Here is a 55,477-nt window from a genome sequence, read left to right on the forward strand (position 1 = left end):
AAGGCCCAGCACGACCTGTTGATGGCCAACTTCTTCGCCCAGACCCAGGCGCTGGCCTTCGGCAAGAGTGCCGAGGAGGTCCGCGCGGAGGGCGTCCCGGAGGAGCAGGTCACCCACCGCACCTTCCGCGGCGACCACCCCACCACCACGATCCTCGCAGGCTCGCTGACCCCGTCGGTGCTAGGCCAGCTGATCGCCCTCTACGAGCACAAGGTGTTCGTGCAGGGCGCGGTGTGGAACATCGACTCCTTCGACCAGTGGGGCGTGGAACTCGGCAAGGTCCTCGCCAAGCGCGTCGAGCCCGCCCTGACCGAGGGCGCTCAGGTCCCCGGTCTCGACCCGTCCACCACGGCCCTCGTCGCCGCCTACCGCACCCTCAAGAACGCTCAGGAAGTGAACTGATCATGCAGCTCGGTCTCATCGGTCTCGGCAAGATGGGCGGCAACATGCGCGAGCGGATCCGCCGCGCCGGCCACACCGTCATCGGCTACGACCGCAACCCCGAGGTCTCCGACGTCAAGTCCCTCGCCGAACTGGTCGAGAAGCTGGACGCGCCCCGCCATGTGTGGGTGATGGTCCCGGCCGGCACCGCCACGCAGACCGTCGTCGACGAGCTCGGCGACCTGCTCGAACCCGGCGACACCGTGATCGACGGCGGCAACTCCCGCTGGACGGACGACGAGAAGCACGCCGCCGCGCTCGGCATCAAGGGCATCGGCTTCGTCGACGCCGGCGTCTCCGGCGGTGTGTGGGGTCTGCAGAACGGCTACGCGCTCATGGTCGGCGGCGACAAGGAGCACGTGGAGCCGCTGCGGCCGATCTTCGACGCGCTCAAGCCGGAGGGCCCGTACGGCTACGTCCACGCGGGCCGGGTCGGCGCCGGGCACTTCTCCAAGATGGTCCACAACGGCATCGAGTACGCGATGATGCAGGCCTACGCCGAGGGCTGGGAGCTGCTGGAGAAGGTGCACTCGGTGGAGAACGTCCGCGAGGTGTTCCGCTCCTGGCAGGAAGGGACGGTCATCCGTTCCTGGCTCCTTGACCTCGCGGTCAACGCCCTGGACGAGGACGAGCACCTTCAGAAGCTGCGCGGCTACGCGGAGGACTCCGGCGAGGGCCGCTGGACGGTCGAGGCGGCGATCGACAACGCCGTACCGCTGCCCGCGATCACCGCCTCCCTGTTCGCCCGGTTCGCCTCGCGCCAGGACGACTCCCCGCAGATGAAGATGATCGCCGCGCTGCGCAACCAGTTCGGCGGCCACGCGGTCGAGAAGAAGGACTGACCCGCCGTGGGGGACCTCCTGCTGGTCCGCCACGGTGAGACGGAGTGGAGCCGGTCGGGACAGCACACCAGCTGGACCGACCTGCCCCTGACCGAGGGCGGCGAGGAACAGGCCAAGTCCCTCGCCCCGCTCCTCACCGGCCGGACCCACGCCCTCGCGCTGGCCAGCCCGCTGGGCCGCGCGCTGCGCACCGCCGAACTGGCGGGCCTCGTCGGGGTCGTACCCGACCCCGACCTGCACGAGTGGGACTATGGCGGCTACGAGGGCGTCACCACCGTCGACATCCACCGCGCCCGCCCCGACTGGGACCTGTGGACCGACGGCGTGCCGCCCGGCCCCGAGGGGCATCCCGGCGAGTCACCCGAGGAGGTCGGAGCCCGCGCCGACCGGGTGCTGGCCCGGGTCGAGACGGCTCTGTCCGACGGGGACGTGATCCTCGTCGCCCACGCCCACTTCTTGCGCGTGCTCACCGCCCGCCGGCTGGGCCTGCCGCCCGCCGAGGGCCGGCTGTTCCAGCTGGCCACGGGCACGCTCAGCCGACTGTCCACCGAACACGGACGGCCCGTGATCGCCGAGTGGAACAGACGGCCGTAACGGCCCTTCCGCCGCGGCCCGGTTCACCCCTGGTGAGCCGGGCCGCAGTCATCCAGCAGCCGGCATCACAGGCGACCGGCGGAACCAGCACACAATGGACCGCGCTCCAGCGCAGCAGCCGGGCACGCGGCCGCCACCGCACACACGGAACGCACAGCCATGACCGCCCCACTCCCGCAACCCCGACTCACCCCCGATGAGCCTGGCCGCAGTCGTACAGCCGGTGGGACCGGTCGCGGGAGTGGTACGCGGTCGGTGGGACGAGCGCGCAGTGGGTGGCCGTCCAGCGCACCAGCCCACCGACGAGCGTGCTGCCCCGATGCCCGGCCAGGACGTCGCCTCGGGACAGGACGACGTAGCGCAGCCGGCCGGAGTCGATCAGCCGGTGGAAGCGTGCGGACGAGGGGTACGGGACCCGTCCGGTGAAGCCGCCCATGGGCATGACGTGTGCGTTCGCCGAGATGACGTAGGGCGCGGCGGACCACCAACCGGGGATCGCGGCCACATACTCGGCGCTGCCGCGGTGGGCGGTGAGGTAGGCGAGCAAGTGCCGCTGGGCGGTGTCCAGTCGGGCGAGCGGGTTGCCCGAGCGGTGGCTGCTGGGGCCGACACGGCCCAGCGAGCCGGGCTGGTTGTAGCGCGGTGACAGCGCCGACGCCGACCACGCGGCGGGCACCAGCAGGACCGCGGCCAGTCCCACGGCCAGACCCGCGGTGACCCTGCGCGGGCGGCGCCGGATCGCGGTCAGGGCCAGGCCGGCCACCGCGAGGGCGGCGGCGGCCGGGCCCGACCAGGGCAGGAAACGCGGGTACCACAGGGTCAGCGTCACGCACCAGGCAACGTTCCCGGCGAGCGCCACCGGCAGCACCCAGGCCCGCCGGCCGCCCTTCAGGGCCGCCCGCCAGGCCTGTACGACACCGGCGGCGGCGAGCGCGGCGAGCGCCACCGCGACCACGCCCATGTAGTAGGTGTGCCCGGTCACGCTGCCGAAGCTGAAGACGAGGAAGAACGTGGCCAGCCACACACCCCACAGCACCTGGCCCGCGAGCACCCGGTCCGTACGGGCGGCGCGCCGCCGCCACAGGGCCACCGCGCCGCCCGCCAGGCCGAGCGCGGCGAGCGGGTAGAGCCACCCGGTCTGCGTGGCGAGCCCCGGGCTGAACATCTTCCACACGCTGTCGCCCATGCCGGGGCCCGAACCGGCCACCCGCAGGATCTCGTTGGGTGCGACGCTGCCGGTGCCGGCCGCGTCGATACCGACCCCGTGGAAGCGGGTGAGGAAGTTGTAGCCGACGACCAGGCCGAACGCCGAGTTGTCCGTGGTGCCGTCGAGATACGGCCGAGCGGAGCCCGGGGTGAGCGTGGCCACCACCATCCACGACACCGACACCGCGAAGGTCACCGCGGCGGCGAGCGCGAGATCGCGCAGCCGGCGGCCGCGGCTCCGGGGAGCGGCGACCAGATAGGTGGCGGCCAGCGCGGGCAGCACCGCCCAGGCCTCCAGCATCTTGCACTGGAAGGCCACGCCCACCCAGAACCCGGCGAGCAGCAGCGGACCCGTCCGGCCCCGCTCGGTCGCCCGCCAGGTGGCCTCGGCGGCCAGGAGCAGCAGCAGGACGAACGGCGCGTCCTCGGTGACGGACCGTCCGAGGCCCACGGTCACCGGGGTGAGGGCCAGGAAGGCGGCCGCCAGCAGCCCGGCGGGCACGCCCGCCCACCGGCGCACCAGCACATGGAGCATGACCACCGAGGCCACGATCTCGACCGCCTGCGGCAGCACCAGCGCCCACGGGTGGAACCCGAAGACCAGGGCCGACAGGGCCTGCGGCCACAGGAAGCCGGGCAGCTTGTCGATGGTGAGGGTGTTGCCCGGGTCGAAGGAGCCGTAGAAGAACGCCACCGGGTTGTCCGTCATGCTGCGCACCGCGGCGGCGTAGAACCCGTGGTACGAGCTGTGGCCGAGGCCCCACAGGGTCAGCAGCGCGGCGAGCGCGGCTATGGCCGCCAGCACCGGACGCTCGTACCGGCTGGTGCGCGGGCGGGACGAGGCGACGCCTGGCGGCGCGCCGTCCCGGACGACCGACTGGGTGGGGGTGGTCAGCATGAACGGCCTTTCGGACTCCCGGAAACCGAGTGATCCGGGCGCAGCGCGCATACCGGATCTCGCGGGAGTATCTGCCGCCCGAGATGTACGGAGCCTGAACCGGAGCTGAACCCGGCAGAGGTCTCACCGGCCTCTCACTCCTGCGGCAAATCCGGTAAGAAGCGGGTCGGTTCAGCGCAAGGGCCGTCCCGTGTGCTGGGCCGCGAGGCGGACCGGGGCGTTCGCGGCGCCGTAGCCCTGGTAGCCGGGGTCGCGCTGGACGAGTTCGAAGAAGACCCGGCCGACGGTCTCGGTGTAGCAGTGCCGGAAGGCGCCGCCCGCGTCCCGGTCGTAGAGGATGCCGAGCTCCCGGTAGGTCTCCAGCTCGTCGTCGGTGAGGTCGTACCGGGCGGCGAGGTCGTCGTGGTAGTTGGCCGGCACCGGCAGCAGCCGGCCACCCGCGGCGCGGAAGGCGCGGGCCGCGGCGACCACGTCCTGCGTGGTCAGCGCGATGTGCGCCGCGTGCACGGTGTCGTCGGTGGGTGCCGCGCCGACGCCGAGGGCGATACGGACGCTGCCGTCGGCGTTGGTGACGGCGCGGCTGCGCATCAGGCCGTAGGGGTCGGCGAGGTCGACGCTCTCCTGGGCGGTGAGGCCGAGGACGCTGCGGTGGAAGAGCGTGGCCTCGTCGAAGTGGTGCCAGGGCTGGGTGAGGGCCAGGTGGTCGATGCGGGTGGTGCAGGGCGCCGGGGTGTCCGGCAGGTCGGCGAAGTCGGTCCGCCAGTCGGGGAGTTCACGGTCGCCGGTGGCGCAGAGGAACAGTTCGGTGCCGTCGGGGGCCGCGACGGCGTCGAGCGGGGCGTCTCCGGGGGCGCGGTGACGGGGCAGGACGGGGGCGAGCAGGGCTTCGGCGCGGCGGGCGGCAGCGGCGGGGTCCGGGGACTCCAGGCCGATCGCGGCGAGCCGGGTGCCGTCGCGGCGGGCGGTGGCGGCGGTGTTGACCAGCACGCGGGCCTCACCGCGCTGCCACAGGTCGACGGGCTTGCCGCGGTGCCGGGCGGCGCGGGTGAAGCCGAGCGCGGCGAGCAGCGCGGTGACGGGTTCGGCGTCCGGGGTGAGGAGTTCGGCGAAGGCCACCCCGGTGGGCACGACGGGCGGCGGCAGCTCGGCGGCGCCGACGGCCTCCTTCAGGAGCAGCAGGGAGCGGTGGGCGTCGACGGCGGTGGGGCCGGCGTCGGCCTGCCGGAAGACGTCGTTGAAGACCTCCAGGGACAGCGGGCCGCGGTATCCGGCGGCGAGGACGTGCCGCACCAGCCCGGCGACGTCGAAGCCGCCCTGTCCGGGGAAGCAGCGGTAGTGGCGGCTCCACTGCAGGACGTCCATCGCGAGCAGCGGGGCGTCGGCGAGCTGCAGGAAGAAGATCTTCTCGCCGGGGATGTCCGCGATGTTCTCGAGGTCCTTCGGTTCGCAGCCGCGGGAGAGGATGTGGAAGCTGTCCAGACAGACGCCGAGCGCCGGGTGGTCGGCGGCCTCGACGATCCGCCACGCATGGTCGTAGGTGTTGACATGCCGCCCCCAGGCCAGCGCCTCGTACGCCACCCGGATCCCGGACTCCTCGGCCAGCTCGGCAAGCCGGGCGAGGTGACCGGCCGCCCGCGCGTCGTCGTCCACGGCGTCCGGCGACACGCTGGAGCAGACCAGGAGGGTGTCGGCGCCGAGCCGGTTCATCAGCTCGAACTTGTGCCGGGCGCGCCGCAGATTGCGCACGAAGACCTCGTCGGGGACGCCCTCGACGTCCCGCATCGGCTGGTACAGATCGATGCTCAGCCCGAGGTCGGCGCAGCGCGCACGGATCTCCTCGGGAGCGAGCGGGCAGGCGAGGAGGTCGTTTTCGAAGATCTCCACTCCGCCGAACCCGGCCCGCGCGGCGGCGGCGAGCTTCTCGGTGAGGGTGCCGCTGAGGGAGACGGTGGCGATGGAGGTGTGCAGGCCTGTGTCGCTCGTCATCGCGCAGCACTCCCCGAGCGCTCGACGCCCGCCAGCTCCTCGAAGTCGACCAGCATCCGCTCGCTGTCCGGCTCCCGCCCCGTGAACAACCGAAACGCGTCGGCAGCCTGGAACACGGCCATCCCGCCCCCGGCCAGGACGGCGCAGCCCCGCTCCTCGGCGACCCGCAGCAGCTGTGTCCGCAGCGGCCGGTACACCACCTCCGCGACCCACAGCCCGGGATGCAGCAGCTCGGCGGGCAGCGGCAGCCCGGGATGGGCGGCCATGCCGGTGGGCGTGGCGTGGAGGAGCCCGCCGCTTCCGTCGGCCTCGCCGAGCAGCGCGGGCAACCGGTCGACTGCGGACGCCCCCGCCCGCCCGGGCCCGAAATGCCGTACCAGCGAGTCGGCCAGCGCGGCGGCCCGCTCGGGCAGCGCGTCGACGACGGTGACCCGTCCGGCGCCCAGGGTGAGCACGGCGTGGGCGACGGCCGCGCCCGCGCCGCCCGCGCCGAGCTGGACGACCCGCTCCAGCGGGGCGTCCGGCAGGCCGCGCGCGAAGGAGGCGGCGAAACCGGTCACGTCGGTGTTGTGGCCGACGGCTCGGCCGTCGTCGAAGACCACGGTGTTGACCGCGCCGAGCGCCTCGGCCCGCGGGTCGAGCGCGTCGAGGTGGTCGATGACCAGTTGCTTGCAGGGGTGGGTGATGTTCAGCCCGTCGTAGCCGAGGTCGCGGGCGGCGCGGACCAGGTCGCCGACGGCCTCCGGCACCCGCCCGAGGACGTCGAGGTCGAGGAGCCGGTAGAGGTAGCGCAGGCCCTGCCGGTCCGCCTCCCGCTGGTGCAGGGCGGGGCTGAGCGAGGAGCCGATGCCGGCCCCGATCAGCCCGACGAGATACGCGTCCTTGGCCATGTGGCCCTCCCGAGGCGGAGCTAATGTACGAACCAGTACGTTAGCTATATCAGCCGGGGCAGCCGCGCGGAAGACCCGGGCGGTCACCGGGGTCCTGCTTCTACAATCACCGGCACGCACCCAGCGAGCGCGCCGCCCAGGCGTCCACCGGCCCGAAGGACAGCGATGACCAGCGTCGAAGAACCCGTACGACCCGGGGGACGGGTGCGCGACGCGGCCCGCACCCGGGCCGAGATCCTCGACGTGGCCACCCAGGAGTTCGCGCGGGCCGGCTACGACGGGGCCCGGGTCGACGAGATAGCGGCCCGCACCCGCACCACCAAGCGGATGATCTACTACTACTTCGGCGGCAAGGAACAGCTGTTCACGGCCGTGCTGGAGCGGGCGTACGGGGTGATCCGCGAGGCCGAGCAGCAGCTGGACGTCGAACACCTGGACCCGGTCGCCGCGATCCGCCGCCTGGCCGAGCTGACCTTCGACCACCACGAGCGGCACCCGGACTTCATCCGCCTGGTCAGCATCGAGAACATCCACGGCGCCGAGCACATCGCGGCCTCCGAGAAGCTGGGGAAGATCGGTTCCCCGGCCCTGGAGGTGATCCGCCGGATCCTCACCGCGGGACAGGAGTCGGGGCTGTTCACCGCAGACGTGGACGCGGTCGACCTGCACGCGATGATCAGCTCCTTCTGCTTCTTCCGGGTCGCCAACCGGCACACCTTCGGCGCCCTGTTCGGCCGGGACCTGGTGGACCCGGGCCGGCGGGAGCACTACCGGACCATGCTCGGCGACATGGTGATCGCCTACCTGACGGCGGAGCGGGCGGTCGGCTGACGCCTGCGGGCCCGCGTTCCCGTACAGCCCCGTACGGACCTTCGCGCGGGCTCTTGACACCGGGGAAACACGAGCGCAACATCCCACCCACCACGACTAACTATCCAGTGGGTTAATTAGCAGCCGAGATCCGGCCCTCGCCCGCTCCCTCCCCTGTCGCTCACCCCGCCCTTCCGTAGGGTGGAGTCCCCCCGAAGGAGCACCGCCGTGTCCGTCCCCACCCCCGCGCCCGCCGCCGAGGCCCCGCCCGGCCAGCCCTGGAAGGCGGCGGCGGCCGCCTGGATCGGCAGCGCCCTGGAGTACTACGACTTCTTCGTCTACGGCAGCGCCGCCGCGCTGATCTTCCCGAAGGTCTTCTTCGACTCCTCCGACCCGGCGACCGCGACCCTGCTGTCGCTCGCCACCTTCGGCGTCGCCTACGCCGCCCGCCCGCTCGGCGCGCTGGTCCTCGGACACGTCGGCGACCGGCTCGGCCGCAAGAAGATCATGGTGTTCACGCTGATCCTGATGGGCCTGTCGACCTTCCTGATCGGCTGTCTGCCCACCCGTGCCCAGGCCGGCTCGCTCGCCCCGGTGCTGCTCGTGCTCTGCCGCGTGCTGCAGGGCATATCGGCGGCCGGCGAGCAGGCGAGCGCGAGTTCCATGAGCCTGGAGCACGCGCCGCCGGGCCGGCGCGGGTTCTTCACCAGCTTCACGCTCAGCGGCACCCAGGGCGGCCAGCTCATCGCCACCCTCGTCTTCATCCCCGTCTCCAGGCTCCCCGAGGACCAACTGCTGTCGTGGGGCTGGCGGGTGCCGTTCTGGCTGAGCGTCGCGGTCGCCGTCGCCGGGTACGTCATCCGGCGCCGGCTGCGCGAGACCCCGGCCTTCGCCCAGCAGGCGGCGACCGGGGGCGTGGTCCGGCTGCCGCTCGTGGTGCTGCTGCGCGAGCACTGGGCAGACGTGCTCCGGGTGATCGCGGGCGCGCTCATCGCCTCGGTCAGCACGATCTTCACGGTGTGGGCGCTGGCGTACGCCACCAGCGACGCGGTCGGCATGTCCCGTACGTTCATGCTGTGGGTGGGCGCCCTGGCCAACCTCACCGCGCTGGCCGCGATCCCGCTGTGGGCCACGCTCTCGGACCGGATCGGGCGCCGGCCGGTGTTCCTGGTCGGCGCGGTGGGCAGCGCGGCCGCGATGGCCGGCTGTCTGTGGGCGATCTCCACGGGCTCCCGCCCGCTGACCCTGGTCCTCGGGATCATCGCCTTCGGTCTCGTCTACAGCGCCGCGAACGGTGTGTGGCCGGCCTTCTACGGCGAGATGTTCGCGACCCGGGTGCGGCTGTCCGGCGTGGCCATCGGCACGCAGATCGGCTTCGCGGTGGCCGGGTTCGCGGTCACCTTCGCCGCCGAGATCGCGGGTCCGGGCGGCGACGACTGGTCGGCGGTGGCCCTGTTCACGGCCGCGCTGTGTCTCCCGCCGGCCCTGGCCGCACTCACCGCCCGCGAGACGCACAGGGTTCCGACCGAACTGCTCGGCGAGCGGGCGGGGCGGCAGGTGGAGCGGGCGGAACGGGTGACGGCCTGAGACCGGCCCGGTCCGAGGGGCGCCCGGTAGGTCCCCGGCCAGGGGGCCTGCCTGCTCAGGGTGTCGGGTGCCGCGGCTCGTACAGGGCGAGCTCGCCGCCGCCCGGCAACCGGAGCGCGGTCACCCGGCCCCAGCGGGCCTCCTCCACCGGCCGGGTGAACTCCACTCCCCGTTCGGCGAGTTCACGCTGCGTCGCGTCGAGGTCCTCGCACATCAGCATCAGCTCGTGCGCGGATTCGCCGTCGGTGGGGTGACAGGCCACCTCGGTGGGCGGCGCCCGGAAGATCAGCCATCCGTGGCCCGCGTCGACGTGCGGCCATCCGAGGGTGTCCCGCAGAAAGGCCCGATCGGCCTCCGCGTCCTGGCTGTAGAGCACCACGTGTGCACCGTTGATCACGGGCGGAGGGTAAAGCGCCGGGCGGGGCCGGACAAGCACCGACCACCCGCGAGCCGCTGCGCCGAGCGGACGCGGCGGGCACGGACCGCCCTCGGTACTCACCCACCCGGGGCCACCGCCGAGTCGAGCAGCGGCCCCAGTTCCCGTACGGCCGTGGTCAAGGGGCCGGTGTTCTGTGCGGCGCGAGCCAGCAGGATCGCGCCCTCCAGGGCGCTGATCATCAGGGTGGCCAGGGATTCGGCACGCGTGGCGGGGACGCCCATGCCGGTCAGGGCCTCGGCGAGCGGGGTCCGCCAGGTCGTGAACGCGGCGGCCACGGCCTCGCGGGTCGAGCCGTCGGCCGAGGCGCAGTCGATGGTGGCGGCGGCGACCGGACAGCCCCCGACGAAGCCGCGCGCCGCGTACTCGTCGGTCCACTGCGCGACCATCGCCGCGAAGAGACCACTCGGTGTCGGCTCCTCGAGCCCCGCGAGAAAGCGTGCGATCCGCTTGCCGGCATAGCGTCCGGCCCAGCCGACCGCCTCGTTGACCAGCTGTTCCTTCCCACCCGGGAAGTAGTGCTGGAGCGAGCCGCGCGGTGCGCCCGCGTGCGCGGCGACCTCCCGCATGCCGGTCGCGGCGACCCCGTCGCGCCGGATCAGCTGAGCCGCGCTGAAGACCATCCGCTCGCGCGGGCTGTGTCCCGTCCCGCTCATCGCCGACCTCCCGATCCTCGCCGCCTCCACCCTATGACCGGCGTCATAACGCCCGCTACTATGACAGCGGTCATAGTCGGCTGCCGGAGCGAAGGGCGGTCCCCGTGAACGTCGGTTTCATCGGTCTCGGAGTGATGGGCCGGCCCATGGCCCAGCGCCTGGCGTCCGCCGGCACTCCCCTGGTGGTCTGGAACCGGACCGCGGAACGCACCGCACCCCTGCGCGCGGCCGGGGCCACGGTCGCGGCGGACGCCGCCGAGGTGTTCGCGCGGGCGGACGTGGTGCTGCTGATGCTCGCCGACGAGACCGCCGTAGACGCCGTCCTCGGCCGGGGCACACCCGCGCTGGCGGCACGGGTCGCCGGGCGCACCGTCGTCCACATGGGCACCACCTCGCCCGAGTACTCCCACGCCCTGGAGAGCGACGTCCACGCGGCCGGCGGCCGGTACGTCGAGGCACCCGTCTCCGGGTCACGGGTCCCGGCGGAGGAGGGCCGGCTGGTGGCGATGCTGGCCGGGGAGAAGGACGCCGTGGACGCCGTACGGCCGCTGCTCGCGCCGATGTGCCGGGAGACGTTCGTGTGCGGTCCGGCGCCCGGCGCGCTGCTGATGAAACTGTCCGTCAACCTCTTCCTGATCACCCAGGTGACCGGGCTGACCGAGGCGTTCCACTTCGCCGAGCGCCAGGGCCTGGACCGGCGGCTGTTCCTGGACGTCCTCGACGCGGGCCCCATGGCCAGCGCTGTCTCCCGGATGAAGGCGCCGAAGCTGTTCGACCGGGACTTCGCGGTGCAGGCGGCCGCGCTGGACGTCCTGAAGAACAACCGGCTCATCGCCGAGGCGGCCCGCAGGGCACACCTGGCCTCACCGCTCCTCGACGTGTGCCACGCCCTGTTCGAGGAGACGGTGGCCCAGGGGTACGGCGGCGAGGACATGGTCGCCGTACTGCGGGCGATCGAGACGCGGACCGACGGGGCGCCGTAGCCGGGGGCCGGGCGCCCTGGTCAGCGCTTCGGAATGCCGTACACCCGGTCGACGCGCAGCCGCACCACCAGGCGGCGGTCGCGGACCATCGCCGCCCGGTAGTCGTCCCAGTCCGGGTGTTCGCCCTGGACGTCGCGGTAGAGGCGGATCAGTTCCTCGACGGTGTCGTCGTGCGGGTCCTCGGCGACCGGGGAGAGTTCGGCCGTGCCCTCGGCGACGGTGAACGCCCAGCGGTCGGCGCTGGTGACGTGGTAGGAGGCGCGGGGGTCGCGGCGCAGGTTGCGGGTCTTGGCGCGGTCGTCGGTGACGGAGATCCGGATGACGCGTTCGTCGGGGTAGTAGGCGTGGTTGACGTTGGACAGCTGGGGACGGCCGTCGCGCTTGAGGGTGACCAGGACGCCGGCGTCGCCTTCGGCGAGCAGTTCCAGCAGCGCGTCCTGCGCGGGGGCCGAGGTGGGGTCTTCACTCATGACACGGTCAACTCACCGGGGCGGGGCCCGCATTCCCACCCCACCGGCAGCGAGTAGACAGTGTCTACGGGTGACTGGTAGACACTGTCTATGACTGAGTCCGACATGGGGTTGCGAGAGCGTCTGGTCGACGTCGGCGTGGAGCTGCTGGCCACCGACGGGCTGCCGGCGCTGACCCTGCGGGAGATCGCCCGGCGCGCCGGCGTGTCGCACGGGGCGCCGCGCCGCCACTTCCCCACCCACCTGGAACTGCTCTCGGCCATCGCGCGCCGGGGCTTCGCCGACCTGGCCGAGCGGGTGCGGGCGGCACTCGCACCCGGCACCGCCGACCCGCGCACGCAAGTGGCGGCGCTGGCGCGGACGTACCTGGAGTTCGCCCTCGACAACCCCGGCATGTACGAACTGATGTTCCGTCACGACCTGCTGGAGAGCGGGCACCTGGGGCTGCGGGAGACCAGCCTTCCCCTGTTCCGCGTGCTCGCCGAGCTGGTCGGCGAGGTCCGGCCCGGGGCCGACGCCCGGCGCGCCGCGGGCGCCCTGTGGGCCAATCTGCACGGGATGGCGCAGCTGTGGCGCTGGCGCAGTCTTCAACTTGCCGTGGGCGAGGACGACTTCGGGCCCCTGCTGGAGACGGTGCTGCTGGCTCACCTCGGCCCGGAGGGCGGGCGGTGAACCGGCGGTGGACGCTGGCGAGCAGTGTGGCGGGCGCGGTGGTCGTCGCGCTGGACGGTACGGTCCTCACGGTCGCACAGCCCCGTCTGCAAAGCGACTTGGGGGCGTCGTTCGCCGAGGTGCAGTGGACCAGCACCGCGTATCTCGTCGCCGTGGCCGGCCTGCTGGTGTTCGCGGGGCGGCTCGGTGACCGGTACGGGCAGCAGCGGGTGTTCGCGCTCGGCATGCTGGGGTTCGGGGCGGCGTCGGCGGGGATCGCCGGCGCGCCCGGCGTGCGGTGGGTGATCGCGCTGCGGGCGGTGCAGGGAGTGTTCGGGGCGCTGCTGCAGCCGGCCACGCTGGGCATGCTGCGGGCCGCGTACCCGCCGGACCGGCTCGCCAGGCCCCTCGCCGCGCGAACCGCCGCGATCGGCCTGGCGGCGGCAGCGGGTCCGCTGGTGGGCGGGGCGCTGGTGACCGGTCTGGGCTGGCGTGCGGTGTTCTTCGTCAATGTGCTGCCCGCGCTGGCCTTCGGCCTGCCGGCGCTGCTGCGGCCGCAGGGCCCCGCCGCGGGCTCGCGGACGCCCCTGGACGTGCCGGGTGCCGTACTGCTCGCGGTGACGCTCTCCTGTCTGGTGCACGCGCTGACCGCGCGGCCCGTCTCCGGGGCGGGACTCGCCGTCGCCTCGGTCACCGCCGCGGTCCTCGTGCGGCACGAGCGGCGTACGCCGAGCCCGCTGCTGCCGCCCGCGGTCATCGGCTCGCGGGCGGCCGGGGCGGCGCTCGGCGTGCTGGTGGTGGTGTCCGCGGCCTTGTCCGGCACCCTCTTCGTGGCCACCTACCTGCTGCAACGCCGCCTCGGTCTCGACCCGTTGGCCGGTTCGCTGCGCAGTCTGCCGCTGGCGGTGCTGATGGTGGCGTCCGCCGCGCTGTGCCCGGTGCTGCTGCGCCGCTTCGGGACCCGCGGTACGACGACGGCGGCGACGGCACTGCTGGCGCTCGGCGTCCTCGTGCTGTCCGGGGCCGGCTCCACGCCCGCGCTGGGCTGTGCGTTCGCCCTGCTGGGCGCGGGCTTCGGGACGGTGATGGTGGCGGCCACCCAGGTGGTCGTACGACGGGCGGAGGTGGCGGTGGCCGGAGTGGCGGGCGGGCTGCAGCAGACGGCGCTGAACGTCGGCCCGGCCCTGGGGGTGGCCACGGCGACCGCGCTCATCGGTGCCGGGACCACAACCGCCCTGCTCGCCCTGGCGGCCGTCGCGGCGCTCGGCGTGCCCCTCGCTCGCGCGCTGCCGGGGACGGACGGCGAGGAGGGGGCAGCCGGTACAGCTGACGGCCGTGCTCCGACCGGCACGAATGCCGGGCGCACGCCCGCCGGGGGCCGGCGAGGGCCGCACGCTACGGGCGCCGGTGAGGGCCGGGCTCGGTCGCGGCCCGGCACGCCGCACACGACCGAGGAACGGCAACGACCGCACACCGCCCGGAACTGGTGAATCCGTGGCCTGCCCGGAACCAGTGAATCCCTGGCCGGCCCAGAACCGGTGACGTCCGTGGCCGGCCCGCGATCGGCACGCCACACTCCACTCTGACCCCCAACGAACGACCGCACGCCACCACGACGGGCAGCGACCGGGCCTTCCCGACCGCGCCTTGCCGACCGTGCCCTGCCGCTGTGCCGGTGGCGTCGTGTCGATCACATGCACCGGCGATGAGCGGGTGCCGGGTGGCGTTCCTGGGGACGATGGACGGTGAGGGACGGGTGCGTCACGGCGGCAGCCGGGGGCATCGCGTTCGAGGCGACCGGAGGAGAGCAATGGCACGGCTGTGGCAGGAAGTCGACCCCGATGAGGCGGGGCTGGACGTCAAGGCACTGGACCGCCTGGACCGGCACCTCGCGGACCACGTCGACCAGGGGCGGCTGCCCGGCTTTCTCGTGGCCCTTGCGCGTGGTGGCCGGGTCGCCCACCTCACCACGTACGGCCGGCGCGATGTCGCGGCCGGGCTGCCGGTCGAGGCGGACTCCCTGTGGCGGATCTACTCCATGACCAAGCCGGTCACCGCGGTCGCGGTGCTGCTGCTGGTGGAGGAGGGCAGGCTGTCCCTGGACGACCCGCTCGAACGTCATCTGCCGGCGTTCGCCGACCCGCGTGTGTACGACGGCGGTTCGGGCGCGGACCTGCGCACCCGCCCGGCCGCCGGCCCGGTCCTGATCCGGCACCTGCTCACCCACACCGCGGGCCTGACCTTCGGTTTCTACCACCGGCACCCCGTCGACGCCCGGTACCGGGAGTCCGGCCTGGAGTACTCGGTGCCGCCGGGCAAGGACCTCACCGAGACCGTCGAGGTGTACGCACGGATGCCGTTGCAGTTCGACCCGGGCACGCAGTGGAACTACTCGGTGGCCTCGAACGTGCTGGGCCGGGTGATCGAGGTGGTGTCCGGGCAGCCGCTGGACGTGTTCTTCACCGAGCGGATCCTGCGTCCGCTCGGCATGACTGACACCGGCTTCCACATCCGGCCTGAACAGGCGGACAGGCTGGCCGAGTTGTACGGGGAGACGGACGAGGGCGGGATCGAGCCGGTGCCGGGGCTGCCGGTGCACGGCCGGCCGAGGTTCCTGTCCGGCAGCGGCGGCCTGGTCTCCTCGGCGTACGACTTCCACCGGTTCATGGAAATGCTGCGCCGGGGCGGCGAACTGGACGGCGTACGGCTGCTGTCCGCGGACGCGGTCGGCATGATGACCCGCAACCAGCTGCCCGGCGGCGCGATGCTGCGCTCCTTCGGCGCCCCCGTCCACCAGGAGCCCGGCAACGACGGGCTCGGCTTCGGCTTCAACGTGTCGGTGGTCACCGACCCGTCCCGCACCCTGGCCCCCGCCGGCCTCGGCACGTACGGCTGGACCGGCGCGGCCACGACCGCGTTCTGGGTCGATCCGGCCCGCGAGGTGACGGTCCAGTTCATGACGCAGGTACGGCCGAAGACGCTGAAGATCTTCCCCGAGCTGCGGCGGCTGGTGCACGAGGCGCTGGTGGACTGACCGGCGGGGCGCCCGCCGCCCGTGGGGGGAGGCGGCGGACGCCGGTACGGCCGGCTTCAGGAGCCGTGGGCGACGGCGTCCAGGTGGGGCAGGATGTGGTCCATCCGCTCCCGCTTGGTGCGCAGATAGGTGATGTTGCTCTCGCACGGCTCGATCAGCAGCGGCACCTGCTCGGCGACCTGGATGCCGTGCCGCACCAACGCCTCCCGCTTGCGCGGGTTGTTGGACATCAGGCGTACCGAGCGCACCCCGAGGTCGTGCAGGATCTGAGCCGCGACGCCGTAGTCGCGGGCGTCGACGGGCAGACCGAGCGCGAGGTTCGCCTCCACCGTGTCCAGGCCCTCCGCCTGCAGGGCCATCGCGCGCAACTTGGCGAGCAGTCCGATGCCGCGGCCCTCGTGGCCCCGCAAGTAGACGACGATCCCGCTGCCTTCGGCGACGACGGCGCGCAACGCGGACGCCAGCTGGTCGCCGCACTCGCAGTGCCGGGAGCCGAACGCGTCGCCGGTCAGGCATTCGGAGTGCAGCCGGGTCAGCACATTCTCGGTGCCGATCTCGCCGTACACCAGAGCCACTTGCTCGTCACCGCGGTCGTGGTCCAGGTAACCGATCGCCTGGAATTTCCCGTACACGGTGGGCAGCGGTGCATTCACGACGCGTTCCGCGCCCGAACGCCGCGGGGACTTCTTGACGAGTACGCCCATGTCGACGCCGGTGTTTTCTGTCATGATCTGATTCCTAAGCAGAGACGAAAGGCCGTGAAACGATGAGTGGTTCGGGCGCGCGTGCGGCGGCAGGCGGGGAGACGAACGGCGTGGCGTACGGCGTGCTGCCGACGGACACCACCGAAGCGGTACGGATGCGGAGGGCGGGCGTTTCAACACAGGTGGCCGTCCTTCCCGTCGGGAGTTTCGAACAGCACGGTCCGTTCCTTCCGCTGGCGACGGACACGCTCGTCGCCTCGGCCGTGGCGCGGGAGATCGCCGCCGCGTACCCGGTGCACCTCCTTCCTCCGGTGACGGTCTCCTGCTCGCACGAGCACGCGGACTGGCCGGGGACCGTCAGCATCTCCGCCGTGACCCTCCATGCAGTGGTCTCGGACATCGCGGCGTCGCTGCGCCGCTCGGGCGTGGACGCGCTCGTCGTGGTCAACGGACACGGCGGCAACTACGTTCTGGGCAACGTCGTCCAGGAGGCCTCCGCACGCGGTGAGCGGATGGCGTTGTTCCCGGCCGCCGAGGACTGGGAGACGGCCTGCGAGCGGGCGGGGGTGGCCACCTCGCTGCTGACCGACATGCATGCCGGGGAAATCGAGACCTCGATTCTGCTGCACGCTCATCCCGAATTCGTCCGCCCTGGTTACGAGTCCGCCGATTTCACCGCTGACGACCGTCGTCATCTGCTCACCGTGGGAATGTCCGCCTATACCGAATCGGGCGTCATCGGCCGTCCTTCCCTCGGGTCGACGCAAAAGGGGAAGGAACTCCTGGCAAGCCTGGCGGAATCCTTCGACCCGTATTTCGCGTTGCTCACGTCGGCGACGGGGCGGGGGTAGCCCACCGCGGACCCCGGACCGGGCGCGCCGTCTGGGACGGGGTCCGGGGCGGGCTCGCCGTTCTGCGCGGGCGGGGCGTCCGGGGAGGGATCCGGGGCCGGCTCGCCGTTCTGCGCGGGCGGGGCGTCCGGGGAGGGATCCGGGGCCGGCTCGCCGTTCTGCGCGGGCGAGGGGTCCGGGGCGGACGCGCGGTCCTGCGTAGGCGCGGAGTCCCCCAGGGGCGGGGTGCCCTGCGCGGACGCGGGGTTCTGCGGCGACGCGGGGTCCGGGGCCGACCGAGAACCGTCCGGCACGCACGCGGTGTCCTGCGCAGGTGTGGTGTCCTGCGGCGACGCGGTGTCCTGCGTGGCTGGGGTGCTCCCTCGCGCGGGCGCGGTGTCCCGGACGGGCGCCGTTGCCTGCGCGGGCGCCGGGGTCGGAGTCGGCCGGGGGTCGGTCGGCGCGGGGTCCGGGGTAGGGGTCGTCGGGGTACGGAGGCCGGTGTACCAACGCGCGGCGAGGACGGCGGCGCCGGGCAGGCTCGCCACGAAGCTCAGCACGCCGTACACGACGGCGACGGCGACCCCGGTGCTCGCGCCGAGTCCCGCGGCGCCGAACGCCCAGGCGGTGACGCCCTCGCGGGGTCCGAAGCCGCCGACGTTCAGCGGCAGCCCCATGGCGACCAGGGCTAGGACCGCGAGCGGGACCAGTTCCACGACGGAGGCGGCCGAGCCGGCGACCCGGGCCGCCACGACGAACATCGCCACGTGCCCGGCCAGGACGACGGCGGAGGACAGCGCGATGCCCGGCCCGCCCCGGCGGGAGAACAGGCCCTGGCGCGCCTCGCCAAGGGCGGTGCGCAGGCCCCCGGCACGGCGGGAGGGCGCGCGGTTCATGCGCACGGCGAGGCCGACGGCGAGCACCCCGACCGCCGCGAGGGCGACCAGTGGGGCGACATCGCGGGCCTCGGCGCGGACCGGGGACGGCAGCGTCGGCAGCACCGCCACGGCGAACACGGCCAGCGCGATCTGCCCCGCGACGCGTTCCAGTACGACGGCCTTCACCCCGCGCCGCATGTCACCGGCGCTCTGTCCGTGCCGGACCGCCCGGTGCACATCGCCCAGGATCCCCCCGGGCAGCGCCGCGTTCAGGAACAGCGCCCGGTAGTAGTCGGCGACGGCGGGGCCCAGCGGCAGCCGGATGCGCAGGCCTCGGGCCACCAACTGCCAGCGCCAGGCGCTGAGCACGGTGGTCACCACGCCGATACCGAGCGCCGCCAGCACCGTCGCGGCGTCGATCCGCCGCAGCCCGTCGACGAGCACGCCCGTGCCCAGCCGCCACAGCAGCGCCCCGAGGATGACCACGCCGGCGACGGTCCCGAAGTGCGTACGCAGCGCGCGGAAGCGGGAGGGCCCGGAGCCGGGGGGCTCCGGCGACTCCGGAGGCTGCAGGGCCTGCGCGTCCTGCGCGTCCTGCCGAGGCTCGCGCGCGGACTGCGAAGCCGGAGCTTGTGCGGCCGGGGCTTTTGCCGGTTCCGGGTGCGCGGACGGCCGTTGCGGAAGCCCGGTCTCGGTAACGCGGGCCACCAGCACCGTGCCGGCGCCGTACACGCACACATCGGCCGGGCCGGCGTCGCGCACGCGCGCGTGGGCGCCGTTTCCGGTGGCCCGGTGCCCGGACTCCGTCGCGGCGGAGCGCGAGCTCATGAGGCGCCGCCCGTCGGCCGGGGCAGGGCCAGCAGGTCGCTGTGGTGGACCACCACTCGCAGCTCACCGGCCGCGCAGGCGGCGAGCCGGTCCCGCAGATACCGTTCGGCGCGGTCGCGCAGGGCGGGCCGCTGTTCCACCGCCGCGCCCACCCAGCCACGCAGCCACTGCTCGATCAGCGCCGCCTCTTCGGGGCCGAGCCGCCACGGGCTCGGATGCACGCGTACGGCGGCCCCGCGCGCCGCGAACGCCTCGCAGGCCGCGGTGACCGCGTCCGGGCCGAGCAGCCCGGCGCGCCGCTGATGGGCGTTGAACGCCTCGGTGATCTCCGCGTCCAGCGGGTCGGGCGGGGTGAGTTCGACACGCCCGGCGACCGACAGGGTGAGCAGCGCGGGGCAGCCGGCGCCGGTGCAGGCGTCGACGAGGGTGACGACCTCCTCCCGGGTGAGCACGTCGAGCAGTGCGGAGGCGGTGACCAGCGAGGCCCCGGCCAGTGCGTCCGGTGTCAGCCGGGCGACGTCGCCGCGCCGGGTCTCGACGGTGACGCCGCTGCCGTCGGCGGCGGAGCGCGGGGAGCCCACGGCGGCGAAGTGCAGCAGATAGGGGTCGCGGTCGTGCAGGACCCAGTGCTGCGGGCCGTCCAGGCGGGGCGCGAGCCAGCGGCCCATCGAGCCGGTGCCGCAGCCCAGGTCGTGCACGGCGAGTGCGCCGGTGTGGCCCGGCAGGTTCGCCAGCCGGATCCGCAAGGGGTCCAGCAGGTCCTGCGCGCGGGCGGTCGCGTCGGCCGCTTCCCGCAGCCGCAGCCATTCGGGCGCGTACCGGGGCGGTTCCTCGGCCTCGTCGTGCCGCAGCCGCACGGTGGCCCGCTCACCGGGACGGCCGACGGGCCCGGCCCCGGCGACGACCGAGTCGCCCGCGCCGCGCTCCCCGTCACCCCCGGCACCACCGGAGTCCCCGGCACCGGACCCCCCACCGGCCCCCTGCGAACTCACCGCGCCACCCCGGACACCAGCCTCCTCACCAGCCGCCCCCGAAGTCACCGCGTCCACCCGGACACCAGCCCCCTCGCGACCGCTCTCACGGACGGACTCCCCCTCGCCTTCGGCGCTTCGCACCGGCTCCAGCTCCCTCGGTCCGGCCTGGGCCGGGATCGACGCCATGCCGTTCGTGGTCGTCTCCGGCGTGCTCATGCCGCCCTCCTCGGGGCTTCGGGGAGCCGGGCGAGGACTCCGGCCAGGCTGCGGGCGGTGGTGGCCCAGCCGTCGAGCGCGGCGCGACGGCCGCGGGCGGCGGACTTCAGCCGGCGGCGCACGTCGGGCTCGCCGAACCAGCCGCGCAGTTCGGCGGCGAGCGCGGCGGGGTCCTCCGGCGGGACGAGGATGCCGGGCACCCCGCCGTCGGGCGCGCGGCCGACCGCCTCCGGCAGTCCGCCCACGTCGGTGGCGAGGACCGGGATGCCGCGGGCCAGGGCCTCGGTGACCGCCATGCCGTAGGTCTCCGCGTAGGAGGTGAGGACCATCAGGTCGGCGGCGGCGTAGGTGGCGTCGAGGTCGGCTCCGGAGCGCGGGCCGGTCAGGTGCAGCCGGTCGGCGAGGCCGTACCGGGCGATCAGTTCCCGCAGGTGGGCCACGTACGCGGGGTCGTGGCCGAGTCCGCCGACCAGTTCGCAGGTCCACGGCAGGTCCCGTACCGTCGCGAGCGCCTCCACGAGCCGGTGCTGGCCCTTGCGCGGGGTGACGGCGGCCACGCACACGAGGTGGGAGACGCCGTCGGTGCCGGGCGCGAGCGGCGCGATGTCGGCGCCGGGCGCGGCGAGATGCACCCGTTCGGGGGCGAGGCCGTGGTGGGAGACCAGTCGGCGCACCGCCCAGTCGCTGGTGGCGACGACGGCGGGCGCGGCACGCAGCACGGCGCGTTCGCGGGCGTCGAGGTCGGCGGCGACGGCCGGGGCGAGGCCCGTCTCGTCGCCGAGCGGCAGATGGACGAGGACGGCCAGGCGCAGCCGGTCCGCGTGCGGGGTGACGACCTCCGGGACACCGCAGGCGACGATCCCGTCCAGCAGCGCCACCGCGTCGTCCGGCAGGTCACCCAGGGTGCGGGCGAGGTGGTCGCGGGCGGCCCGGTCGGGGCGCGGCCAAGTGCCGGGCGCGGCATGCCGGGTGACCTGCCAGCCGAAGCCGGGCAGGTCCAGGCAGACCCGGCGGTCGTAGGCGTTGCCGCCGCTGGGCGCGGCCGGGTCGTCGACGCCGCCCGGCAGGACGAAGTGCACGGTGCGCAGGGACATCGGGGTGATTCCGGCCTTCTCGACGGCGACGGCGACGGCAGTGGGCTGCGCCGGGACGTACGCCAGCCGTGCCCGTTCCGCGGGCTGTGTGGTCGTCCCGCTCACAGGCCACGCTCGTAACTCGCCCAGGCGATGTGCGACTCGTGCAGGGTGACGGCGATGCCCGCGAGGCCCTTGGCGCCCTCGCCGAGGGCGCCCTTGTGGATGCGTTCGGCGAGCCGGTCGGCGATGACCTTGGCGAGGAACTCGGTGGAGGTGTTGACGCCGGCGAACTCGGGTTCGTCGTCCAGGTTGCGGTAGTTGAGCTCGGCGGTGATGAGGCGCAGTTCCTGCGTGGCCAGGCCGATGTCGACCACGATGTTGTCCTCGTCCAGCTGCTCGCGGCGGAAGGTGGCGTCCACCAGGAACGTGGCGCCGTGCAGTCGCTGCGCGGGCCCGAACACCTCGCCGCGGAAGCTGTGGGCGATCATGATGTGATCGCGGACGGTGATGCTGAACAACGGACGACCCTCCAGGTACGACGCGTCTGGTCCCCCGTGTCCTTACCCGTCGGGGGATGCCGTGTAGTACGGCTCTTCGCTTCCCCGTGTTCAGCCCTCTCTCACTCTTTTCTCAGGTCAGGCCCGTCTCGGCGTACCGGATCCGGTGGCACAGGGCCGGGATCTCACCCGAGGCGAGCTTCGGCATGACGTCCGGGAGTTGTTCGAACGTGCTCTCCCCGGTGATGAGCGCGTCCAGGGCCGGGTCGGCGAGCAGGTCGAGGGCGAGCGCCATCCGGTCGGCGTAGTCCCGGCCCGGTCGGGCCGCCGGGGAGACGGTGCCGACCTGGCTGCTGCGCACGGTGAGCCGCCGGGAGTGGAAGGCCTCGCCGAGCGGCAGGGCGACGCGCCGGTCGCCGTACCAGCTCAGTTCCACCACCGTACCCTCTGGGGCGAGGAGTTGCAGGGCGCGGGTGAGGCCGGCCTCGGTGGCGCTGGCGTGCACGACGAGGTCGCAGTCGCCGAGGGCGCCGTCGGGCGTTGCGAAGTCCACGCCGAGCGCCTCGGCGGTGCCGGCGCGGGCCGGGTCGGCGTCGACGAGCTGCAGCCGGACGCCGGGGAAACGGGCCAGCAGGGCGGCCACCGAGCAGCCGACCATGCCGCCGCCGACCACCGCGATCCGGTCGCCGATCAGCGGCGCCGCGTCCCACAGGGCGTTCACGGCGGTCTCCACGGTCCCCGCGAGCACGGCCCGCGCGGCGGGCACCTTCTCCGGTACGACGGTCACGGCGTTCACCGGAACGGCGTAACGGGTCTGATGCGGGTACAGGCAGAAAACGGTGCGCCCGACGAGCTCGGCCGGGCCCTCCTCCACCTCACCGACGCTGAGGTAGCCGTACTTCACCGGACCCGGGAAGTCGCCCTCCTGGAACGGCGCCCGCATCACGGCGTGTTGGCTCTCGGGCACGCCGCCGCGGAACACGAGGGTCTCCGTGCCACGGCTCACCCCGGAGTACAGGGCGCGCACCACGACCTCGTCCTCGGCGGGCTCCGCGAGGGTGAGGTCGCGCAGCTCGCCGTGGCCCGGTGAGCGCAGCCAGAACGCGCGGGCCGAGCGGTTCATCGGCATCCTCCTGAACAGTAGGGAAGTTGTTCACGTACCGAGAAGTGCACAGGCCGCGCACAGTACGCGGCGTTGATCGACTCTGTCACTCGGCCGGAGGGTGTGCGGTGGCCCTGAACAACACGTATGACGCCAGGCCCCAGCAGGAGACGGCGGTGGGAGCGGGCATACAGCTCCTGCTGCTGGCCCTGCTCGGAACGGCGATAGGCATGGGGCCGGCCGGCTGGCTGACGGGCCTGGCGTTCGCGCTCGCCACCTGGGCGGTCCTGGCCCGGGCCCTGCACCGCTCCTGCCTGCGTTCCTTCGGCCCCGCCAACCGCGTCACGCTCGGCCGGGCGACCCTGGTGGGCGGGGTCACGGCGCTGGTCGCGGACTCCTTCGAGAGCGCGCCGCCGGTGACCCTGCTGGTCGGTCTGACGGCCGTCGCCCTGCTCCTGGACGGCGTCGACGGCAAGGTGGCCCGCCGCACCGGCACGTCGACCGCGCTCGGCGCGCGCTTCGACATGGAGGTCGACGCGTTCCTGATCCTGGTACTGAGCGTGTACGTGTCCACGCAGCTGGGCCCGTGGGTGCTCCTGATCGGCGGCATGCGCTACGCGTTCGTCGCCGCGGCCCGCGTGGCCCCCTGGCTGAACGCCCCGCTCCCGCCGTCCTTCGCCCGCAAGACCGTCGCCGCGATCCAGGGCATAGCCCTGCTCCTGGCCGGTGCCGAGCTCCTCCCCCACCTGGCGAACCTGGCGGTCGTACTCGTCGCCCTGGGTTCACTGCTGTGGTCCTTCGGCCGGGACGTGCGCTGGCTGTGGCGCACCTCCCGCATCTCGGTGGAGGCGGCGGCCGGGGGGAAGGTGCTGGAGCTGGCCACGCGTTGAGCGCATGCCGACGGCAGCGAAAAGGCCCGGACCGGGTTGCCGGTCCGAGCCTTCACCGTCTCGTGGGGGTTACGACCGTGCGCCCCGGCTCCGGACGATCGCGAACCCGGCGGCCGCGAGGCCGAGGACGCCGACGACCAGCCCGGCGATGCCGAGCCCGCGGGCGGTGGAGTCGCTCGCGTCGGCGGCCTTGGCGCTGGTGGCGGCGGTGGCGGTCTTGGCGGACGCAGGTGCGCCGCTCGCGTCACCGGCCGTCAGCTTCAGCACCGGGGCGGGGTTCTCGGGCTCGCCGCCGCCGGTTGGCTCCTCGATCCACCGCACGACCTTGCCGTCGGTGTAGGTCTGCAGGGTCTTGAACACCAACTGACCCGTGTCGTCGGGAAGCTGCCCGAAGGCGACGTTGAAGTCCTCGTACTGCCCGGCCCCGATCTTCCCACCAGTGAAGGTGATCTCGGAGGCGGCCTCGGTGATGGTGCCGTCGTCGGTCTTGACCGGTGTCCTGAGCTTGGTGGTGGTGACCTTGGCGGTCCAGCCGTCCTGCGGGTGGACGAGCACGCCGAGGACGGGGTGGTCGGTGGGCAGGAAGACCTGCACCTTGGTGGTGGAGGCGCTGTCCTCCTCGTTGGGGACGCGGAAGGTCAGCACCCCGTCGGTGGCTCCCTTGGCGTAGCTCTCGGGGTGGACGGTGACGTGCGCGGAGGCGGCACCGGCGGCGAGCAGGACCGTGGTGGCGGCGAGGGCGGTGACCGTGCCGGCGCGGCGCCGGGTGATGCGTGGCATAGACATGACTATTTCGATCTCCGTACGAGTGACGTGTGAGGGGTGTCAGAGCGAGTACGGGATCGGGGCCGGGGGTCCGCGTCTGCTGACCGCGTGCCTCAGCAGGGCCGGGCGGGGTGGTGCGAGGACGCCCGGGACGCGCGGGGCGCGACCGGCGGGCACGGGCAGCGCGGTGTCACGCCACCAGGCGACGAGGCGAGGGACGAGCGTGGCGGCCCGGCGCAGCAACGACCACAGCGCGGCCTCGCCCCGCCGCAGCCACCAGGAGGCGGCCAGCGCGGCGAGCAGGTGGGCGGCGGTGGCGTGCACGGTGAGGTGAGCATGGGTCCCGGCCAGGCGGTGCACATGCGCGTCCATGGAGGCCATGGTGTGGCCCGGCATGGCCGGCATGAGCGCGGCTGCGGACCCGGTACGTCCGGCGTGGGCGGCGTCGAAGCCCAGGTGGAGTACGGCCTGAGTGAGCAGCATGGCCGCGCCGATGCCGGGCAGCGAGCGTTCCCGGCCGCCGAGGACCCAGCCGAGCGCGAACACGCCGAGGAACCCGGCCGCGTCGGCCCACAGCGGCGGCATGTCACCCATGGCGAGCCCGTGCCCGGCGGCGGCGAGCAGCACGCACACCGCGGCGAACACCACGGCGCGCAGGCCTCTCACCGCCGGGGACGCACTCATGGTGAGGAATCCTCCCACGGCTGGGTGATACGTGGGCAGGCGGTGCCCGGTTCATTCACATCGCTCTGGGCGCGCGGCCGCGTATCGCACGAACCGCGCCCAGCCGTCCCGGCCGACGGCGAAGTCGGAGCGCGTGACGTCCTTGGAGTCGCGCACGTGCACGGCCTGCTCGGTGACGGCGACCTCGATGCAGCTGTCCCCCTGACTGCCGCTGTAGCTGGACTTGAACCAGGCGAGTTCCGTCGTGCTCATAGTTCTCCTCGGAGTCGCTCCAACAGACCCCGCGAGTCCTTGGTGTTCAGGGCCTGCGAGCGCAGTGTGTCATAGCGCTGTCGCAACAGGCTCACCTCTTTCGGGTCGGCGATCAGGCGGCCGTTCTGCTGCCCCTCGGAGTAGGCGAGTCGCTGACCTTTATGAGTCTCCAACAGCTGGAGCGGCCCATCCAGACAGGCGTGCAACCCAGACTCCAGCGGGACGATCTGGAGCATCACGTTGCGCGGTTCGCTCATCTCCAGTACGTGATCAAACAGCTCCCGCATCTGCTCTGCGTCCCCGAACCGCCGCCGGAACACGTGCTCCTCCACGATGAAGCTGAATGGAGTCGTCGGCCGCTCGAACAGCATCCGCTGCCGCTCCATCCTCCTGGCCATGAAGTCCTCTAGCTGGTCGTCCGGCGCCACGGGCACGGTCCCCTCGAACACCGCCCTCGCGTACGCGGCCGACTGCAAAAGCCCCGGCACCAACCGGCACTCATACGTACACAGACTCACCGCGACCCGCTCCAGCCTCGCCCACCGCCGGAACCAAGCCGCCAGCCCCGCCTCCCCCCGCGTCAGGAACTTCGCCGCCCTCCTCAGCGCCCCGGTGTTGCCCAGCGCCTCCTCCGCCCGCTCCACGAAGGACTCGTCCGGCATCCGCCTCCCCAACTCCACGGACTCCACCGTGTGTTTGGAGAACCGGACCAGCTCCGCGAACTCCGCCCTGCTGAGCCCCGCATGCTCGCGCAGGGCCTGGACGACCGCCCCGAAGGTCCGCAGACTGTCGGAGGGGTCCGGCTCCCTCTCCGCCTCGCAGACCGCGACGTCCTCGACCTCACTCGCGCCAACCGTCATCCGCGGCCACCTCCAGGTGCGTGCGTACCGTGCTGCGTCCCCGCGCTCGACAGCACCCAGCGTGACGGCATGATCCCCGTACCGTCCACCGATTGTGCCCGTACGCTGACGCACCGTACGGGCCGCACCCCTGGCTCACGCCCCCGCGCGCCCGTCACGGTGGCCCCATGAAGACCACCGTGCCCCAACTTCCGGCGGCTCTGCACACGTTCTCCCAGTTGCTGTCGTCCACCCGCAGAGGCGCCCGCCTGGCCCGGCTGCTCGCCACCGAACAGCTCCGCGCCTGGGAGGTGTCACCCACCGTCATCGAACGCGCCGAGCAGATCGTCGCCGAGTTCGCCGCCAACGCGGCCCTGCACGCCAGGGTGCAGGGCCGGACTTCCGCCTCGCCCTCACCCTCGACGCCGCCGCCGGAATGCTGCGCATCGCGGTCAGCGACGCACGCGGCAACCAACTCCCCGCACCTACCACGGCAGTCCGGCCGGAGGTGGAGGCCGAGTCGGGCCGCGGCCTCCTCCTCGTCACCACCCTCGCCGACCGCTGGGGCACGCAACCGTACCCGCCCGCCGGCAAGACGGTCTGGGCGGAACTCGACCTCCGCCGGCCAGACCGTCCGGGCGTCCGGTGACTGCGTCTCCACCCTGTTCAGCCCCCAGCCGTGAGCACTCAGCCCCAGCCCCGACGAGCGGATGGCCGCGGCGAAGGGGAAGGACCGGGGGCGGGACGAGTCGGCTGGGAGAACCTTCTGGATCGCAGCCGGCGCCGCTCCAGGCTGTTTAAGCTCATCCTTCACCGGTTAGCCGTCGGCACCGCGGCGCTGCTGCTCCTGGGGTCCAGCGTGGCGACCGCGACCGCGACCGCGGCCGACGGCGGCGGCTTCGTTCGCCACACGAATCCGAATGCCGCACCGTCGACGCGGCCGGCCGCCGAGCCCGCGAAGAAGGCCACTGCCGCAGCGTCCCGGCCGGTGTCGGAGAGGGCGCGGCGGCTCCGCTGCTACCGGTTCACAGGGGCGAGGGCAGGTGCACCGCGGGCAGCAGACCCTGCTCGATCTCCCGACGCGGCAGCGACAGCCCGAGATGTTCGCCGACCGCGCCGAACAGCCGCCTCGCCAACTCCTCGTCCTCGTCCTCGGGGTCCTCGCAGCCGGGGAAGGTCTCCCGCACCGCCCCGGCCCGGCGCATGGCCGCATCCAGTGCGGCGAACGCCCCGAGCCGGTCCGTGAGCGGGGACGCGGTCTCCAGCAGGCTCTCGCCGGGCTCGATGGACCTCATTTCGCCGGCTGCGTCGCCGTAGTACACCCACGGGGACTCGTGCAGAAAGCGATCCAGGCAGACGAGTTCCTCCCCCTGGCCCACCAGGGTGTCCTGGCCCAGCCGGTCGAGGACGATGAGGTGCCAGGTGGACCGCTCGGCCTCCAGGACGTACGCCCACTCGCCGCTGCGGCCGAACATCGCCACACTGTCGCCCGGGTCCACGCTCAGCCTGTCGAAGTCCTTGAACAGTGCGGGCCGTTCTGCCATGCGGCGGTCCGCGCCAAGGCGGACCACGAAGTCCACCGGGTCCACGCCCCGCACCGCCGTGAGGCAGATGTCCGAGAGCATCCCGTCCTTGACGATCGCACCGCTGTACCAGTGCTCGCCGATCCACCCCAAGCCGTCCGTCATCGCGCCGACCCCTCTCCTCGCTCCTGGCGCACACGCTACCGAGCCTCGGAACGTGAGGGCGCCGTCGTCACGCACCCGCCCAATCCCGAATGTGCGAGCCGGTGGGCAAGGGCTCCCCTTCCCGTGTCCACCGGCCAGCCCGCCCGCCCCGGCTCAGGCGGCCCGGCGGGTCTGGCCGCGGTGGGTGCGGACGAGGTCGGCGTACCGGTGGCCGCTGCCCTTGATCGTGCGCACCTGGGTGCGGTAGTCGACGTGGACCAGGCCGAAGCGCTTGTCGTAGCCGTAGGCCCACTCGAAGTTGTCCAGCAGGGACCAGGCGAAATAGCCGGCGAGCGGGGCGCCCTTGCTCGCGGCCGAGGCGCAGGCGGCGAGGTGGCGCTCCAGGTAGTCCTGGCGTTCGGGGTCGTCCACGCTGCCGTCGGGGCGGACCACGTCGGGGAAGGCGGAGCCGTTCTCGGTGACGTAGATCTTCCGGGCGCCGTAGTCGTCGGTGAGGCGGAGCAGCAGGCTCTCGATGCCGCTCGCGTCGATCTCCCAGTCCATGCCGGTGCGCGGGACGCCCTCGCGGCGGACCGCACGGGCGTAAGGCGCCGGGCCGTCGGGGGCGTCGGCGACGTACGCGGGGAAGTAGTAGTTCAGGCCGAGCCAGTCCAAGGGTGTGGCGATCGTCTCCAGATCGCCGTCGCGCAGCGGGAGTTCGACGCCGTAGGTCTCGGTCATGTCGGCCGGGAAGCCGCGGCCGTGCACCGGGTCGAGCCACCAGCGGTTGACATGGCCGTCGTGGCGGCGGGCGGCCGCGATGTCCTCGGGGCGGTCGGTGGCCGCGTGCACGGTGGAGAGGTTGTTGACTATGCCGACCTGGGCGCCGGGCGCGGCGGCGCCGATCGCCTGGGTGGCGAGGCCGTGGCCCAGCAGCAGGTGGACGGAGGCGCGGACGGCTGCGGTGAGGTCCGTCCAGCCGGGGGCCATCGTGCCCTCCAGGTGGCCGATCCAGGCCGAGCAGCTCGGCTCGTTGAGGGTCGTCCAGAGCTTCACGCGGTCGCCGAGGCGGGCGGCGACGGCCGAGGCGTACTCGGCGAGCGCGAAGGCGGTGTCCCGCTCGGGCCAGCCGCCGCGGTCCTGGAGGACCTGCGGCAGGTCCCAGTGGTAGAGGGTGACGGACGGGGTGATGCCCGCCTCCAGCAGGGCGTCCACCAACTCGTCGTAGAACGCGAGGCCCTTGGGGTTGACCGGGCCGGTGCCACCCGGCAGCACGCGAGGCCAGGCCACCGACAACCGGTAGGCGTTGACCCCGAGTTGCCGCATCAGGCCGATGTCCTCGCGCCAGCGGTGGTAGTGGTCGCAGGCGACGTCGCCGGTGTCGCCGTTCGCGATCTTCCCCAGGGTGTGCGAGAAGGTGTCCCAGATCGAGGGCGCACGGCCGTCCTCGGCGACGGCCCCCTCGATCTGGTACGCCGCGGTGGCCGTGCCCCACAGGAAGTCGTGCGGGAGTGCGGCGAGGTCGATACGTTCGGACACGGAAGTCCCTTCGGAATACGGGGTGTTGGTCACTCGGGTCACTTGACGGCGCCTGCCGTCAGACCGGCGACGAGATAGCGCTGCAGGAGGAGGAACCCGGCGACCACGGGCACGCTGACGACCAGCGAGGCGGCCATGATCTGGTTCCAGTAGACGTCGTTGAGGGTGGAGTAGCCCTGGAGGCCGACGGCGAGGGTGCGGGTGGTGTCGTCGGTCATGACGGACGCGAAGAGCACCTCGCCCCAGGCGGTCATGAAGGCGTAGACGGCAACCGCGACGATGCCGGGGATCGCGGCCGGCACGACGATCCTGAGCAGCGCGCCGAGCGGACCGCAGCCGTCGACCAGCGCCGCCTCGTCCAGGTCGCGCGGCACCGAGTCGAAGTACCCGATCAGCATCCAGATGGAGAAGGGCAGGGAGAAGGTGAGGTAGGTCAGGATCAGGCCGCCGCGGGAGCCGAACAGGGCGATGCCGGTGGCGTTGCCGATGTTGACGTAGATCAGGAACAGCGGGAGGAGGAAGAGGATGCCCGGGAACATCTGCGTCGACAGGACCGTCACCGTGAAGACCCGCTTGCCGCGGAAGTCGTAGCGGCTGACGGCATACGCCGCGAACACGGCGATGACGACCGAGCAGATCGTCGCCGCGCCCGCCACGATCAGCGAGTTCATGAAGTACTTCGCGAGCGGAACCGTGGACCAGATGTCGATGTATGGCCGGATGGTCAGGCCGCTCGGCAGCCAGCGGAACCTGCCGGTGACGTCCGCGAGCGGTTTCAGCGAGCTGGAGACCATCACGTACACCGGGACCAGCACGAATCCGGTGAGCAGGGTGAGGAAGATCCGCCGGGACCAGATGAAGGAACGCGGGGGCGCCATGGGCGAGTTGCGCGTCGGTGAGGCGAGGGGCGGGCTAGACATCGGCGGAAGCCCTCCGTCCGCGCGAGGTGAACAGCAGGTACCCGCCCGTCACGACGAGCAGGAAGAGCAGCAGCAGGACGGACATGGCGGAACCGGTGCCGAAGTTCCAGGTGACGAAGGACGCCTGGTAGATGTGGACCGAGATGAGGTCGGCGGCCTCGGGGGCGGACCTGCCGAACAGCACATACGGGGTGTTGAAGTCGTTGAACGTCCACAGGAAGAGGACCAGCACCAGGACCTGGTTGACCGGGCGCAGCGACGGCAGGGTGATGCGGCGGATCTGCTGCCACATCCCGGCGCGGTCCAGCGCGGCGGCCTCGTACAGCTCCCGGGGGATGTTCTGCAGTCCGGCCGTCACGATGAGGAAGGCGAACGGCCAGCCCTTCCACACCGACACGGTGAGCAGGGCGTAGAAGCTGTTGTCGCCGATGAGCCAGAAGGACGGCTTGCCGGTGAGGTGCAGCTGGTCGTGCAGGACGTGGTTCACCAGGCCGTTGTCGTGCTGGAACATGAACACCCAGGTGATGACGGCGGCGTACACCGGCAGCGCGTACGGCACCAGGAACAGCGCCCGGAGCAGGCCGCGGCCTCGGAAGGTGTCCTGCATGAAGACCGCGGCGGCGGTGCCGATCAGCCAGCACAGGCCGACCGACAGCAGGGTGAAGCCGACGGTGACGAAGAAGGAGTGCAGCAGGGCCTCACCGACGGGCGCGTCGAAGTTCACCGACACCTTGTAGTTGCCGAGGCCGGACCAGGGGGCGGTGCTCCAGTCGCGGATGTAGAACTGGGTGAGCTCCTTGAAGCTCATCACGATGCCGATGACCATCGGCACCAGGTGGACGAGGAGTTCGAGCAGCAGGGCGGGCAGGAGCAGCAGATACGGCAGGGAGACGCGGCGCAGCCGCCCGGTACGGCGGCGCGGTCCGCGCGCCGCCGTACCGGGGGTGGTGTGCCGCACCGGCTCCTTGAAGGCGGTGGTCGTCGTCATGGTCCCGCTCACGCCGCCGGCATCTGCTGCTGGGCCTTCTGCAGCGCGGCCCTGACCGAGTCGGTGGTCACCGAGCGCCCGGCGGCGGCGTCGGCGAACAGGTCCTTGACGGCCGTACCGACCGCCGTCTCGAACTGCGACTCGGACGCGACCTGCGGCAGGGCGGCCGTGCTGGTGGCGAGGGTGTTCTTCAGCACGGCGGTGGCCGGGCCGCTGAACGCGGCGTCCGCCTGCGCGGACTTGACCGGCGGGATGGAGCTGTAGGCCGTGTTGAGGATCTTCTGTTCCTCGTCGGAGGTCATGAACTTCACGAACTTCGTGGCGCCGTCGAGGTTGTGGGTGTTCTTGAAGACGGCGAGGTTGATGCCGGCGACCATCGAGTTGACCTGGGTGCCGGTGCCGGGGGTGCCGGAGAGCACCGGTACGGGCGCGATGCCGTAGGCGTCCTCGCTCATGCCCTGGGACTTGAGGTTGGCGGCGGCGGACTGCCACAGCAGCATCGCCTGCCTGCCCTTGGCGAAGTCGCTGACGGACTGGTTCTGCGCGTACTCGGCGTCGCCGGTCGGGATGACCTTGTCCGTCGCCATCAGGTCGACGTAACTCCTCACCGCCTTTACCACCTTGGGGTCGGTGAAGTCGGGCTTGCCGTCGCCGGTGAAGAAGTCGGCGCCGCGCTGCTTGGCGAAGACGAAGACGTGGTGGATGTTCTCCGCGAGGTTGGAGCCCTCGGCGCCGAGCGCGGACTTGCCCTTGGCCTGTATCTTCTTGCCGTCGGCGATCAACTCGGCCCAGGTGGCCGGTGGTTGCCCTATCCCGGCGTCGGCGAAGATCTTCTTGTTGTAGTAGAGGGCGTACGCCATCGAGTACAGCGGCACCGCGGCCGGGTCCTTGCCCGCCGCGCCGGTCGAGCCGAGCGCGGAGTCGACGAACCGGTCCTTGCCGCCGATCGCGGCGAACTTCTTGGCGTCCCAGGGCAGTAGCGCTCCCGTCGCCTGCAGCGAGGCGCTCCAGGTGTTGCCGATGTTCAGCACGTCCGGGCCCTGACCCGAGGTGGTCGCGGTGAGGATGCGGTTGAGCAGGTCGGACCAGGGCACGACCTCCAGCTTCACCTTGATCCCGGTCTGCTTCTGGAACTTGTCGAGTTCGGGCTGGAGGACCTGCTTGTCGACGGCGATGCTGGCGCCCTGGTTGGAGGCCCAGTACGTCAGCGTCTTCGGCGAGTCGTCGGACCCTCCGCCGCTGGACGAGCCGCCTCCGCAGGCCGTGGCCGCGAGGACGAGAGAGAGGGTGACGGCGCCTGTGGCCGCGGCTCGGATGCTGCGCATGGCTCCTGGTGTCCCTTTCCGGGAGTCGAGAACCCCGAGGCTGCTCACGGGAGCCGACACCGTGCGGACCCGTGCGGGTCTGTTCGGCTCCCTAAGCCCCTCATGGCTTAATTTAGGACGTGAGTTAAACCTCGGGAGAAACGCTCGTCAAGAGAGCCGGCGCCGACGAACGGCCGAACGGGCGGGAAAGGCGCGGAAAGACCGGGTTCGGGCCCCCGGCGCGGGGCCCGAACCACCCGCCGGGTCGGCGGGTGGTGCGGGCCCCGCCCCGCTACCGGACCGCAGCCGGTCGCGGTGCCGGGGCGTAGCCGGCGGGGCGGGTCGTGAAGGTGCCGCGGCCCTGGGTCCGGCTGCGCAACCGGGTGGCGTAGCCGAAGAGCTCGGCCAGTGGCACGGTCGCCGTCAGTACGGCCGCGCCGCCACGGGGCTCGGAGCCGCCGACCCGGCCACGCCGGGCCGCCAGGTCACCGAGGACCGAGCCGACGGCGTCCTCCGGCGCGGTCACCGTGACCTCGGCGACCGGTTCCAGCAGGGCCGTAGCGCAGGCGCGCAGGGCCGCGCGGAGCCCGAGCCGGCCGGCGGTGCGGAAGGCCGTGTCGGAGGAGTCCTTCACATGGGTGGAGCCGCCGGTGAGCGTGACGCGGAGACCCGTCACCGGGTGCCCGCCCAGCGGGCCCTCCGCGAGCGCGTCCCGGCAACCGGCCTCCACCGCACGCACGTACTCCTGTGGCACCACCCCACCGACCACCGCGGAACGGAACTCGAATCCGGTCGCGCCGACTTCGGGGCCGAGCGGCTCCACATCGAGCACGACATGGGCGAACTGGCCGGCTCCGCCGTCCTGTTTGACGTGCCGGAACACGAACCCCGTCACTCCCTCGACGACCGTCTCGCGGTAGGCGACCCGCGGCCGGCCCACGGAGACCTCCGGTCCCCCGTCACGGCGGATCTTCTCCACCGCGACCTCCAGGTGGAGCTCGCCCATGCCGGACAGCACGGTCTGCCCCGTCTCGGCGTCGGTGCGCACCACCAGCGAGGGATCCTCCTCGGCCAGCCGTACCAGTGCCGTCGCCAGCCGGCCGGTGTCCGTGGCGCGCCGGGCCTCGACCGCGACGGACACCACGGGCTCGGCGGCCACCGGCCGTTCCAGGAGCAGCGGGGCGCCGGGGTCGCACAGCGTGGAGCCGGCCCGCGCCGACTTCACACCGGACAGCGCGACGATGTCACCGGCGACCGCCCGCTCCAGCTGGGCATGCCGGTCCGCCATGACCCGCAGGATGCGCGCCACGCGCTCGGTGCGACCGCTGCCCGGGTCCCACACGGTGTCTCCCTTCTCGATGGTGCCCGAGTACACGCGCACATAGGCCAGCCGCCCGGTGGCGCTCGCGTTCACCTTGAACACCAGCCCGCAGAACGGCACTTCGGGGTCGGCGTTGCGTCGCTCCTCCGCCCCCTCGTGGACGCCGCGTACCGCGGGGACGTCCAGCGGCGAGGGCAGATAGGCCACGACCGCGTCGAGCAGCGGTTCGATGCCCCGGTTGCGGTAGGCGGAGCCGCACAGCACGACCACACCGTCCCCGGTGCGAGTGAGGTCGCGCAGGGTGGCGGCGAGGGTGGCGGCGGAGAGGGTCTCCCGGTCGCAGAACTCCTCCAGTGCGGCCGGGTGCAGCTCCGCCACGGTCTCCTCCAGCGCCCTCCGCCGCCGTACCGCCTCCTCGCTCAGCGACTCGGGCACGGGCCCCGCCACAGCCGTACCCGTGCCGTCGGCCCAGACCAGCGAGCGCATCCGGACGAGGTCCACCACACCCGTGAACCCGTCCTCGGCGCCGATGGGGAGCTGGACCACGAGCGGGACCGGGTGCAGTCGCTGCCGGATGGACTCGACGGCCCGGTCCAGGTCGGCGCCCGCCCGGTCCATCTTGTTGACGAAGGCGATTCTCGGCACGCCGTGCCGGTCCGCCTGCCGCCACACCGACTCGCTCTGCGGCTCGACCCCGGCGACGGCGTCGAACACGGCGACCGCGCCGTCCAGGACGCGCAGGGAGCGCTCGACCTCGTCGGCGAAGTCGACGTGGCCGGGGGTGTCGATGAGGTTGATGCGGTGCCCGTCCCAGGCGCAGCTGACGGCGGCGGCGAAGATGGTGATGCCGCGGTCGCGCTCCTGCGGGTCGAAGTCGGTGACGGTGGTGCCGTCGTGCACCTCGCCCCGCTTGTGGGTGGTGCCCGTCGCGTAGAGGATCCGCTCGGTGACGGTGGTCTTGCCCGCGTCGACATGGGCGAGGATGCCGAGGTTGCGGATCGCGGCGAGGGTGGTGGTGTTCGTGCGCACGGCCCAGGGCCTTTCTGAGGATCTCGAGGATCGGAAGAGGGCAGCGCGATTACCCGTGCGTCCGGAATCAGCGGGGCGTCACGGGCGTCCGGTGCCGGCCGCGCAGCGGGCACCGGCCGGACCAGGACACGAGGATCACCTCGTACCGGGAACGGGGAGCGACGACAGCGGTGCGTGCGCGCACGGCCGGGCTCCCCTCTGTGTCGGACGGCGGGCACCGCCGTATCGGTCGTGGCGGTGCTCGGTACGGGATGACGGTACGAGAGGGAGGCGGGCGGGGGCACGTCATTTTCCGATACGCCGTCAGGGTGGAGGCCGGGTGCCTGTGCCCCGCCGGCGAAACACTCTGTTCAGTTGTGGGAGTGCCGTCTGTTGACTTTCCCGGCCTTCCGTTCGGCCTTGCGCTCATGGCCCCGGTCGTCGCCACGTTCGCGCGCAGGCGGCGCCGTGACGGTCGGGGACGGTGTCCGGGGTGCGAGTGGGGAGGTGAGCGTTGCCGGAGCGGGGGAAGACGGCGACGAGGGGGTGGGGGTGCCGGAATCGATCGACGCGCCCAGGGCTGCAGCGGCGGTGAAGAGGGCCAGGCCGATGCCGCCGAGCGTGGCTCGGGTGGCCAGTCTGCGGCGGCCCCGCGGACGGGAGTGCGCCGCATCCCGGGATGCACGGGTCTGAGGGCCGGGAGCGTGAGCGACGGGTCGGGCAGGCAGGGGGGCCGGGCCGCCGGCCGGCTGGGTCGGGAGCGGGCTCCGGTGGCATGCGGCGAGCCAGTCGGCCGCCTGCTGGGCCGTGGGCCGGTGGGCCGGATCCTTGGCGAGCAGACGCAGCACGTAGTCGGACAGTGGCTGCGGTATCCCGGGGCGCAGTCGGACCGGCGGCGGTGGGACGGCGTCGACATGCTGCTGCACCACGGCCAGCGAGGTCGCACCGCGGAACGGGGGCCTGCCGGTGAGCAGTTCGTACAGCACGCAGCCGAGGGAGTAGACGTCGGAGGCGGGTTGGGCCGGGCGGCCGAGGGCGCGTTCGGGGGCGAGGTAGTCGGCGGTGCCGAGGATCTTGCCGGTGGCGGTCAGGGAGCCGGCCGCCTCGTCGGCGAAGCGTGCGATCCCGAAGTCGGCGATCTTCGCCGTACGGTCGCCGGTCAGCATCACGTTGGCGGGTTTCACATCCCGGTGGACCACTCCCTGGCGATGCGCCGCGGCCAGACCGGCGGCCACCTGGGCGACGACGGCCGCCGCGTCCAGCGGGGTGAGGACACCGCGCAGGGACCGGTCCTGGGCGAGACTCCAGCCCTCGACGAGCTCCATGACCAGGTAGAGCCGGCCGTGGTGGGAGCCGAAGTCGTACATGCCCACGACGTTGGGGTGGTTGAGCCGGCCTGCGGTCTGCGCCTCCAGGCGGAAGCGTTCGGCGTCCGCGGCGTCCTCGGCACACAGCAGCTTGACCGCGACGGGACGCCCGAGGAGCCGGTCGGCGGCCCGCCACACCTCCCCCATCGCGCCGCGCCCCAGCCGTTCCTGCAACTGATAGCGGTCCGCCAGCAGCGCCTGCACACACACCTCGATCATCACGACGTTCTTGCTTCCGCAGACCCGGGCCTCACGGGCTGGTGGCCGTTCGGCTGCGGGGGCCGGGCCACCGCCGTACGGGGTGGCAGGGACCCCTGGGTCCCGGGTCCGGTCCACCCCCTACAGCGCACGGGAGCCCGGCGGTGTCACAGGTCGCAGGCCCGGCAGCGCGCTCGCGTCGGGTGTCCGGCCCAGTCGGCCAGGCGATGCGGCCGGCTCCGCCCTGTGCTCCTAGCGCGCGTGGTGCGGAGGCAGTTGCGGGGCCTGTGGAGTCGGCGGGGATCAGCCGCGGCGCAGGAGGAGGCGGGAGAGGGCCGCGGTGGCGAGGAGGAGAGCGGCGACGGCGAGAAGGCCGGTGCGCATGCCCGGGAGGGAGAAGCCGCCGCCGGGGCCGGAGAGCAGGCTGCCGAAGAGGGCGACGGCAAGCGCACCGCCGGTCTGGCGGAAGGAGTTGAGCAGCCCCGACGCGGTCCCGGCGCGCTCCCGGGGGACGGCGTCCATCAGCAGCGCGGTCAGCGCGGGCACCACGAGCGCCCCGCCGATGCCCAGCGGCAGCAGCAGGACCAGCACCAGCCACACGGGAGTGTGCGCGGCCAGCGGCAGCATGGCCAGCATCGCCGCGATGAAGACCAGCTGCCCGGCGACGATCACCGGACGCCGCCCGATGCGCTCCGCCAGCCGTGGCGAGACCAGGTTGGTCGCCGTCACCACCGCCGACATCGGCACGAACATCAGCCCGGCCACGATCCCCGACATCCCGCGCAACTGCTGGTAGTACAGCCCGAGGAGGAAGATCCCGCCGTAGAAGGCGGCGTTGACGGCGAAACCGACCGCGAGCGGGACGGCCACCTCGCGGTCCCTCACCATGGCCAGGGGAACCATGGGTTGGCGGTGCCTGGCCTCTACTACGCAGAAGGCGTAACCGGAGGCGACGGCGAGCGCGGCGGCGGCCAGTACCGGGCCGCTGGTCCAGCCCCGGTGGCCGCCCTCGATCACCGCGAAGGCCAGCCCGGCCAGGGCCAGTACGGCGGTGAGCTGGCCCCCGCCGTCCAGGGCGGCGGGCCGGCGCGGGGAGCGCGGCACCCGGAGCAGCGCGCCCAGGATCACCGCGCCCACCGGCAGGTTGAGCAGGAAGACGGCCCGCCAGCCGGCCCAGTCGGTGAGCAGCCCGCCCAGCACCGGGCCCGCGGCCATCGCCACCGAGCCGCCGACCGTCCACAGCGCGATGGCGCGGGCGCGGGCCCGGGCGTCCTCGTACGCCTGCCGGACCAGCGCCAGCGAGGCCGGCATCACGACCGCGGCGGCGCCGCCCTGCGCCACGCGCGTGGCGATAAGCACGCCGATGCCGGGCGCGAGCGCGCAGCCGAGGGAGGCGAGGGTGAACAGGGCGACGCCCCAGGCGTAGGCGCGGCGGGCGCCGGCGCGGTCGGCGAGGGCACCTGCGGAGAGCATCAGGGCCGCGAACATCAGCGTGTACGCGTCCACGACCCACTGCAGCCCGGCCATCCCGCCGTCGAGGGAGTTCCGGATCGCGGGCAGCGCGATGTTCACGGCCGAGACGTCGATGGTGATCACGGTGAACCCGAGCAGCGAAGCGACCAGCGCGAGGCCGTTGCGCCGCGGCGCGGCAGGGGTGGCGGGGGCGGCCGTGGGTGGCATGGCGGGGGCAGCGGTGGGCGGTGCGGCTGGTCGGGCCCGGTCCGGCTGTCGTCGCCGGAGCGTGTGTGCGGATGACCCGGGGGTGTGCCCGTGAGCGAGGGCGGTGGACCGGGAAGGAGTGCGCGGCATCTTGAATTCCTCACTTGCGATGGATGATTGACGAATCGTCAGCTCAGGAGGGGCGGGCGGCACGGTCCGACGGGGCCGCGGTCCGGTGTCGTGCACCCCCTGGGCCCCGGCGGCCGGGCCGCCCGCTCCGGGTCAACTCTGCGCCCGCGCACGGCCGTCCGGCAGACCGAGTGCTGCCCGGGGTGCGGCGTTCCAGGCCCTGACACGGCCCCCCATGCTCCCCGCCCCACCTGCCACAATGGTCGGATGACAGCAGCAGCGGACGCGCGGGGCACCGAACTGGGCAGGTACCTGAAGGCCCGCAGGGCTCAGGTGCGCCCGGAGGACGTCGGGCTCCCGACGGGCGCGGGCGTGCGCCGCACTCCCGGACTGCGCCGGGAGGAGCTGGCCGCACTGGCGGGGGTGAGCGTCGACTACTACATCCGCCTGGAGCGCGGTCGGGAGACCAACCCGTCCCCGGCCGTCGTGGACGCCCTCGGCCGCGCCCTGCGGCTGCGCGGCGATGCGTACGAACGCCTGCACGAGCTCGCGGAGCTGGCCTCGGGCCGGGTCTCGGAGCTGTCCGCCTGTTCGGACAACACCGTCCGGGACTCGGTTCTGCGCACTCTGGAGGCGGTGCGCCCGCTGCCCGCCTATGTGGTGAGCCGCTACAACCGCGTACTGGCCGCGAACCCGCCCGGCCGGCGGCTGCTGCCCGGGCTCTGGGACTGGCCCGAGGAGCGGCGCAACCTGACCCGCTACCTCTTCCTCCACCCGGTCGGCCGGACACTCTACGAGCCGTGGGCGGAGACCGTCGCCCTCTCGGTGGCCCATCTGCGAGCAGTCGCCGGGGCCGACCCGGACGACCCCGAGCTGACCGCGCTCGTCGGCGAACTCGTCCTGAAGTCACCGGAGTTCGCGTGCCTCTGGGAGCGGTACGACGTCTGTGAGCGCGGCGGCGGGCAGAAGACCTTCCGCCATCCGAAGGTCGGTCCGATGACCCTGACGTATGAGGTCATGCGTCTCGCCCGGACGGGCGGCCAGCGGTTGGTGGTCTACCAGGCGGCCTCCGGCACCCCGGACGAGGAGGCCATGTTCCGCCTGGAGTCCGGGGACGCCCGACCGGAGTCCGCGCCCTCGGACGACGCGTCGCCCGCCACCGAGCGGTGCCCCGCCGACGCGGCGCCCCCGGCCCACGCCACCGCCGGCTGAGCCCATGGGTGTCAGCCGGGCCCGGCGTGGCGGCGCAGAGCCGTCTCGGCCGCCTCGTCGGCGGGGAGGAAGAGCTCGACGTACAGCTCGGGCAGGGTGACGTAGACGGTGGTCCCGAACGTGCTCATCATGGTGAACAGCTCACCCTCCCCGAGAACAGCCTGCTCGCTCGCTCACCACCTGGGGACTGGAGGAAGCGTCCCTGCCAGGTGTCCGACGGCAGCAGCACCGCGCCTCGTCTGCGCCGGGCCCGGCTGAGCGACGAGGGCGGCCGGGGCCCGTGCGGTCGTCAGCGTGGCGTGGCGGGTGCAGTGTGGAAGATGTGGATGCCCGGCGACCCCTTGCCGGTCCGCGGCAGCCGTGGCGGTCGAGCCATGCGCTGCTGCTGATCCCGATCGTGCTCATCCTGGTGATCACGGCGGTGGACCAACTCGTCCCGGCCGACATCCATCTCGGCCCGCTGCTGGTCATCGCCCCCGCGATCACCGCCTCGTTCGCCGGCCCCTGGCTGACGGGGCTGATCGGGCTCCTGGCCGTGGGCGCGCAGGCGTACATCGGCTGGCACTTCGGCGTGCTGTTCAGCCGTAACGTACTCGTCCAGATCCTCGCCCTGGCCGTCCTGTCGGCCCTGACCGTGTTCTACTGCGTGATGCGCGAGCGCCGGCGACACCAGCTGGCGCAGGTACGCATGATCGCCGAGGCGGCGCAGCACGTCCTGCTGTGGCCGCTGCCGGAGCAGATCGGCCCGATGAAGGTCGCCTGTCTGTATCTGGCCGCCGAGGCGGAGGCCCAGATCGGCGGCGACCTGTACGCCGCGACCCCCACCGACAGCGGCGTACGGGTCATGATCGGCGACGTGCGCGGGAAGGGCCTCTCCGCCATCGGGGAGGCCGCACTGATCATCGGGGCGTTCCGCGAGGCCGCCCACCACCACACCGTGCTGCCCGCGCTGGCCTTCGCCCTGGAGGAGAGCGTGGCCCGCAACCTGCCCACGCTGGAGTCCGAGGAGGAGAGGGGCGAGCGGTTCGCCACCCTGATGCTCATGGAGATCCCCGACGAGGGTCACGTCACCCGGATACTGAGCTGCGGCCATCCCCCGCCGCTGCTCCTCAGCCACGGCAGCGCCGTCGCGGTCCCGGTGCACCCGGCGCCCCCGCTGGGGATCCACGGGCCGGCGGCCAGGGACGACTACACGGTCGACGTGTTCTCCTTCGAGCCCGGCGACACCCTCCTGCTCTACACCGACGGGGTCATCGAGGCCCGCGATGCCGACGGTGCCTTCTACCCGCTCGCCGAACGAGCCACCCGGTGGGCCGGCAGCAGCCCCGAGAAGCTGCTCCACCACATCCGCCGCGATCTCCTCGACCACGTCGGGGGAAGCCTCGGCGACGACGCCGCGCTCATCGCGCTGTGCCGCACGCCGACCGGCGCTCAGGCCCGTCGCCACGGGCATGGCCTCGATGTCGGCAGGTTCGGTCATGCCCGGGACAGGACCGCTCGCTGAGCCGTACGAACGCGCAGGCTGGGGCTCCACTGGTCCGGGAGTGGCATCGAATCCTTGCCGGGGCGTGCGTGGTGCTGCCGCGTGCTGCTGTCTCACCGGGCGGTATCGCAGGTCCCCCGTCTGTGCGGTGGCCGTCGTGGATCCGGGCCCATGGGACCGGCTCGGCACAAGGGCAGGCGAACAAGCCACACCCGGAGCCGAGCATGTCGGAGAGAGGCATTCATCCGCAGGCCGGTGCGTTGCCTTCGGAGCCGGCCCCGCGGACCGGGACGAGGAGGGTGAACGTGGCCGGAGCCCTTCCGGTGAGGGAGAGTCGGCCGCCGATGGAGTGGGCCAGTTCGGAAGCGAGGGCGAGGCCGATGCCCGTCCCGTGGCCGCCGCCGGTGTGTCCGCGGTCGAACAGCTGCGCCGGCTCGCCCACCGCGGCTCCCTCGTCGCTCACGTCGAAGGCGAGGGCGTCGTTCAGGTCCCGCACCACCAGTCGCACGGTTCCGCGTCCGTGCACCCGTGCATTGTCCAGCAGGACGTCGAGCACCTCCGACACGGGGCCGCTGGGGACCAGGACATCCGCGGGTGCGTCATGTGTGCCGCACTCCAGGCGTCTGCCGTCGGCGGCGAACAGGCCGTGCCAGTGCTCCTGTGTCTCCTGAAGGAGGTGTGCCACCGCGATGTCCGCGGCGGCCGGGCGGGGCCGGTCCGGGGAGCGGGACAGGCGCAGCACTTCCTCCACGGTGTGGTGGAGGCGGTGGGTGGTGGCCAGTGCCTCGGTCAGCACAGGGCGTAGACGGGAGTCGTCCTGGGAGAGACCCGATTCCAGGGCGAGTTGCAGGCCGGTGAGCGGAGTGCGCAACTGGTGCGAGGCGTTGGCGACGAAATCCCGTTCCCGGCGGAGGAGTTCGGACAGAGTGTGCAGCATGGTGTTGTGCGTGCGGGCCACCTGATCGATCTCGGCGATGTTGCTGGGGGCCGCCCGCGCACTCAGGTCCCCTTCGGCGACAGCCCGACAGTGGCGGGAGAGGTCCTCCAACGGGGCGGCCAGCGCCCGAGCCTGCCGACGGGCGACCAGCACCGCGATGGTCAGCGCGACTGCGGTCACGCTCAGTAGCACGGCCCACGCGGCCAGGACCCGGTCGCGTACGGCGTCAGCGGGGGAGGACGCGCGGACCACGCCGATCACCTGCTCGGCGTGGGAGACCGGTACGGCGGCGACCAGGTCGCCGCCCGACCGCCCCCGGACCACCTCTCCGTCAAAGGCGCGGTGGACCGGCGCGTCCGCCGTCCGGGGGCCGCTGCCCGCACGTTTGGCCTGCTGCGGGTCGTACAGGCCCAGATGCCCCCCTGCCGGCGCCCTGGGCAGTTCCACCGGATCACCGGTCGCATAGTCCGGGCTCACCCGTACGGCCGCGGCGAGCGCCGCGCGTTCCAGGGTGTCCCGCTGCCCGGCGTACAGGGAGGACCTGATGGCCAGGGCCAGGGGAACGGCGAGCAGGACCACGGCGACCAACGCGGCGGTGAGGGCGACTCGCACCACGCGCTGTCTCATGCCCTCATCATGCGGCGGTTCGGCCGGGCGCGCGGGGCGAGGCGCACGCTTTTGCCGTCGTCTAACCCTCGGCGAGCACGGCGTTAATCGGCCGCTTCCTACCGTGGGTGCCATGACCGTCCGGACCGGGGGATTCCTTGGAGGGCAGTGGTGATGGCAGCACACGCACGGACGTCCGCGACAGTCGGGCTGGTGCTCGTCGCGGCGGTGACCGCGGGCTGTTCCGGTTCCGGCTCGCACTCCGGTTCCGGTTCGACGACGTCGTCACCGCCGGCTTCCTCGGCACGCGTCGGAAACGGGCAGAACAACCCGGCACCCGCCCCCACCGAGTCCAATCCGCCCGGTGACATCCCCGACAACCAGGTGTACGTCGTCTACCGGCCGACAGGCGGGTCCTTCACCGGTTTCACGGTGAAGGTGCCTGAGGGCTGGGCCCGTACCGAGCAGGGAGGCAGCACGGTGTTCACCGACAAGTTGAACACCGTGAGGATCACGGCGGTCCCCGCGTCCTCCGCGCCCACGGTCGACTCGGTCACCAAGACGGTTGTCCCCAAGCTGCGCTCCCAGGTGCCGAAGTTCGCCGCGCCGAAGGTGTCGGAGGTGTCTCGGCACGCGGGCCGTGTCGTCCAGCTGACCTATCAGGGTGACTCGGCGAAGGACCCGGTCACGGGCAAGGTGGTGCGCGACGGCTTCGAGCGGTATGCCTTCTACAAGTCGGGCCACGAGGTGGATCTGACCTTGTCCGGCCCGGTCAATGCCGACAACGTCGACCCGTGGCGGATCATCAGCGACTCCTTCGCCTGGCGGTGAGCACGATGGCGTCCGAGCCGGTGCTGGCTGCTCGTGAGCTGTACCGCTTCTACCGGGCCGGCGAGGAGGAGACGCTCGCGCTGCGCGGGGTGTCGCTGCGGGTCGGGCGGGGCGAGACGGTGGCGGTCGTGGGACCGTCGGGATCCGGCAAGTCCACCCTGCTGGCGTGCCTGGCCGGGCTCGACGAGCCCTCGGGCGGCGAGGTCCGTGTGGACGGAGTACGGATCAGCCACCGGCCCGAGACCGAGCGGGCCCGGCTGCGTGCCCGGCACATCGGCGTGCTGCTGCAGACCCGCAATCTCCTGCCGCATTTGAGCGTGCGGGACAACGTCCGCCTGCCGCAGCGCGCCGCGGCCCGCAAACCCGTCACCTCGGCCAGGGAGCTGCTGACCCAGGTGGGCCTCGGCGAACGGATGCATGCGCTGCCCCGGCAGCTGTCCGGTGGCGAGCTGGCCCGGGCCGGGCTGGCCGTGGCGCTGGCCAACGCCCCCGCTGTCCTGCTCGCCGACGAGCCGACCGGCGAGCTCGACGGAGAGACCGAGCGGGTGGTCCTCGCCATGCTGCGAGAGCGGGCCGCACAGGGGTGCGCGGTGCTGATCGTGACGCACAGCGCGGAAGTCGTCCGGAGCGCGGACCGGGTGATCACGCTGGAGGACGGCAGGGCCACCGACGCCTCGGCCCCGACTGCCCGTCCCGCGTCGCAGGGGGTGCCCGATGCCACGGGATGAAGTGCTCGTGACCTGTGCTGACGCGGCTCTCACCTTCGGCCGGGGTGCGCAGGCGGTCGTTGCCGTGCACGGTGCCCACCTGGCGATCGAGTCCGGCGATCGGCTCGCAGTCGTCGGCCCCTCCGGGTCGGGGAAGAGTTCGCTGCTGCACCTGCTGGCCGGGCTCGAACAGCCCACCAGCGGCACGGTGCGGCGGACCGCCTCCCTGGGGCCGCACGACATCGGCCTGGTCTTCCAGGGCGACAGCCTGATCCCAGCGCTGAACGTGGTGGAGAACACCTCTCTACCGTTGGTTCTCGCCGACCGGCCGGAAGGCGAGGCCCGGCAGGCCGCCCTCGCGGCGCTCGCGCTGGTGGGCGCGGCCGACCTGGCGGACCGGCTGCCCGAGGAGATCTCCGGTGGTCAGGCCCAGCGGGTCGCCGTGGCCCGGGTGCTGGCCCAGTCGCCGCGCCTGATCCTCGCCGACGAACCCACCGGCCGCCTGGACCACGCCACCGGCGGCCGTGTCCTCGACGCTCTCCTCACCGCCGCCGACCACACGGGCGCGGCCCTCGTCGTCACCACCCACGACCCCGCCGTCGCCACCCGGCTCACCACCCGGCGCGCCATGCGTGACGGCCGGCTGCTCGCACCCGAGGAAGTGTCATGATCATCTCGTGGGCGTCCGGCCTGGCCCGCCACCGCACCGGACGTCTGCTGGCCGCCCTGGCCGGCATTGCCCTCGCCGTCGCCCTCGTCGCCGCGCTGGGCTCCTTCCTCACCGCGTCCAAGGCGACCATGACCCAGCGCGCCGTGCGCTCGGTCGCCGTCGACTGGCAGGTCCAGGTACAGCCTGGCGCCGACCCCGGCGCGGTGATGTCCCTGGTCCACAAGGCGCCGGGAACCCGCGCCGCCCTGCCCGTCGGTTTCGCCCACACCACCGGCTTCACCGCGCGCGTCCAGGGCAGCACCCAGACCACAGGCCCCGGCATGGCCCTCGGCCTGCCCGACGGCTACCGCGCCCTCTTCCCCGACGCCATCCGCACCCTCTCCGGCTCCCCGACCGGCGTCCTGCTGGCCCAGCAGACCGCCTCCAACCTGCACGCCGCCCCCGGCGACACCATCGCCGTCCAGTTTCCGGGCATCGGGCTGAGGCCGGTGAAAGTAGACGGCGTGATCGACCTGCCCCAGGCCGACTCTCTCTTCCAGACCGTCGGCGCACCCAGCCAGTCCCAGCCCACCGCACCCCCGGACAACGTCGTCCTGTTGCCCGCCGCCAGGTTCGCCGCACTGACCCGGGGTGCCTCTGCGGTCACCACCCAGATCCACGTCGCCCGCGACGACGCCCGCCTGCCCTCCGATCCAGCCGCCGCCTTCACCGCGGTTACCCGCGCGGCCCACAACCTGGAGGCCCGCGCCGCGGGCGCCGCCCTGGTCGGCAACAACGTCGGCGCCGCCCTCGACTCCGCCCGCCAGGACGCCCTGTACGCCCAGATCCTCTTCCTCTTCCTCGGCGTCCCCGGCGCGGTCCTGGCCGCCGCACTGACCGCCGCGGTCGCCTCCGCCGGCGGCGAACGGCGCCGCCAGGAGCAGGGCCTGCTACGGCTGCGCGGCCTGCGCCCCCGCCAGATCACCGCCCTCGCCGGGTTGGAAGCGGCGCTGATCGGTCTCGCCGGCGGCCTGGCCGGACTGGGCGTCGCCGCACTGACCGGCCGCTTCGCCTTCGGTGCCGCCTCCTTCGGAGCGGGCGCGGGCACTTGGGCCGCCTGGTACGGCACTGCATTCGTCCTCGGCGCCGCCGTCGCCGCGGGAGCCGTCCTCGTCCCGGCCCTGCGTGACCTGCACACGGTGACCGTCGCGGAAACCCGCAAGGAGTCCGGCGCCCGCAGCACCCGGAACCCGTGGTGGATGCGGTACGGCCTGGACTTCGCCCTCCTGATCGGCTCCTGGCTGGTCTTCCGCGCCTCCTCCGGCAACCAGTACGCGTTGGTCCTGGCCCCGGAAGGCGTGCCCAGCATCTCCGTGTCGTACTGGGCCTTCCTCGGCCCTGCCCTGCTGTGGATCGGTGCCGCGCTGCTGCTGTGGCGGCTCACCCTCCTCGCCCTCACCCATGGCCGTCCCGCCATGGCCCGGCTGGCCCGCCCGCTGACCGCGACCCTCGCCGGCACCACCGCCGCCACCCTCTCCCGGCGCCGCCGCCCTCTGGCCCGCTCGGTCGTGCTGCTCGCCCTCGCTGTGTCCTTCGCGCTCTCCACCGCCGTCTTCAACGCCACATACCGCCAGCAGGCGGAGGTCGACGCCCGCCTGACCAACGGCGCCGACGTCACCGTCACCGAACCACCCGGGGCCCGTGTCCCACCCGGCGCCGGATCCGCCCTGAGGGTCTCCGGCGTTCGGCACGTCGAACCCCTCCAGCACCGCTTCGCCTACGTCGGCTCCGATCTCCAGGACCTCTACGGCGTCCGCCCGGGCACCATCGCCCGCGCCACCTCCCTCCAGGACGCCTACTTCGCGGGCGGCACGGCCCGGCAACTCATGCGGCGCCTGGCCGAACGGCCCGACAACCTGCTGGTCAGCGTCGAGACCGTCAACGACTTCCAGCTCTCCCCCGGTGACACCGTCAACCTGCGCATCCAGGACGCCCACACCAAGGCCCTGCGGACGGTCCCCTTCCACTACGCGGGCATCGCCAAGGAGTTCCCCACGGCACCGAAGGACAGCTTCTTCGTCGCCAACGCCTCCTACATCGCCAAGGCGACCGGCAGCGACGCGGTCGGCGCCTTCCTCCTCGACACCGGCGGCACCCACCAGAAGCAGATCGCCACGCGCCTGCGGTCGCAGCTGGGCACCAGTGCCACCGTCAGCGACCTCACCCAGACCCGCGGCACCGTGGGCACCAGTCTGACCTCCGTCGATCTGGCCGGGCTCACCCGCATCGAGCTTGCCTTCGCGGTCCTGCTGGCCGCCGGAGCCGGGGGACTGGTCCTCGCCCTCGGGCTCGCCGAACGGCGCCGGACCTTCGCCATCGCCACCGTCCTCGGCGCACGCACACGCCAGCTGCGCGGCATGGTCCTCACCGAGGCCCTCCTGCTGGCCGCAGGCGGCCTGGCCGGGGGTGCCGTCATCGGATGGGCGCTGTCGGAGATGCTGGTCAAGGTACTCACCGGCGTGTTCGACCCGCCGCCCGCCGCCCTGGCGGTGCCCGGCGTCTACCTGACCCTGACCGGACTGGCCGCCTTGGTCGCCGTACTGGCCGCAGCCCTGAACGGCATCCGCGGTGCCCGGCGCCCCGCGGTGGAGGAACTCCGCGACCTGTGAGCCCGCCTGCAGGGGAGGGACCTGTCTACTCTGTTGCCATGGGCACGCCTGCCGCACCGGACCGCAGCCGCCTGCACATCCTGGTCGTCGAGGACGACGACACCATCGGACGCCACCTGGAAACAGGCCTGCGCGTCAACGGCTACGCCCCCACCTGGAGCCGCACCGGCGCCTCGGCCCTGGCCGAGACGGACCGCACTGCCTACGACGCCGTTCTCCTGGACCTCGGCCTGCCCGACCTCGACGGACTGGACCTCGCCCGCACCCTGCGCGCCCGCCTCCCCGACGTGCTGATCGTGATCCTCACCGCCCGCACCGACGACATCGACGTCATCGCCGGCCTGGACGCAGGTGCCGACGACTACCTGGTCAAGCCCTTCAGCCTCACCGTCCTGCTGGCCCGCCTCCGCGCTCACCTGCGCCGCCAGACCATCACGTCGCAGCCGCAGCCCCCGCTACGGCTCGGCGACCTGGTCATCGACACCACGGCACGCCGCTGCACCCTCCGTGACACGGAGATCTCCTTGCGACCGAAGGAATTCGACCTCCTCGCCCGGCTCGCCAGGAACCCCGGTACCGCCGTCTCGCGAGAAACGCTGATGGCGCAGGTGTGGGACGAGAACTGGTTCGGCCCCACCAAGACCCTGGACGTCACCATGGCCGGCCTGCGCCGACGTCTCACCCAGGCCGCCGAGGAGTCCGGCCGGCCTTGCCGGTTGCCTCACATCACCACGCTCCGAGGGCATGGCTACCGCCTCGACGGCTGGAGCGATGGGGCCGGTACGAAGAGCTGACCGGCCCTCGCCTGTTCGCGCAGTAGGGTCTGCATTCATTCGGCCGACGCCATCCGGTCAGCGACCGCCCCACGAGAGGCTGCGGACATGCCCGGGCTGCCGCAGGCGGCCCCGGCCGCATTGCGGTGTGCGCAGCTCGCCGGCGTGTGCCGAGGAAGCGCGGTTCTCTGGGCCGCCTCGGCACACTGAGCCCGTAGGCCGGGTGGGCCGGCCGGGCGCTGTGCGGTCTGTCAGCCCATGTCCGTCAGGAGGGCGTTCAGTTCCTTCTCCTGCTGGGCGGGCGGCATCGGCGGGTTCGAGTGGTCGATGCCGAAGGTCCCCAGCACCTTGTCCATCTGGGCGTCGATGGAGGTCCAGCCGGTGTTGTCCAGCGGCTGCAACGATGCCTGGTCGGCATCCCACAGGTCGCGCAGCGACTGGGCGGCCGTGTGCGCGCCCTTCGCGTTCCCCGAGCGTGCGTCCTTGAGCGAGGTGGAGGCGAGGTTCTTCAGCGCGGCGACCTTGGCGGGCGGGAACTTCTTCACCGCCTGGCCGGGAGCCATCTGGACGGCGGTGGTGTTGTCGGTTTCCGGCGCCGGGCCGACGTGCGGCTGGCCGTGGGCCCAGACCAGCAGGCCCGCGGTGGCGACGGCGAGCAGTCCGAAGCCGGCCAGCGCCGTGCGCTCCTTGCGCGGGTTGCTGGTGGGCGGTGCGGCGTGGGTCGCCTCGTGGGTCTCGGTCACGTCCGAGCGCGTCACCGTCAGATAGACCACCGTGGCCAGGATCAGGCCGAGGAAGATCAGGCTGGTGGTGAATGTGCCCAGGTCGAGACCGGTCGGGTCGCCCGGGTTCTGGGCGACCTTGGGGGAGGCGAGCCAGTCGCCGATGTTCGCGCCCAGCGGGCGGGTCAGGATGTAGGCGAGCCAGAAGGACAGCACCGGGTTCGCGCCGAACTTCCACAACAGCGTGATCGCTGCGATGAGGCCGAGCGGCAGCAACACGGAGACGCCCGGGCTCCAGCCGGTCAGCTCCAGAGTCCAGTCGCCGGTCGCGGTGCCGAGCGCGAAGGTGACGAGAACGGCGAGCCAGTAGAACGACTCACGCGGCAGCGTCGTGACCGAGTGGATCGACAGCGTGCGCTCCCGCGCCCACCACACGCCGAAGACCACCGCGAGCAGCACCGAGAAGACCGCGGAACTGATCCACAGCGGCACGTTCAGCTGGTCGGTCAGGATGTCGGTGTACAGGGTGCCCGTGACGCTGACAACGACGACGGTCAGCCAGTAGGGGAACGGAACGTACCGCTTCAGCCGCAGCTGGACGGCCAGGACCACCACGAACACCGCGGTGAAGATCCAGGCCGTGTTCACCAGGCCGACGCCCAGCTTCATGTTGATCCAGTCGGCGAAGCTCTCACCGACGGTCGTGCACAGGACCTTGATCACCCAGAACCAGACGGTGACCTCGGGGACCTTGTTGAGCATGAGGCGCCCGCTGCGCGTGCGCGCTTCCGTTGTCGTTGTCATGCGGGGAGGTTTACGCAGGGAATCTGCACGTAACCTGACTACGTGGTTGCACGGGCGGCCGGGAGTGTCACCTCGACATGACCGCGGCCGTCCGCGATCGCGCGAACCTCCGCACCGGCCGAGGCGGCGATGCGCCGGACCACCGGCAGCCCCAGCCCGTACCCGTCGCCGCCGGTCACACCCGCTTCAAAGACCCGGTCGACCTCCGCGGGATCGAATCCGGGGCCGTCGTCCAGGACATCGACCACGATGGCCTCGCCCTGGTTGCGCGCCGTGATCCACACACGCGACCGCGCATGCCGCAGGCCGTTCTCCAGGAGGGGTGACAGCAGCGACACGGCGACGTCCGCCGCCACGGCGACCTCGACCTTCGAGGGAAAGGCGACCTCGACCGCGCGGCCGGCGATCGCCTGCCGCGCGGCAGAGCGCAGATCGCACCGGGTCCCCTTGTCCGTCCGTGCGCGCGCGGCGCGCAGAATCGTCGTGATCGCCGCATCGAGGCGGTCCACCTCGCTCAGCACTGCCTTCGGCGGCACCGGCTCGCCGGACAGCAGCGCCAGCTGCGCCTCGGCCCGCAGGACCGTGAGCGGTGTCCGCAGCTCGTGGGCGATCTCATCGGTGAGCCGGCGCTCGTCCGCCAACGCGTTGTCGACGCGCTCCAGGAGATGGTCCAGGGTCCGCCCCAGTTCCCCGAACTCGTCGCGGGGGACCCCGAGGTTGAAGCGGCGCCCCGGTTCGTGATGGCCCCAGTCGTCGGCGAGGGCGGCCATCTCGTGCACGACCCGCAGCGCGCGGTGTACCACGAGGTGCGCGACACCGCCGGCGAGGAGGATCGTGAGGCCGCCCAGTATCAGGGACAAGGCCAGGCTTCGCTGTTCGGATGTCTCGTAGGGCGTGAGGTCCACCTGGACGATCACCATGACGTGGTGGCCGTCGATCGGGACCTGCCGCGCGTACAGGAGGTAATCGCCGACCGACGCCGTCTGCGATCGCCCCGAGTCCGCCAGCTCCTCGACGCGATCGACCACGCTCGGCGGCACGTTCCCGTCGATCAGGCGGCCGTCGGCATACACCCAGGCGACCTCGTCCAGCGCCTCGCTGCTGTTCTCCGTCAGTACGACACGGCCGCCTTTGGCCGTGACGTTCGCCGCGACCGCCTCGGCGCGAGTACGTGCCAGATCGCGCGCGTCAGCGTCCGTCACCCGACTCAGCAGCACGTGCGAGACCACGACCAGGACCGCGACCACGGCGGTGGCGATCAGCACAGTGAGTGCGACGACCCGCTTACGGAATCCCGTCACTGCCATCGGTAGCCCACGCCACGGACGGTCGCCAGACGCTCGGCCACACCCAGCGGACCGAGCTTGGCCCGCAGCCGACGCACATAGGAGTCGAGGGTGTTGTCGCTGACCTGCGCCCCGTGCGGCCAGCCGGCAGCGATGAGGGCATGGCGGCGTACCGCGTCGCCCTGCGAGGCGATCAGGCGGCCCAGCAGCCGGAACTCGGTCGGGGTCAGGCTCATGCTCACCGAATCGTAGGTCACCACGTGCTTCGCCGGATCGAGGACGACCTCGCGCGGTGCGGGTGCCACGGTGGCCCGGCGCAGCAGCGCCCGGACGCGGACCAGCAGTTCCGGGATGTCGAAGGGTTTGGTCATGTAGTCGTCGGCGCCGGCCTCGAAGCCGCCCACCTTGTGATGCAGGCCGTCCAAGGCGGTGAGCATCAACACCGGCGCGTCGACGCCGCGAGCCCGCAGGGCCAGGCAGACGTCGCGGCCGTCGGCGTCCGGGAGCCCGAGATCCAGGACGACCAGGTGGGGCGCCGGTGCGAGCTGCCGCAGCAGGCTGTCGGCCGTGGCGGCGACGGAGACGGTGTGGCCGTCGTGCTCCAGGGCGCGTTTGAGGACGTCGCGGACCGCCGCGTCGTCTTCACACACCATGATGAAAGCCACGTGCTGACCCTAGATACTCCCGTCCCAGTTCTCCATCTCCCCTGGTCAGCCGCCTGACGTTCGGGAGCAGGCCGCTGGTGCCGCACGGCCCTGCCCTGTCATGAAGCCGCGGCGGTCGGGCGCGAGGGGGCGAGCCCGCAGCAGCGGTGTTCGCGGGAGGATCACAATGGGTGGCATGGACTCTGTACAGGAGTACATCGACTCCATTGCGCCAGGTCACCGTCCGCTCTTCGACCGGGTGAGCGGGTTGATCCTGGAGGAATTCCCGCAGGCGAGCGTGGCGCTGTCCTACGGAATGCCCACCTACCGGGTCGAAAAGCGCAGGCTGCACATCGGTGTCTGGCGGCACGGCGTCTCGATCTACGGGTGGGGAACGGACCGCGATGGTGGCTTCAGCTCCCGCCATCCCACGCTCATCACCGGAAAGGCCACCATTCGGCTGCGGTCCACGGACATGGCGGTCGTCACTGACGATGAACTGCGCGCTCTCATCCGTGCCGCGCTGAAGCCCTGACGGTGATCAGTACGGCGCTGGCGCTGCTGTTGTTCATTCCGCAGGCGAGGGTGAGCGCGGAAGCGGTGGGCGGGTCCAGCCGCAGCAGCCGCGTCGCGCAGCGGCCGAGCACGAACGACAGCTGGCAGACCAGTGCCGCCACGACCAGCGAGGCGCCCGGCAGCAGCGGGCGTGGCCGAGCGACGAAGGAGCCGAGGGCGCCGCTGGCGTTGACGTACGTCAGGACCAGCGAGCCGGCCAGGGCCGCAGGCACGACTGCGCCCAGCGCCCGGCCGAGGAACGACGCGGGCAGGGCGAGCCGGACCAGGCTGCCCGCCGCGCAGGGCAACACCACACCGACGAAGGTTGAGCCACCGCCCGCAGTGTGGATACTCGCGGCGAGCGAGCCGGCGTAGCCGCCGCTGAACAGCGGAGACAGCAGCTCGATCACCAGCGGTGTGTGGTGAGTGGGCTGATGAGGGTAGAGGCGAGGACCAGGCCGACCATGGTCGGCTGGTCGCCGTCGCCGTTGCCGGTCCACGCCGTAGCGCCGGCCGCCACGGGCATCGCCACGATCAGGATCATCGCGGTGATCAGGCCGCTGCCGCCGTCGGAGTCGGGCGAGGCGTGCAGCAGGACCGCGACGAGCGGGATGACCAGCAACGGGATCGCCAGGTGCAGCGCAAGCCCGGCGAGCAGTGCACTCGGGCGCCGCAGGACTCGGACCAGCTCACGGACGGGGACTTGGAGTCCGGATGAGAACAGCACCAGCCACAGCAGGCATGGTGCGGTGAACACCGGCAGTCGGATCAGCGGGCCGAGGGGCAGGGTGTGGGAGTGGCGCAGCCACAGGCCGGGGCCCGTCACGAGCAGGGCTGCGGCGTAGGACAGGACTACGGCCCGGCCCAGACGACGCCGCAGCCAGGCGCTCGCGCGGCCAGTGGGCGCCGGACTGGCGGTGGGAGCGGGTGCGTGCATGGCGGTCTTCTTCCGTCGCGGGGGCAGGGGCGGGACGGAAGACCGCTATGCGGAGACCATATGCGTGCGTGTGCATGAAGCCATGGTGCGCGCACGGGACGGGCGGGGCGGGTGATCCACGGCGGCAGTCAGGATGTGTTCAGGCACCCGGTGCCACGGTCGGGCGACATGGCATACGAGACATCTGAGAATCCGGTGCTTGAGGAGGCCGGCCAGGCAGCCCCTTCCCGTCACCGGCTGCGCTGGAACAAGGTGCCCGAGGTCACCGTCTGCTTCTGGGTGATCAAGGTGCTGTGCACCACGGTCGGCGAGACCGCCGCCGACCTCCTGAACGAGAAGGCCGGCCTCGGGCTGACCGGAGTCTCGCTGCTGGTGAGCGCGCTGCTCACCGTCGCCCTGGTGGTGCAGTTCCGCGCAAAGGGCTACCGCCCGGGCGTGTACTGGCCCGCCGTCGCCCTGATCAGCGTCGTCGGAACCCTGGTCAGCGACAATCTCACCGACAACATGGGCGTGGCGCTGGAGACCACCACCACGGTCTTCGCGATCGCCCTGGTGATCGTCTTCGCCCTCTGGTACCGCACCGAGCGCACCCTGTCGATCCACCACATCGACACCACCCGCCGCGAGGCGTTCTACTGGCTCGCCGTCCTGTTCACCTTCGCGCTCGGCACCTCCACCGGCGACCTGGTCGCCGAGGAGACAGACCTCGGCTACTGGGTGTCGGCCGCGCTCTTCGCCGCGGCCGTCGCCGCGATCGCCCTCGCCTGGTTCTCCCTCGACCTGAACGCGGTCTGGAGCTTCTGGATCGCCTACATCCTCACCCGGCCCCTCGGTGCCTCGGTGGGCGACTACCTCTCCCAGCCCACCGGCGACGGCGGCCTGGGCCTGGGTAGCGTCGTCACCAGCGTGTTGTTCCTGGCAGTCATCCTCGGCCTGGCCGTGCACCTCTCGGTCACCCGCAAAGACATCGCCGCACCAGAGCAGGCAGGGGCACCCGTGGCCTGAGCCACCACAATCCAGTCCACGAGGAGATCGGTCTCCCGCCGGTCCGGCTCCACGACCTCCGCCACGGCGCGGCGACCCTCGCCCACGCGGCCGGAGCCGATCTGAAGGACATCCAGGAGATGCTCGGCCAAGAACGACGCTTCGGAAGCCCAGGCCGAGGCTGCGGCGGCGGAGGCGAATGTGCCGGACGGTGCTGATCCGTCCGGAGAAATATCGGGGCCTGGCGCCCTTCGAACCTGCGACACCCGCTTTAGGAGAGCGGGCGTGGCCGTTGCCACCACCCCCGTGGGCGGCAACGACCACACCTCGATCACTAGAAGGTGAAACTATCCTCTTCTGGTGATCTGATCAAGTGGCTAGAGTGGGCTCGACCGCCGATCTGATGGAGTACCTGCATGCCCGAGCGCACCTTCGACGGCCGTGAACTGCGCAACCGCCGTGTGCTCCTGCGCAGGTCCCAGTCCGAGTTGGGTGCGGCCCTGGGTGTGGGGACCAACGCCGTGTCACGCTGGGAGACCGGTCAGGCCACTCCCCCGCCCGAGCGGCTTCCCGGCATCGCCGCGGCACTCGATGCGGGCCTCGACGACCTGTTTCCGCGCCTGGCGCCGCCCAACCTCGCCGACCTGCGCTGCGACGCGGGCATGACGCAGGCCGACACCGTCGCGGTCACCAAGACCCGGTCACCGATGTCGGTCCGCGCCGCCGAGCGTGGCAAGCGGCCGCTGCCCGAGGAGTTCCATGAGGCACTCGCCCGTGCGTACGGCGTCACCGTGCCGGAACTGCTCGCCGCCCAGAAGCGCAGCTTCGGTCACGTCGTGCCCGTGCAGACCCCCGAGGGCGTCTCGGCGGTCTCGGTGGCGCACAAGCTCGCGCACCTGCGGGACGACGTGTTCCAGGGCGCGCTGCCGCCGGACGCCGAGATCGCCGACGCGGGCAACCGCAGATCGGGCAAGCCGGTGCTCACGGCGGCTCTGGTCGAAGCGCTGCGACTGGGGACGTGCGCCGGTCTCTCGGACGAGATCCTGGATGCCCTGGCGCTGGCCCTCGATGTGCCGTCGGTGTTCTTCCGCAGCCCGGATCCGCAGATCGAACAACTGGTGGTGTCGACGCGCGCGGTCAGGAACAGTTTCACCGTGGAGGCGGCGCGCGGCGGCGAGCACGAGATTCCCGCCGCCGCGCGGGCCGAGCTTCTGGACTTCATCAGCAGCACGATGGCCGAGATCCTCGGCCCCGATTCCGACGTGCCCGAGTGAACTCCGCCGCCCGGCCTCCGCTCTCGGCTAGGCCCTGGCGACCTCGCGGTATGTGGTGCTGCCCTCCGCGAGGCAGGTCAGCGCGGCCTCCCAGACCGGCCGTACGGCGGGCGGGATCTCGTCCGGTCCGATCTCGTCCGGTGCGCTGAACCGGTAGTCGGTCAGCTCGCTCTCCTGCAGGACGATGGAGTCCCGCTGCTCCTCGCCGAGGACTCCGCCGTCGAAGACGAAGTACAGGTGGCCACCGGCCGGCGTCTGGACGAAGGCGCTCACCAGCAGCCGCCC

At 72.4% G+C, this 55,477-nt stretch carries 50 protein-coding genes and 5 pseudogenes (1 of these 55 cut by a window edge); 23 read left to right on the forward strand and 32 right to left on the reverse strand.

The annotated features are described in order from the left end of the window. The 3 genes and pseudogenes from ACWC2T_RS26160 to ACWC2T_RS26170 form a co-directional block, all read left to right on the forward strand. Positions 1–402: pseudogene (locus ACWC2T_RS26160) on the forward strand (glucose-6-phosphate isomerase); the annotation flags it as partial. Positions 403–404: 2 nt separating this feature from the next. Next, the gene (gene gnd, locus ACWC2T_RS26165; RefSeq protein ID WP_450672798.1) at positions 405–1,283 is read left to right on the forward strand and encodes a phosphogluconate dehydrogenase (NAD(+)-dependent, decarboxylating); all 879 of its coding nucleotides are present in this window, start codon (positions 405–407) and stop codon (positions 1,281–1,283) included. A gap of 6 nt (positions 1,284–1,289) precedes the next feature. Further along, positions 1,290–1,877: a histidine phosphatase family protein gene (locus ACWC2T_RS26170; protein ID WP_450672799.1), complete on the forward strand. Its 588-nt coding sequence runs from the start codon at positions 1,290–1,292 to the stop codon at positions 1,875–1,877. A 187-nt stretch (positions 1,878–2,064) separates the two neighbouring features. Here ACWC2T_RS26170 and ACWC2T_RS26175 read toward each other — a convergent pair whose 3' ends face one another. From ACWC2T_RS26175 to ACWC2T_RS26185, 3 genes are all read right to left on the reverse strand, one after another. Then, positions 2,065–3,981, reverse strand: a complete 1,917-nt coding sequence (locus tag ACWC2T_RS26175; RefSeq protein ID WP_450672800.1) for an ArnT family glycosyltransferase — start codon at positions 3,979–3,981, stop codon at positions 2,065–2,067. Between the two features lie 171 nt (positions 3,982–4,152). Further along, positions 4,153–5,949 carry a bifunctional sugar phosphate isomerase/epimerase/4-hydroxyphenylpyruvate dioxygenase family protein gene (locus ACWC2T_RS26180; protein ID WP_450672884.1) on the reverse strand — a complete coding sequence of 599 codons (1,797 nt, stop codon included), beginning with the start codon at positions 5,947–5,949 and terminating at the stop codon, positions 4,153–4,155. 14 nt (positions 5,950–5,963) lie between these two features. Then, positions 5,964–6,857, reverse strand: a complete 894-nt coding sequence (locus ACWC2T_RS26185) for a shikimate dehydrogenase (RefSeq protein WP_450672801.1) — start codon at positions 6,855–6,857, stop codon at positions 5,964–5,966. A gap of 165 nt (positions 6,858–7,022) precedes the next feature. On the opposite strand from ACWC2T_RS26185, the gene ACWC2T_RS26190 reads away from it, so the two are divergent. Further along, positions 7,023–7,688 carry a TetR family transcriptional regulator gene (locus ACWC2T_RS26190; RefSeq protein WP_450672802.1) on the forward strand — a complete coding sequence of 222 codons (666 nt, stop codon included), beginning with the start codon at positions 7,023–7,025 and terminating at the stop codon, positions 7,686–7,688. 207 nt (positions 7,689–7,895) lie between these two features. Continuing rightward, on the forward strand, positions 7,896–9,254 hold the full coding sequence (locus ACWC2T_RS26195; RefSeq protein ID WP_450672803.1) for an MFS transporter: 1,359 nt from the start codon (positions 7,896–7,898) through the stop codon (positions 9,252–9,254). Positions 9,255–9,309: 55 nt separating this feature from the next. On the opposite strand, the gene ACWC2T_RS26200 is transcribed toward ACWC2T_RS26195, so the two are convergent. Together ACWC2T_RS26200 and ACWC2T_RS26205 are read right to left on the reverse strand one after the other, a co-directional pair. Beyond that, on the reverse strand, positions 9,310–9,651 hold the full coding sequence (locus ACWC2T_RS26200; protein WP_450672804.1) for a VOC family protein: 342 nt from the start codon (positions 9,649–9,651) through the stop codon (positions 9,310–9,312). 98 nt (positions 9,652–9,749) lie between these two features. Then, the gene (locus ACWC2T_RS26205; RefSeq protein WP_450672805.1) at positions 9,750–10,346 is read right to left on the reverse strand and encodes a TetR/AcrR family transcriptional regulator; all 597 of its coding nucleotides are present in this window, start codon (positions 10,344–10,346) and stop codon (positions 9,750–9,752) included. A 77-nt stretch (positions 10,347–10,423) separates the two neighbouring features. Between ACWC2T_RS26205 and ACWC2T_RS26210 the strand changes: the two are divergent. Beyond that, positions 10,424–11,329 (forward strand): annotated as a pseudogene (locus ACWC2T_RS26210) (NAD(P)-dependent oxidoreductase); the annotation flags it as partial. A gap of 20 nt (positions 11,330–11,349) precedes the next feature. Here the strand turns inward: ACWC2T_RS26210 and ACWC2T_RS26215 are convergent. Beyond that, positions 11,350–11,799, reverse strand: coding sequence for a PPOX class F420-dependent oxidoreductase (locus tag ACWC2T_RS26215; protein ID WP_450672806.1), 450 nt, complete (start codon positions 11,797–11,799; stop codon positions 11,350–11,352). A 90-nt stretch (positions 11,800–11,889) separates the two neighbouring features. On the opposite strand from ACWC2T_RS26215, the gene ACWC2T_RS26220 reads away from it, so the two are divergent. The 3 genes from ACWC2T_RS26220 to ACWC2T_RS26230 all read left to right on the forward strand — a co-directional run bounded on the left by ACWC2T_RS26220 (position 11,890) and on the right by ACWC2T_RS26230 (position 15,484). After that, entirely contained in the window at positions 11,890–12,471 is a 582-nt protein-coding gene (locus tag ACWC2T_RS26220) for a TetR/AcrR family transcriptional regulator (RefSeq protein WP_450672807.1), read from the forward strand. Next, on the forward strand, positions 12,468–13,940 hold the full coding sequence (locus tag ACWC2T_RS26225) for an MFS transporter (RefSeq protein ID WP_450672808.1): 1,473 nt from the start codon (positions 12,468–12,470) through the stop codon (positions 13,938–13,940). Before ACWC2T_RS26220 ends, ACWC2T_RS26225 begins: the two co-directional genes overlap by 4 nt. A gap of 320 nt (positions 13,941–14,260) precedes the next feature. Then, on the forward strand, positions 14,261–15,484 hold the full coding sequence (locus ACWC2T_RS26230; protein ID WP_450672809.1) for a serine hydrolase domain-containing protein: 1,224 nt from the start codon (positions 14,261–14,263) through the stop codon (positions 15,482–15,484). Between the two features lie 56 nt (positions 15,485–15,540). On the opposite strand, the gene ribA is transcribed toward ACWC2T_RS26230, so the two are convergent. Continuing rightward, on the reverse strand, positions 15,541–16,212 hold the full coding sequence (ribA, locus tag ACWC2T_RS26235; RefSeq protein ID WP_351214225.1) for a GTP cyclohydrolase II: 672 nt from the start codon (positions 16,210–16,212) through the stop codon (positions 15,541–15,543). A 38-nt stretch (positions 16,213–16,250) separates the two neighbouring features. Between ribA and ACWC2T_RS26240 the strand changes: the two genes are divergently transcribed. Continuing rightward, positions 16,251–17,039 (forward strand): creatininase family protein, encoded by a 789-nt coding sequence (locus tag ACWC2T_RS26240; RefSeq protein ID WP_450672810.1) that lies wholly within the window; start codon positions 16,251–16,253, stop codon positions 17,037–17,039. A 469-nt stretch (positions 17,040–17,508) separates the two neighbouring features. On the opposite strand, the pseudogene ACWC2T_RS26245 reads toward ACWC2T_RS26240, so the two are convergent. The 5 genes and pseudogenes from ACWC2T_RS26245 to ACWC2T_RS26265 form a co-directional block, all read right to left on the reverse strand. After that, positions 17,509–18,469 (reverse strand): annotated as a pseudogene (locus ACWC2T_RS26245) (lysylphosphatidylglycerol synthase transmembrane domain-containing protein); the annotation flags it as partial. A gap of 251 nt (positions 18,470–18,720) precedes the next feature. Beyond that, a complete protein-coding gene (locus ACWC2T_RS26250; RefSeq protein ID WP_450672885.1) occupies positions 18,721–19,716 on the reverse strand; it encodes a class I SAM-dependent methyltransferase in 996 nt (331 codons plus the stop codon). Between the two features lie 194 nt (positions 19,717–19,910). After that, positions 19,911–21,113 carry a glycosyltransferase family 4 protein gene (locus ACWC2T_RS26255; RefSeq protein ID WP_450672811.1) on the reverse strand — a complete coding sequence of 401 codons (1,203 nt, stop codon included), beginning with the start codon at positions 21,111–21,113 and terminating at the stop codon, positions 19,911–19,913. Then, complete coding sequence (locus ACWC2T_RS26260) at positions 21,110–21,508, reverse strand: 6-pyruvoyl trahydropterin synthase family protein (protein WP_450672812.1); 399 nt, start codon at positions 21,506–21,508, stop codon at positions 21,110–21,112. The genes ACWC2T_RS26255 and ACWC2T_RS26260 overlap by 4 nt, the downstream gene beginning before the upstream one ends. A gap of 112 nt (positions 21,509–21,620) precedes the next feature. Beyond that, entirely contained in the window at positions 21,621–22,610 is a 990-nt protein-coding gene (locus tag ACWC2T_RS26265) for a zinc-dependent alcohol dehydrogenase (RefSeq protein WP_450672813.1), read from the reverse strand. A 107-nt stretch (positions 22,611–22,717) separates the two neighbouring features. On the opposite strand from ACWC2T_RS26265, the gene ACWC2T_RS26270 reads away from it, so the two are divergent. After that, positions 22,718–23,479 carry a CDP-alcohol phosphatidyltransferase family protein gene (locus ACWC2T_RS26270; RefSeq protein ID WP_450672814.1) on the forward strand — a complete coding sequence of 254 codons (762 nt, stop codon included), beginning with the start codon at positions 22,718–22,720 and terminating at the stop codon, positions 23,477–23,479. Positions 23,480–23,548: 69 nt separating this feature from the next. Here ACWC2T_RS26270 and ACWC2T_RS26275 read toward each other — a convergent pair whose 3' ends face one another. From ACWC2T_RS26275 to ACWC2T_RS26290, 4 genes are read right to left on the reverse strand one after another with little or no spacing between them, the layout of a single operon-like run. Then, a complete protein-coding gene (locus ACWC2T_RS26275) occupies positions 23,549–24,265 on the reverse strand; it encodes a YcnI family copper-binding membrane protein (protein WP_450672815.1) in 717 nt (238 codons plus the stop codon). A 39-nt stretch (positions 24,266–24,304) separates the two neighbouring features. Continuing rightward, on the reverse strand, positions 24,305–24,928 hold the full coding sequence (locus ACWC2T_RS26280) for a hypothetical protein (RefSeq protein WP_450672816.1): 624 nt from the start codon (positions 24,926–24,928) through the stop codon (positions 24,305–24,307). A gap of 51 nt (positions 24,929–24,979) precedes the next feature. Then, positions 24,980–25,180, reverse strand: a complete 201-nt coding sequence (locus ACWC2T_RS26285) for a DUF397 domain-containing protein (protein ID WP_450672817.1) — start codon at positions 25,178–25,180, stop codon at positions 24,980–24,982. Beyond that, entirely contained in the window at positions 25,177–26,040 is an 864-nt protein-coding gene (locus ACWC2T_RS26290; protein ID WP_450672818.1) for a helix-turn-helix domain-containing protein, read from the reverse strand. The genes ACWC2T_RS26285 and ACWC2T_RS26290 overlap by 4 nt, the downstream gene beginning before the upstream one ends. Positions 26,041–26,207: 167 nt before the next feature. On the opposite strand from ACWC2T_RS26290, the pseudogene ACWC2T_RS26295 reads away from it, so the two are divergent. Beyond that, positions 26,208–26,668, forward strand: a pseudogene (locus ACWC2T_RS26295) (ATP-binding protein). A gap of 161 nt (positions 26,669–26,829) precedes the next feature. Here the strand turns inward: ACWC2T_RS26295 and ACWC2T_RS26300 are convergent. The 9 genes from ACWC2T_RS26300 to ACWC2T_RS26340 form a co-directional block, all read right to left on the reverse strand. Beyond that, positions 26,830–26,988: a hypothetical protein gene (locus tag ACWC2T_RS26300; RefSeq protein WP_450672819.1), complete on the reverse strand. Its 159-nt coding sequence runs from the start codon at positions 26,986–26,988 to the stop codon at positions 26,830–26,832. 56 nt (positions 26,989–27,044) lie between these two features. Beyond that, entirely contained in the window at positions 27,045–27,707 is a 663-nt protein-coding gene (locus tag ACWC2T_RS26305; protein WP_450672820.1) for a hypothetical protein, read from the reverse strand. A 153-nt stretch (positions 27,708–27,860) separates the two neighbouring features. After that, entirely contained in the window at positions 27,861–29,225 is a 1,365-nt protein-coding gene (locus tag ACWC2T_RS26310; protein WP_450672821.1) for a GH1 family beta-glucosidase, read from the reverse strand. A gap of 38 nt (positions 29,226–29,263) precedes the next feature. Continuing rightward, positions 29,264–30,103, reverse strand: coding sequence for a carbohydrate ABC transporter permease (locus ACWC2T_RS26315; protein WP_450672886.1), 840 nt, complete (start codon positions 30,101–30,103; stop codon positions 29,264–29,266). A gap of 34 nt (positions 30,104–30,137) precedes the next feature. Next, on the reverse strand, positions 30,138–31,133 hold the full coding sequence (locus tag ACWC2T_RS26320) for a carbohydrate ABC transporter permease (RefSeq protein WP_450672822.1): 996 nt from the start codon (positions 31,131–31,133) through the stop codon (positions 30,138–30,140). An 8-nt stretch (positions 31,134–31,141) separates the two neighbouring features. Then, positions 31,142–32,458: an ABC transporter substrate-binding protein gene (locus ACWC2T_RS26325; RefSeq protein ID WP_450672823.1), complete on the reverse strand. Its 1,317-nt coding sequence runs from the start codon at positions 32,456–32,458 to the stop codon at positions 31,142–31,144. Between the two features lie 271 nt (positions 32,459–32,729). Then, the gene (fusA, locus tag ACWC2T_RS26330; protein ID WP_450672824.1) at positions 32,730–34,787 is read right to left on the reverse strand and encodes an elongation factor G; all 2,058 of its coding nucleotides are present in this window, start codon (positions 34,785–34,787) and stop codon (positions 32,730–32,732) included. Positions 34,788–35,137: 350 nt separating this feature from the next. Further along, positions 35,138–36,352, reverse strand: coding sequence for a serine/threonine-protein kinase (locus ACWC2T_RS26335; protein WP_450672825.1), 1,215 nt, complete (start codon positions 36,350–36,352; stop codon positions 35,138–35,140). A 282-nt stretch (positions 36,353–36,634) separates the two neighbouring features. After that, a complete protein-coding gene (locus tag ACWC2T_RS26340; protein ID WP_450672826.1) occupies positions 36,635–38,011 on the reverse strand; it encodes an MFS transporter in 1,377 nt (458 codons plus the stop codon). A gap of 375 nt (positions 38,012–38,386) precedes the next feature. Between ACWC2T_RS26340 and ACWC2T_RS26345 the strand changes: the two genes are divergently transcribed. Together ACWC2T_RS26345 and ACWC2T_RS26350 are read left to right on the forward strand one after the other, a co-directional pair. After that, on the forward strand, positions 38,387–39,331 hold the full coding sequence (locus ACWC2T_RS26345) for a helix-turn-helix domain-containing protein (RefSeq protein ID WP_450672827.1): 945 nt from the start codon (positions 38,387–38,389) through the stop codon (positions 39,329–39,331). Positions 39,332–39,653: 322 nt separating this feature from the next. After that, positions 39,654–40,835, forward strand: a complete 1,182-nt coding sequence (locus tag ACWC2T_RS26350) for a PP2C family protein-serine/threonine phosphatase (RefSeq protein WP_450672828.1) — start codon at positions 39,654–39,656, stop codon at positions 40,833–40,835. A gap of 220 nt (positions 40,836–41,055) precedes the next feature. Here the strand turns inward: ACWC2T_RS26350 and ACWC2T_RS26355 are convergent, their stop codons facing one another. After that, positions 41,056–42,378, reverse strand: a complete 1,323-nt coding sequence (locus tag ACWC2T_RS26355; RefSeq protein WP_450672829.1) for a sensor histidine kinase — start codon at positions 42,376–42,378, stop codon at positions 41,056–41,058. A gap of 153 nt (positions 42,379–42,531) precedes the next feature. Between ACWC2T_RS26355 and ACWC2T_RS26360 the strand changes: the two genes are divergently transcribed. The 5 genes from ACWC2T_RS26360 to ACWC2T_RS26380 are packed head-to-tail and all read left to right on the forward strand — an operon-like array spanning position 42,532 to position 48,007. Further along, positions 42,532–43,188 carry a hypothetical protein gene (locus tag ACWC2T_RS26360; RefSeq protein ID WP_450672830.1) on the forward strand — a complete coding sequence of 219 codons (657 nt, stop codon included), beginning with the start codon at positions 42,532–42,534 and terminating at the stop codon, positions 43,186–43,188. Between the two features lie 5 nt (positions 43,189–43,193). Further along, positions 43,194–43,916 carry an ABC transporter ATP-binding protein gene (locus ACWC2T_RS26365; protein ID WP_450672831.1) on the forward strand — a complete coding sequence of 241 codons (723 nt, stop codon included), beginning with the start codon at positions 43,194–43,196 and terminating at the stop codon, positions 43,914–43,916. Next, positions 43,903–44,565, forward strand: a complete 663-nt coding sequence (locus ACWC2T_RS26370; protein WP_450672832.1) for an ABC transporter ATP-binding protein — start codon at positions 43,903–43,905, stop codon at positions 44,563–44,565. Before ACWC2T_RS26365 ends, ACWC2T_RS26370 begins: the two co-directional genes overlap by 14 nt. Continuing rightward, entirely contained in the window at positions 44,562–47,213 is a 2,652-nt protein-coding gene (locus ACWC2T_RS26375) for an FtsX-like permease family protein (protein ID WP_450672833.1), read from the forward strand. The genes ACWC2T_RS26370 and ACWC2T_RS26375 overlap by 4 nt, the downstream gene beginning before the upstream one ends. A 38-nt stretch (positions 47,214–47,251) precedes the next feature. Further along, positions 47,252–48,007, forward strand: coding sequence for a response regulator transcription factor (locus tag ACWC2T_RS26380; protein WP_450672834.1), 756 nt, complete (start codon positions 47,252–47,254; stop codon positions 48,005–48,007). Between the two features lie 230 nt (positions 48,008–48,237). Here the strand turns inward: ACWC2T_RS26380 and ACWC2T_RS26385 are convergent, their stop codons facing one another. Genes ACWC2T_RS26385 through ACWC2T_RS26395 form a run of 3 tightly spaced genes read right to left on the reverse strand, consistent with a single transcriptional unit; the run spans position 48,238 to position 51,463 of the window. Further along, positions 48,238–49,512 (reverse strand): COG4705 family protein, encoded by a 1,275-nt coding sequence (locus tag ACWC2T_RS26385; protein ID WP_450672835.1) that lies wholly within the window; start codon positions 49,510–49,512, stop codon positions 48,238–48,240. 38 nt (positions 49,513–49,550) lie between these two features. Next, positions 49,551–50,819: a sensor histidine kinase gene (locus ACWC2T_RS26390; protein WP_450672836.1), complete on the reverse strand. Its 1,269-nt coding sequence runs from the start codon at positions 50,817–50,819 to the stop codon at positions 49,551–49,553. Next, on the reverse strand, positions 50,810–51,463 hold the full coding sequence (locus ACWC2T_RS26395; protein ID WP_450672837.1) for a response regulator transcription factor: 654 nt from the start codon (positions 51,461–51,463) through the stop codon (positions 50,810–50,812). The genes ACWC2T_RS26390 and ACWC2T_RS26395 overlap by 10 nt, the downstream gene beginning before the upstream one ends. 175 nt (positions 51,464–51,638) lie before the next feature. On the opposite strand from ACWC2T_RS26395, the gene ACWC2T_RS26400 reads away from it, so the two are divergent. Continuing rightward, positions 51,639–51,977, forward strand: a complete 339-nt coding sequence (locus ACWC2T_RS26400) for an iron chaperone (protein WP_450672838.1) — start codon at positions 51,639–51,641, stop codon at positions 51,975–51,977. On the opposite strand, the gene ACWC2T_RS26405 is transcribed toward ACWC2T_RS26400, so the two are convergent. Together ACWC2T_RS26405 and ACWC2T_RS26410 are read right to left on the reverse strand one after the other, a co-directional pair. Further along, positions 51,952–52,407 (reverse strand): hypothetical protein, encoded by a 456-nt coding sequence (locus tag ACWC2T_RS26405; protein ID WP_450672839.1) that lies wholly within the window; start codon positions 52,405–52,407, stop codon positions 51,952–51,954. The genes ACWC2T_RS26400 and ACWC2T_RS26405 overlap by 26 nt on opposite strands. Beyond that, positions 52,404–52,934, reverse strand: coding sequence for a hypothetical protein (locus ACWC2T_RS26410; protein ID WP_450672840.1), 531 nt, complete (start codon positions 52,932–52,934; stop codon positions 52,404–52,406). Before ACWC2T_RS26410 ends, ACWC2T_RS26405 begins: the two co-directional genes overlap by 4 nt. A 168-nt stretch (positions 52,935–53,102) precedes the next feature. Here ACWC2T_RS26410 and ACWC2T_RS26415 point away from each other — a divergent pair, with 168 nt between their 5' ends. From ACWC2T_RS26415 to ACWC2T_RS26425, 3 genes and pseudogenes are all read left to right on the forward strand, one after another. Next, a complete protein-coding gene (locus ACWC2T_RS26415; protein WP_450672841.1) occupies positions 53,103–53,939 on the forward strand; it encodes a COG4705 family protein in 837 nt (278 codons plus the stop codon). A 23-nt stretch (positions 53,940–53,962) separates the two neighbouring features. After that, positions 53,963–54,067, forward strand: a pseudogene (locus tag ACWC2T_RS26420) (tyrosine-type recombinase/integrase); the annotation flags it as partial. Positions 54,068–54,334: 267 nt separating this feature from the next. Next, on the forward strand, positions 54,335–55,192 hold the full coding sequence (locus ACWC2T_RS26425; protein WP_450672842.1) for a helix-turn-helix domain-containing protein: 858 nt from the start codon (positions 54,335–54,337) through the stop codon (positions 55,190–55,192). Between the two features lie 27 nt (positions 55,193–55,219). On the opposite strand, the gene ACWC2T_RS26430 is transcribed toward ACWC2T_RS26425, so the two are convergent. After that, on the reverse strand, positions 55,220–55,477 hold the 3' portion of the coding sequence (locus ACWC2T_RS26430) for an NUDIX domain-containing protein (RefSeq protein WP_450672843.1). The gene runs 198 nt beyond the window's last position; the window shows 258 of its 456 coding nt (coding positions 199–456); its start codon lies off the right edge, out of view; its stop codon occupies positions 55,220–55,222.

Source organism: Streptomyces sp. NPDC001393 (assembly GCF_053597455.1).

Bases quoted from the DNA above. Each gene is read 5' to 3' on its own strand.
- ACWC2T_RS26375 (WP_450672833.1), top strand. From the start codon at position 44,562: ATGATCATCTCGTGGGCGTCCGGCCTGGCCCGCCACCGCACCGGACGT.
- gnd (WP_450672798.1), top strand. From the start codon at position 405: ATGCAGCTCGGTCTCATCGGTCTCGGCAAGATGGGCGGCAACATGCGC.
- ACWC2T_RS26230 (WP_450672809.1), top strand. From the start codon at position 14,261: ATGGCACGGCTGTGGCAGGAAGTCGACCCCGATGAGGCGGGGCTGGAC.
- ACWC2T_RS26220 (WP_450672807.1), top strand. From the start codon at position 11,890: ATGACTGAGTCCGACATGGGGTTGCGAGAGCGTCTGGTCGACGTCGGC.
- ACWC2T_RS26325 (WP_450672823.1), bottom strand. From the start codon at position 32,458: ATGCGCAGCATCCGAGCCGCGGCCACAGGCGCCGTCACCCTCTCTCTC.
- ACWC2T_RS26175 (WP_450672800.1), bottom strand. From the start codon at position 3,981: ATGCTGACCACCCCCACCCAGTCGGTCGTCCGGGACGGCGCGCCGCCA.
- ACWC2T_RS26280 (WP_450672816.1), bottom strand. From the start codon at position 24,928: ATGAGTGCGTCCCCGGCGGTGAGAGGCCTGCGCGCCGTGGTGTTCGCC.
- ACWC2T_RS26265 (WP_450672813.1), bottom strand. From the start codon at position 22,610: ATGAACCGCTCGGCCCGCGCGTTCTGGCTGCGCTCACCGGGCCACGGC.
- ACWC2T_RS26240 (WP_450672810.1), top strand. From the start codon at position 16,251: ATGAGTGGTTCGGGCGCGCGTGCGGCGGCAGGCGGGGAGACGAACGGC.
- ribA (WP_351214225.1), bottom strand. From the start codon at position 16,212: ATGACAGAAAACACCGGCGTCGACATGGGCGTACTCGTCAAGAAGTCC.
- ACWC2T_RS26410 (WP_450672840.1), bottom strand. From the start codon at position 52,934: ATGCACGCACCCGCTCCCACCGCCAGTCCGGCGCCCACTGGCCGCGCG.
- ACWC2T_RS26320 (WP_450672822.1), bottom strand. From the start codon at position 31,133: ATGACGACGACCACCGCCTTCAAGGAGCCGGTGCGGCACACCACCCCC.
- ACWC2T_RS26400 (WP_450672838.1), top strand. From the start codon at position 51,639: ATGGACTCTGTACAGGAGTACATCGACTCCATTGCGCCAGGTCACCGT.
- ACWC2T_RS26305 (WP_450672820.1), bottom strand. From the start codon at position 27,707: ATGACGGACGGCTTGGGGTGGATCGGCGAGCACTGGTACAGCGGTGCG.
- ACWC2T_RS26215 (WP_450672806.1), bottom strand. From the start codon at position 11,799: ATGAGTGAAGACCCCACCTCGGCCCCCGCGCAGGACGCGCTGCTGGAA.
- ACWC2T_RS26340 (WP_450672826.1), bottom strand. From the start codon at position 38,011: ATGCCACCCACGGCCGCCCCCGCCACCCCTGCCGCGCCGCGGCGCAAC.
- ACWC2T_RS26205 (WP_450672805.1), bottom strand. From the start codon at position 10,346: ATGAGCGGGACGGGACACAGCCCGCGCGAGCGGATGGTCTTCAGCGCG.
- ACWC2T_RS26380 (WP_450672834.1), top strand. From the start codon at position 47,252: ATGGGCACGCCTGCCGCACCGGACCGCAGCCGCCTGCACATCCTGGTC.
- ACWC2T_RS26290 (WP_450672818.1), bottom strand. From the start codon at position 26,040: ATGACGGTTGGCGCGAGTGAGGTCGAGGACGTCGCGGTCTGCGAGGCG.
- ACWC2T_RS26345 (WP_450672827.1), top strand. From the start codon at position 38,387: ATGACAGCAGCAGCGGACGCGCGGGGCACCGAACTGGGCAGGTACCTG.
- ACWC2T_RS26335 (WP_450672825.1), bottom strand. From the start codon at position 36,352: ATGATCGAGGTGTGTGTGCAGGCGCTGCTGGCGGACCGCTATCAGTTG.
- ACWC2T_RS26365 (WP_450672831.1), top strand. From the start codon at position 43,194: ATGGCGTCCGAGCCGGTGCTGGCTGCTCGTGAGCTGTACCGCTTCTAC.
- ACWC2T_RS26315 (WP_450672886.1), bottom strand. From the start codon at position 30,103: ATGGCGCCCCCGCGTTCCTTCATCTGGTCCCGGCGGATCTTCCTCACC.
- ACWC2T_RS26275 (WP_450672815.1), bottom strand. From the start codon at position 24,265: ATGTCTATGCCACGCATCACCCGGCGCCGCGCCGGCACGGTCACCGCC.
- ACWC2T_RS26285 (WP_450672817.1), bottom strand. From the start codon at position 25,180: ATGAGCACGACGGAACTCGCCTGGTTCAAGTCCAGCTACAGCGGCAGT.
- ACWC2T_RS26425 (WP_450672842.1), top strand. From the start codon at position 54,335: ATGCCCGAGCGCACCTTCGACGGCCGTGAACTGCGCAACCGCCGTGTG.
- ACWC2T_RS26360 (WP_450672830.1), top strand. From the start codon at position 42,532: ATGGCAGCACACGCACGGACGTCCGCGACAGTCGGGCTGGTGCTCGTC.
- ACWC2T_RS26385 (WP_450672835.1), bottom strand. From the start codon at position 49,512: ATGACAACGACAACGGAAGCGCGCACGCGCAGCGGGCGCCTCATGCTC.
- ACWC2T_RS26390 (WP_450672836.1), bottom strand. From the start codon at position 50,819: ATGGCAGTGACGGGATTCCGTAAGCGGGTCGTCGCACTCACTGTGCTG.
- ACWC2T_RS26370 (WP_450672832.1), top strand. From the start codon at position 43,903: ATGCCACGGGATGAAGTGCTCGTGACCTGTGCTGACGCGGCTCTCACC.
- ACWC2T_RS26355 (WP_450672829.1), bottom strand. From the start codon at position 42,378: ATGAGACAGCGCGTGGTGCGAGTCGCCCTCACCGCCGCGTTGGTCGCC.
- ACWC2T_RS26185 (WP_450672801.1), bottom strand. From the start codon at position 6,857: ATGGCCAAGGACGCGTATCTCGTCGGGCTGATCGGGGCCGGCATCGGC.
- ACWC2T_RS26190 (WP_450672802.1), top strand. From the start codon at position 7,023: ATGACCAGCGTCGAAGAACCCGTACGACCCGGGGGACGGGTGCGCGAC.
- ACWC2T_RS26415 (WP_450672841.1), top strand. From the start codon at position 53,103: ATGGCATACGAGACATCTGAGAATCCGGTGCTTGAGGAGGCCGGCCAG.